Genomic DNA, 57671 nt, shown 5'->3' with positions numbered 1-57671 from the left:
TGCTTGTCGTTAATTTGCCAATCTATACGGGCGAAGGCGGCATCGGTACCACGTTTTTTATCGAAGGTACCGAACTGCGGTTGGTTAGAAACGCCATATTTTGATCGGGCAATCCCCAAAAATTGATCTAGTGTAGCATTAGTAATATTAAATCTCGCTACATCAGCATCACTTTTTACATCAGCAATAATTAAAGGGCGAGCATCTTTTTGATGATCCCAACCAATAAAATAATGTAATTTATCTTTGATAATAGGTCCACCTAACGTAAAGCCATATTGATAGGTGGAGAAATCGTTAGTACGTTTATTGCCTCTGATATCATAAGTACTAGCTAACCAATCTGCACGGCCGTAGGTAAAAGCACTACCAGAAATTTGGTTAGTACCGGCTTTAGTTACCGCACTAATGGTACCACCACCTGCACGACCTAAGGTTACATCGTATTGATTGGTTACTACCTTAAATTCTCTTACAGCCTCGATGGAAATAGAGTATGGCGACCCACTCCTGCTTGTAGTACTGCCCGCTGAGGTTGGGTTTTTTGCCGTCATCCCATCAATAGTAAAGTTAGTAGAAGAGCCTAGCTGACCAGCAATTCCTCCTTGAGCAGCTAATGGCGACAAATCGGTCAAGCTGGCAAAACTACGACCGTTTACAGGCAGCTCGTTCATCGTTTTGGAAGAGATTTCGGTAGATGCCCCAAACTGTTGTACTTTGTTGCGCAAACCATTTCCGTTTACCTGTACTGCTTGTAAAGTTTGTGCCGATGTTGCCATGCTAACGTTAGCTCTTACAGCATCCCCTTGATTAAGCATATAACCTGATAAGGTTTGTTCTCCGTAGCCTAAGAAATTTACTTTAATGGTATACGGACCTCCTAGCGGGAGTTCTTTAAAAGTGAATTCGCCCTGGGCATTGGTTCCAATTTTAGTGGTAAAGCCTGTCGATTCGTTACGTACTTGAACTGAAGCTCCAGGAATTGGCTTCTTCTGCTCATCTGTAACTTTACCCGAAATTGATGCCTGTGTAGTTTGAGCATTTGCATCGGCAAAACCCAATATTAAAAGCATCAGTAGTGATAGTTTAAATAAAGCTCGTTGCATATAATTTTAATTATTTGCCTGCAAAAATGGCATGAGCACATTAACTCTATCGTTTTCAAAAATTAACTATTTATGAATTTATGAGCGTCTTTTTAAGTTTATGTAAACAAATCACAACCATCTGTAATTGCAACTTCGTAGTTATTTAACTTAAAGCGTATTTATCCCCTTTAAATAAACCGCTGGCGGAATAGATAAGCTCAAATTTTAAAGCAGTGTAAAACGAATTGCATACAACTTCAATTTTATCTAAGTTTGGAAAAAATAAAAAACAAAACATGGAATCATTATACCCAATATTGAAAAGTGCGCACTCAGGATGGCGCTATCTGGTATTAATTTTATTAGTAGTGGCTATTTTACAGGCATTAGGTGGCTGGTTTGGCAAAAAAGCTTATACCGAAGGCAACAGAAAACTAAACGTATTTACTTTAATTAGCGCACACATCCAATTCCTGATGGGCATTGGACTGTATGTTTTAAGCCCACTTACCAAAGGCCCAACTAGCGAAGCCCTATATCGTTACTGGAAAATGGAGCACATTGCTATCATGATTGCTGCGGTTGTTTTGATTACCATTGGAAATACTAGATCAAAAAAAGTGGCAGATGCCGTGGCTAAACACAAAGCAATCGCCATTTTCTTCGGCATTGCATTAATTTTAATCATTGCCTCTATTGCGATGATGGTAAAGAATGATCCTTCTAAATCGTTTTTTGGAATTTCATAGCAGCGCTGTCATTCTGGACGCCATAAAGCAATCTGTTTTGATAGCGTACCCATCTAACAGATTGCGCTCAGATAATTGGAGCAAGCGTTAACGCCGGAATGGCAAAAGCAGCTAAAACAATAAAATTTTTCAAAATATTTTGATTATTTAACATTTTGTATAAATTTGCTTTACGATGATTAACAAAATAAACACTTGGCACTGGCGTACTAATTCGAAAGAAAGTTTCGTCAATGGCTTGTGCAAAATATAGTTTATCAACCTAAACCTAAACTTAAACCACATTCAAAACCCGACGGAACCACACGTCGGGTTTTTTGTTTTAGGTCACTTCGTTGTTGCGAGGAACGAAGCAATCTAAAATCTAGTATTAAAATATTGCTTCGTCAACTCCTCGCAACGACGAAAAAACACAGAAATGGATAACTTCAAAATAAGTACCTATAGCAAAAAAAGGCTAGCCGATACAACCACACCAGTAAGCATTTATCTCCGACTAAGAGATGTGTTTACCAACACCATCCTTTTAGAAAGCTCAGATTACCATAGTCGCGAAAATGCAACGAGTTACGTTTGTGCCGAACCTGTAGCGGGTATCGTTTTAAAAAATGGCGAACTTAGCATCAGCTATCCCAATGGTAAAACCGAAATCAAAACTGACTTCAACCTTGCCCAAGAAATCACTGCATTCAAAGGAAAATTCCAAGCAATTTCCTCCAGCACATCAAAACATATTTCTAGTGGTTTATTTGGTTACTTTACTTGGAATACCGTACAATATTTTGAGGATATTAAATTTTCATCGGCTACGCCTGAAGAAGATAAAATTCCGGAAATGCAATATCATATTTACAGGTATATTATTGCTATAGACCACTTCAAAAATGAAATCACTTTGTTCAAAAATGCTTTTAATGATGATGAAAGTGAAGATTTGAGCAAAATGGAATACATCATCCAAAATAAAAACTTTCCAGAATATGGTTTCAGTACGGATGGTGAGGAAACTTCAAATTTAACAGACCAAGGGTTTATGGACATGGTGGAAAAGTTGAAGAAGCATATTTATAGAGGTGATGTTTTTCAAATAGTTCCGTCTAGAGCATTTAAGCAAGGTTTTTTAGGTGATGAGTTTAACGTTTACCGCTGTTTGCGTTCTATCAATCCATCGCCGTATTTATTTTATTTCGATTATGGCAGTTTCAAACTTTTTGGTTCATCGCCGGAAGCACAAATTACCATCAAAAATGAAACGGCAAATATTTTCCCAATTGCTGGTACTTTTAAGCGAAGTGGCAATGATGAAGAAGATGCAAAAATTGCGAAGGCTTTAGAAAACGATCCAAAAGAAAGTGCTGAACACGTAATGCTAGTTGATTTGGCCAGAAACGATTTGAGCAGGCACTGCAAACAGGTGGAAGTAAAATCGTTTAAAGAGGTGCAGTACTATTCTCATTTGATCCATCTGGTATCAAAAGTAAGCGGCCAGCTGCAGGAACAAAGTACTGCATTTAAGGTAGTAGCCGATACTTACCCAGCAGGGACTTTAAGCGGGGCGCCGAAATACCGAGCGATGCAACTTATTGATGAGAACGAAAACTTGGGGCGCAACTTTTATGCTGGCGCCATTGGTTATATGGGCTTTAACGATGATTTCAACCATGCCATCATGATTAGAACTTTCATGAGTAAAAATAACAAATTGCATTACAGAGCAGGTGCGGGCATTGTAGCCGATTCAGTTGCGGCAACTGAACTCAACGAAGTAAACAATAAAATTGCCGCTTTACGCAAAGCAATTGAAATGGCCGCTAGTATTTAAGATTTTTGATTTACGAATTACGATTTAGAAATGAGCGATAATAAAAATGTAGTGCTAGTGATAGACAACTACGATAGTTTCACCTATAATTTGGTGCATTTAATTAATGAAATAGGTTATGAAACTGAGGTTTGGAGAAACGATAAATTTGAACTGAGCGAGGTAGATAAGTATGACAAAATTCTGCTTTCTCCAGGACCAGGTATTCCCGAAGAAGCTGGATTACTATTGGATGTGATTAAAACCTACGCCCCTAGCAAAAGTATTATGGGTGTTTGTTTGGGCCAACAGGCTATTGCCGAGGCCTTTGGCGGTAACTTGCTTAACCTAGGCCGACCAATGCATGGCATAAGCACACCCGTTAATAAAACAGTTGAAGACGAGTTACTATTCGAAAACATCTCAGCTCCGTTTGAAGTAGGCAGGTATCACAGTTGGGTGGTTGATCCAGCAAACTTGCCCGAAACTCTTATAGTAACATCAGTGGATGAAGATGGGCAAATCATGTCGCTTAGACATAAGGAACTTGATGTATGCGGTGTACAATTTCACCCTGAAAGTGTTTTAACTCCAGAAGGAAAACAAATGATGAAAAATTGGCTGGAAGGAAGTAAAAATTAAAAAGTTAAGCGTATAAAGTTAAATTTAGAAAATCCTACCATAACCCTAACGTCATTGCGAGGAACGAAGCAATCTTAAAGCGAAAGTTTGAATCAACAGATTGCTTCGTTCCTCGCAATGACGACCAAGATAAATACATGAGCCAAAATATTTTAGATAAAATCGTTTTACGTAAAAAAGAAGAAGTAGCCTTAGCTAAACAACAGATTAGCATAAAAGCATTGGAAAATAGTGCTACATTCTCAAGAACACCCTATCGTTTTAGGGATTTTCTTTTAGCTGATGAAAGGACTGGTATTATTGCCGAGTTTAAAAAGCAATCGCCCTCCAAAGGCGTAATTAATGGCGAAGCTGATGTGAAAGCCATCACTCAAGCGTATAATGCTGCTGGAGCGTCGGCGCTATCAGTTTTAACGGATACCGATTTTTTTGGCGGTAAAAAAGATGATCTGCTACAAGCCCGCAGCGTAAATGAAATTCCTATTTTGAGGAAAGATTTTATGATTGATGAATACCAAATTTTGGAAGCAAAAGCTTGGGGCGCCGATATCATTTTGCTAATTGCCGCCATATTAACACCACAGCAAATTGCTGATTATGGGAAATTAGCACAGAGCTTAGGTTTAAACGTGCTATTGGAGGTGCATGATTTAGCCGAGCTGGAGCGTAGTATTTGTCCGCATTTGGATGCCATTGGTGTAAATAACCGCAACTTAGGCGATTTTACGGTTAACATCCAAACCTCATTTGATTTGGTGGATAAAATCCCGGCTGACTTTTTAAAGATTTCAGAAAGTGCCATTAGCCATCCGCAAACCATTAAAGATTTGAAACAGGTAGGCTTTCAGGGATTTTTGATTGGTGAAAATTTCATGAAAACAGCAAACCCAGGCTTAGCGATGCAAGAATTTGTTAGGGAGTTGTTGTAGAATAAAAATACGTTCCCACATTAGCGAGGATGCAATGCGGTAGAAAAGTGAACTTTAGAAAAGCCTTACGTAGATTTTCGTAAGGCTTTTTATAGCTTTAAACACTTTTGCTTGTTTTTCTAATCTACACAATTTTACCCGCTGGCATCCCAGTCAATTGGAGAAATAAATCCCACCAAACCATCAGTTGCTAGCTGTTTGTTACAGCTTTAACCTAATGCATTTTATTATCTATCCTCATAGAAAAAAATAAGCAAGTGTTTAGCTGTAAAAAACGCAAAAGAACCAGTCACAACCAAGTATTTTTCGGGAACGTTCCCGAAAAAGCGCAAGCCAGAGATAATATTTTGGTTATGTGGCATATAAATAATTTGGAATCAAGAAATCTTTTGGTTTATATTTGACTACCAAATACCTATAAACTTGTCAATTTCCAACGTTAAAACAGATGCTGATTATATTGCCTCTGCACAATTTAAGGAGGCGCTTAGTTGTGGCGATGAATTCGCTTTGCAACGCCTGTTTGATATTTATAGCGGCAAATTGTTCCACTACATAAATCGTATTGTAAAATCTAAGGAAGTTAGTGAAGAACTGGTGCTTGACCTGTTTATGAAAATTTGGAGCAGCAAAGAAGTGATTGGGCAAGTGCAAAATATGGATGCGTTCCTATATAAAATGGCTGTTAACAAAGCATTAGATTTTTTAAAGGTAGCCGCTAGAGAAAAAAAACTTAGGCAACTGTTAATAGATCAAATGGTTTTTAACGATGAGCACCCTGCGGCTGACCATGAATTTATATCCAGAGAATACGAACATGCGCTTTTAACAACTTTAAAACAACTTCCTCCGCAAAGGCAACTTATTTTTAGACTTAGTCGAGAGAACAAACTCTCGCATCAAGAAATTGCATTCCAACTAAAAATTTCGAAGAACACCGTTAAAAACCACATGGTGACCGCTATTAAACAGTTAAAATCAGCATTCAAAATTTTTTTATTTTTTTTCTAACTGCACTAGTCCTAGAAGCAAATTTTGTCGTCATACTATCAAACCAGTATAAACAAAACTTTAGGTGTCAGAGCAATTTAAAACAAAACTTCTTTTCAATAAATACCTTTCCAACTCCTGCACTGCAAAAGAGATGGATGAGCTATTTGAGTTGCTGAAAACGGACAGTAATATCCAGATTATTGAAGATGATTTAGAAAAGCTTTGGAAGAACACTGAGCTGCTGCCCCAAAGTTCTTCAAATGAAGTGTTGTATCAGCAGCTGAAAAGAAAAATAGAAACCGCAAACAAGCCTTATTCTTTTGTTAAAAAAAGCAATGGTAAATATAAGTGGATTGCCGCCGCATGTTTACTGATTGGTGTTTTTAGTTATCTAACTTTAAAGAACTTAGCAAAAGTAAATACGGTATCACCTGCAATCATCGCTCAAAAATCAAGCTCAGAAGTAAAACGTATTTTATTGCCCGATGGTAGTACAGTTTGGTTAAATAAAAATGCCCATCTTAAATATCCATCCAGTTTCACTACAAACGCCCGTGAGGTTTACTTATCTGGCGAAGCCTATTTCGATATTAAGCATGACAGCAATAAACCCTTTTTAGTACATACTGGTAATTTGGTAACCCGAGTTTTGGGCACAGCTTTCAACGTTAAGGCAAAACAAAATACTCCCATTATTGAAGTAACTGTTACCAGAGGGAAAGTGGCTGTTTCAGATTTACAGAAAACGTTGGCTGTATTAACTCCAAATCAACAGATTAGCTACAACAAGCAATTGAACGCTTACAAAAAGGAGCAAGTAAATGCCAATTTAAACACACTTTGGAAAGAGGATGATTTAGTGCTGAACAATGTAACGCTTGCAGAAGCAATTAAAAAGATAGAAACAAGGTATGCAGCAAAAATCCAAACCAACGATGCTAAAATAATGGATTACGAATTTACTGCCTACTTTTTAAATACTAGCGACTTGGAACAAGTAATTAAAGTTATCGCCGATTTAAATCACCTTAGCTATAAGGTAGATAGTAGCGGAACCTATATTTTATCAAAAGAACAACTAAAATAAAGCGTATGAAGAAAAACTACACCTAAATCAACCGAAATAAAAAAGCCCTGAGCCTTAGAATTACGACCTCGACAGCTACAGGGCATTGAATGTAACCAAGTATAAACCCGATTAAATCAATGCAAGTTATGAAAAAAAACTTTGCCCCTCCCCCTACACGCCTATTTATTAACCAAATAAGACCCACTATTTCCAAACAAGCCTTCTTCACTGTTATGAGATATAGTTTTCTATTGATTTTTACCATTGTATTAAGCTGCCAAATGCTGGTAGCTGGTACGCTCAAAGGACAAAATTTGAGCGAACTAAAAATAAAACTCGAAGCAAATAACGAATCGATAAAAGACCTGCTTGAAAAAATTCAAAAGAAAACCAACTTAAGATTTGCGTTTAAAGAAAATGACATTGATAATAACTTCAAAATATCTATCCCCAAAGCAGAAAGATCTGTAAAAGGATTGTTGGATATGATTCTTGAAGAACAAAACATCACCTATAAGCAAATAGAGAACAACATCATTTTATCAAAAAAAACCAATTTAGAAAATGATTTACTAGCAAGTGCAACCATTACGGTTAGCGGTAAAGTAACAGATCAAACTGGAGAGCCATTAACCGGTGTTAGCGTAATTGAAAAAGGCACACAAAATGGTACCACCACCGATTCAAAAGGCAATTATAGGTTAAGTGTAGCTGGTGAATCTGCAGTTTTAGTTTTTTCTTACATCGGTTTTGTTAACAAAACAATAACGGTAGGTGCTTCAAAAAACATCAATGTAACCATGCAAGAAGACAAGACAATGCTTGATGACATTGTGGTAGTAGGTTATGGCGGTGTTAAACGCAAAGATGCTACCGGTGCAGTTACGCTAATTAAACCAGATGAGAACAACAGAGTAAAAGCAACTACCACAAGCGATTTATTATTGGGTAAAGTTGCTGGTTTGCAAATTACACAAGGTTCTGGTTCACCTGGCTCTAGCGGTACTGTACGTTTACGCCAAGGCGCCTCTCTTAACGCATCTAACGACCCACTAATTGTTATTGACGGCTTAACAGAAGGCAATCTCTCCTCAGTTAATCCGGATGATATTGAAAGTATTACCGTATTAAAAGATGCTTCTGCTTCGGCTATTTATGGCGCTAGAGGCGCTAATGGCGTCATCATTGTGAAAACCAAAAAAGGATTAAGCCAAAGCTCAACTAAATTTACCACACCCCAAGTTTCTTACCGTGGAGATTTTTTCGTAAATCAAAACATCAACGTGCTTAAAGTTTACAGTGCCGACGATTTTAGAAAGGAATATGCAAGCAGAGGTTGGAACACTACCTTATTGGGAAGTGCAAATACCGACTGGCAAAAAGAAGTATCAAGAACCAGTTATACCAACAAACATACCGTTAGTATTACAGGCGCTGTACCTTATGTTCCTTACCGTGTATCAGTTGGGCAGCAGGTTGAAGTTGGAACGCTTATCGGAAGTAAAAATAACCTTACAACCATTACGGGAAATATTTCGCCAAGCTTCTTAAAAAACCACTTAAGTCTTGATGCTTCCGTTAAAAACACCAATTCTACTTGGCCTCAAAATGGCGGATCGTATGTATCAGCTGCGTTAACGGATCCCACCCAACCTATTTATTTTGACTATGGCCCAGCTACGGTTAATGGCATTAGCTACCCGCAAAAGGCTTTTGGATATTTTATGTACGGTGCAAGTGCTACTGGCGCTAATCCACAATGGACAAACAATCCTGTAGCCAGTGTAATGTTGCCTGGTTTTGGCAAAACCAAAACAAATACCTTGTTGAGTAATGCTTTGTTATCTTACAAAATACACGGATTCGAAAACCTAACGTTAAATGCTTCGATAAGTAGCAGCAATATCAAATCAACCGGTAATTACTTAGGGCAAGATAACGCCCCTAACACTTGGTCGGCCTCCAATGTAAACCTTGGAAAAGGAGGTTTAGCTACCAACAACAATACAGATGACACCAACAACCGTTATGTATTAGATTACTATTTAAATTTCAAAAAAGCTTTTGGCAAGCACGATATCGATTTTACCGCTGGGCATACCTACGAATCAAACAAAATGAAATCGAATTCTAGTGCTGTAACTTACACTGATGGTACAGCGGTTGCCGGGAGCGTGCCTAGCTCAGTAGAAAGCCAGTTAACATTGGCTTCGTACTTTGGCCGTTTAAACTACATTTTTAACCACAAATATCTCATCACAGGTACAATGCGTGCCGATGCGTCTTCTCGTTTTGCACCCGAAACGCGTTGGGGCTATTTCCCATCAGTAGCTTTTGCGTGGAAACTTAATGAGGAAAATTTCCTAAAAAATAGTCGCATTATTAATGAGTTGAAGTTAAGAGCTAGTTACGGGATAACCGGGCAGCAAAATATTAAGAACGTATATGCCTACCAATCATCATACTACGCCTCCACCAGTAATTTCCAATATAGAGAGGGTGATATTTTCTACAATACCTATAAGCCATCAGCATTTGACCGTAGTATAAAATGGGAAACCACAAGCACGCTAAACTTCGGCTTGGACTATTCTTTGTTAAAAGGCAGAATTTACGGAGAGGTAGACTTGTATTCGAGGCACACCAAAAACTTATTGATGTATGATGTTAAAGTTGCGGCGGGATCCAACTTTGCCGAATCACTTGATCAGAACATTGGCGAGATGTCAAGCAATGGATTAGAACTTGCAATAGGTCTTGTTCCGATAAAAACTAAAAATTTAGCATGGAACTTGAACTTTAATTTTGCTTACAATGCATCAAAAATTGAGCGATTGACTATTTATGATGGAGATCCGGAAAAAACTTTCGTTAACGCAGGCAATACTAGTTCTAACAGATTTGTGCAATATCATAAGGTAGGCAATTCCCCTTATACTTACTATTTAGCTAAACAAAACTATGATGCTAACGGCAATCCTTTAGAAAACTTCATTAATCCGGCTTATAACCCTAATGTTACGGGTTCATTAATGTATGTAACTGATGACACCAACAATGCCAATAAGTTTGATACTAAAAAAAGTTCATTGGCACCATACTATGGAGGTTTCTCAACTCAGGTTAGGTACAAAAACTACGATTTAGGGGTAAACGGGCATTATGCATTTGGCCAATATGTGTATTGGAATACGATGTCTGGAGGCAGTAACAACTCTTTCTTCGATGCTTCGTCTCAATATCCTACAAATACTTACGTAGGCTGGGCACCTAATTGGGCTAAACAACATTATTATTCTGATTATTGGCTATTTAAAGGCGATTATTTTAAAGTAGACAATGTGATGGTTGGCTACACTTTCGATAAGCTTTGGAAAAAAGGATCAACATTAAGGCTTGCAACAGGTGTACAAAATGTGGCTACAATTAGCAAATATCCTGGTCTTGACCCTGAAGTTTATAATGGATTAGATGGCTCAGGTACGCCACGCCCAAGAATGTTTATGATTTCAGCTAGTGTTAAATTTAACTAGAACTAAAATGAAGAACTTAAGAATATTTATTGCCTTAATTGGTATCATGGCAATTACGCAATCATGCGAAAAATTAGATTTACAACCTACTACCACAACCGCATTTACCGAAGAACAAGTTTACTCCACTTACGAAGGCATACACGGTGCATTTTTGAAACTATACAGCTCCATGGCAGTGGCAGGCCAAGGCGGCGTGGCTGGTAACGATGTGGCTTGGGATGGTGGCCGTAGCGTTTATCTCCGCTCATTATTTTGGGTACAAGAATGTCCATCTGATTTAATTATTTACCGCACTGGTACCGGTTACGGTATCCCATCAACAGTAACTTTAAACTGGACCGCAGGCACAGAATTCCCAGCTTACTTTTACTATCGTGCTTATATTATTATAGCACTTTGCAACGAGTTTTTAAGAAGAACTGAAACCGATCAGCTTAGTAAATACGGCAGCTATGACGCGGTAAAAAAAGATGTAGATTATTGGAGAGCTGAAGCTAGATTTATTCGTGCTTTCCAATATTATCAATTGTGCGATTTATATGGAGATGTTGGCTTTGTTGATGACTCTACTCCAAATGGAACTTTCCCTGTTCAAAAAACACGTAAACAAATTTTCGAATATGTAGAAAAGGAACTACTGGCTATAGAGAGTAAAATGTTACCATCAAACACTAAAATATTTGGGCGTGTAAACCAACTTTCTGCAGACTTCCTTTTAGCCAAACTTTACCTTAATGCACAAATTTATACTGGTACAGGAAGATATAATGAGGCCTTAACTTATGCTAAAAAAGTAATTGATGACAGCAGCTACTCGCTAGCACCCAACTATATCGAGAACTTTTTAAAAGACAACAATACAAGTCCAGAAATTTTATGGGCAATACCAACCGATAATGACCATATGCAAGGAGAAGGAGTCACCAATTACTTGCTTAAATTCCCCATAAGTAACTACATGCTAACTATGGTTGATTATGGAATTAGTGCAACCTATAGCAGTAATGGCTCTCTTACAAGCACATTTGTAGATAAATTTTTGCCTGAGGATCAAGATTTTAATCCTAACGACACCTGGGGAGATCTCAAAAAAGACAAAAGAGCTTTGCTATTTGGAGGGCCATTAACCGCTACCTATAAATCGCCAGGGGTGGTTGATAAACCCGCCCTAAGGAAACAAACCTGGGATGTAGGCAAACCTTTTGTAACTTCAGTGATTTACTTTGGCTATACAATGACCAAATGGCGAAGTGTAACCAAGGATAGGGTTAAAGGTACGGCAACAGTTTACTCAAACATTGCATTTCCGATGTTTAGAAAAGCTGATGCTTATTTAATGGCCGCGGAAGCAATATTACGTGGCGCAACTAATGGTACAAGAGCTAACGCACTTAGTTATGTAAATGAAGTGCGTGACAGGGCATACAATTTTGGAAAATACCTTAATTCACGCAACGTAGCTAACGGACAAATTACTGATGCTCAACTTACGCTACCATTTTTAATTGATGAACGTGCTAGAGAGCTATGGACAGAAAACTGGCGTAGAAGTGACCTGATTCGTTTCGGTATTTTCACAAAAGGCTACAACTGGGATTGGAAAGGAAGATCAACATCAGGAGAAACTAACTATCAAGGTCAAGATGTAGACGACAAATTTAACCTATATCCAATTCCTCAAAATGATGTGCTTTATAATCCAAATTTAAAGCAAAATCCTAACTATTAAACGTAAAATCCTTCATACCTCAAGGTGTTCTCCTTTTGCAAATTAGGGGACACCTTACTTAAATCGAAATCAGATGAAAATTGCCGGCATCATTGTAACGCTATGTACAGTCTGCACAAGTTTTACACTAGCTCAGAGTACCCAAAAAGAGATGTTGACCACACCTCAAAAAACCGCAGGAGTATATTACGCTTATCCAGCATTAGATATAGTTAAACAAAAAAATGCCCCGAAAGGATATCAACCATTTTACATCAGCCATTTCGGCCGTCACGGTTCTCGTTATTTAATCAATGATGAAGATTATAAGTGGATATTAGATCTCTTGGAAGATGCTGGCAATCAAAATGCGCTTACGCCACTAGGGCTTGATACTTACCAACGTGTACGCAAAGTTTGGCAAGAGGCTGAAGGAAGAGGAGGCGATTTATCACCTTTAGGTGTACGCCAGCAACGCGGAATTGCCGAAAGAATGTTTCGGCTTTATCCCAATGTTTTTACGAATAGCGCCACTTTATCAGCAAGATCAACATTAGTAGTTCGTTGCATTTTAAGCATGGATGCTTTTTGTGAACGTTTAAAGGAGCTTAACCCAAAGTTAAAAGCCAACCGCGAGGCAAGCAACAAATATATGGGCTATCTTAATTTCCATACGCCAGAAGCTATTGCCTTCAGATCGGAGAAAAATACTTGGAAAAAGCAACTCGATAGTTTTCAGCAAAAAATCATTAACCCAAACCGCTTAGTTGCCTCGTTATTTAAAGATGGAGATTTTGTAAATCAAAAGGTAAAAAAAGAAGCATTGATGTGGGGATTTTATTGGTTAGCCAGCGACATGCAGAATATGGAAACCAAGATATCGTTTTACGATTTGTTTCAACTACAGGAACTATTTGATATTTGGCAATGTATTAATGCAAAGGAATACATCAACAATGCAAGTAATAGTTTCAATAACAATATCATGTACAACAATGCAAAGCCAGTTTTAAAAAACATCATATTATCTGCAGATGAGGTGATTACCAAAAAAGGGAAAGGCGCAACATTACGATTTGCTCATGACGGTAACATGATGCCCTTACTAGCTGCTTTAAGATTAAAAAATTGCTACGGAGATACCGATAACATTGATGAGATTTATAAAGTTTGGAGTAATTATAAAGTAGCTCCAATGGGTGCTAATCTGCAAATTGTATTTTATAAAAAAACTACAAGTGACGATGTAATTGTAAAATTCTTACTTAATGAAGTAGAAACCACAATTCCAGAATTATCTAGCAATATCACACCTTATTATCGCTGGAAAGATGTAAAAGCTTATTACCAACAGATTTTAGATAAATAAATACACGACAACATCTATTTTCTAAACCTTGGGAGTGCACTCTTCCAAGGTTTTTTAATTGAAATGCACCTGCTAACAAGTAAAAATACGGCTAATGGGCAACTACTCTTGTTACAAGTTTGCTTCTCCGAACCATCTTAGCGGGCTGTACCTCGCCATAGCTTCAAAAGCTGCATTTCTATTTGTTGACCACTGATAACTAGCCCCTACTGCCTAATCAAACTTAATGCACTCTTTTAGCTCCTTTTTAGTATAAGATAAATTGTATTGTTTAAGTACTTCATCAGGTACGCCGTTCCACTGGTTAGGTGTATTTCCTTTGTAGCCTAAATCTTCCACGCCAATTTCTGAAGTGTAAAAACCGGAAGCTACCAAATTTCTCAATCTATTAAAAAAAGAAACACCCTGACTGAGTTCCTTAGGCGCTTTATTTGGAAAAGCGATCAGGTCTACCAACTCAATTTGCTGCTTTTCGGTACATTCTCTAAACGGTTTACCGAAACGTTTCAAACACTGCATATCAACCCAGCGCAAGCCACCACGCATAGGAACTTGATGCTGCGGCATATCACGCACAATAAAATCGATGAAATCTGGTACTTTGGCATCAGAGGCACTGCCACTAACTTCATCTTTTGGAATAATGATATCTGCCAAAATAGTTATGGTAGCCATTTCTTCCTTCGTAAAAAAATTTCCTTGGGCAATCAGTTGCTTTTCCCTTGCCAATTCCTCCTTAGCCCTGTCGTAATTAAATACTGGATCTTCCTGTTCTTTTTGTACAGGTACCTGAGCTTTGCTACTACCAACCAAGGCAGTTCCCGAAATTGCGCCTACGCCCAATAATTTTAAGGTTTCTCTCCTGTTCATCGCTTACAAGTTTTGTTTTTTCATTTCCGACATAATGTACTCACTAGCCCTCATCGAAAGTGCTAAGATAGTCCATGTAATATTTTTATCCGCTTGTGAAGTGAAAGCAGCGCCATCCACTACAAACAAATTTTTACAATCGTGTGCTTGGTTATATTTATTCAGTGCAGATGTTTTTGGATCACTACCCATACGAGCAGTACCCGCCTCATGGATAATTTTACCCGGTGACTCCAAACCATAATTATTGGCTTTGTTATAATCGCCACCCCAAGTTACAATTGCACCCATATTGTGCATCATCTCATCAAAAGTTTCCTTCATGTGTTTAGCCTGCAATATCTCGTGTTCACTCCATTTTACATTGAATTTCAACACTGGAATACCATACCTATCCACTACATTAGGGTCTATTTCGCACCTGTTATCGTACAAAGGAATCGCTTCGCCCCTTCCGGCCATACCAACGCTTGCACCATAAAAATAGCGGTAATCTTCTTTTAATGATTTGCCATAACCGCCAGCCTCTTTTTGCGTGCCTCTAACCGCAAACTTACCATTTAAGCCCTCAATGCCACCGCCAAAACCGTAGGCAGGCTGGCTCATACCGCCCCAATATTCAATATGATAACCACGAGGGAAATCCAATTTTTTATTATCTAGCCACCAAGGCGAGTAAATATGCATGCCTCCAACACCGTCTTCATTGTAACGCTTTCTATCAAAAAGTTGAGGCAATACACCTCCCATTGAGGCCCCTGTTGAATCGTGTAAATAACGGCCAACCACATCACTGCTGTTAGCCAAACCATTTGGATGGCGCTTTGATTTGGAATTAAGCAACAAACGAGATGACTCACAGGCACTTGCCGCCAAAATCACGGTACGTCCAGTCACCTGATATTCCATCATATCATCTTTGTTGATATAAGAAACACCGGTAGCTAAACCTTCCTCGTTGGTAAGCACTTCCCTTGCCATCGCATTAGGAATAATGTCAATATTTCCAGTTGCTAAGGCTGGGTAAATCAATACATTGGTTGATGAAAAATCAGCCTTAGCCATGCTGCAGTTCCTATTGCATTGTCCGCAAAAGAAACACACACCCCTATCATCATTTATTTTCTTAGTAAGGATAGATAACCTGGAAGGGATGATTTTAACGCCCGAAATAGCAGCCCCTTTTTTAATGAAAAGCTCATGTAAACGAGGCTTAGGCGGAGGTAAAAAGAAGCCATCGGGATCATTTTCCAAACCCTCATTTGTTCCAAAAATACCAATCAATTTATCTACCCTATCATAAAATGGCTTCACATCATCATAACCTATAGGCCAATCATCGCCTAAGCCATCAATACTTCTTCTTTTAAAATCTTTAGGGCCAAAACGCAAAGAAATACGCCCCCAGTGGTTTGTACGTCCACCAAGCATCCGGGCCCGCCACCAATCCCATTCTGTTCCTGGTGCTTTGGTGTAAGGTTCTCCTTCTACATCCCATCCGTAATAACAGGCATCAAAATCTCCAAACGGGCGAAACTTGGTACTAGCTCCCCTACGTGGCGACTCCCAAGGATTTTTTAATTGGGTGATGTTTTGTTGTGGGTCATACATTGCTCCGGCTTCCAGGATGCATACTTTAAGACCTGCTTTTGCAAGGGTGTATGCCGCCATACCGCCTCCAGCCCCCGAACCTACAATTACCGCATCGTAATGTTTACTTTGTTTTTTGATTTGCATTTTGGCTTATAAGTTAGTTAGATAGGCTCAAGTTAGAAGATTTTAGTGGTTTAAGCAAATCTCAAATGTGTTACAAAAAGATGTTATTGCGTTATTTTCTGATGCTATACAAAGTATAATGGTAATAAAATGCTCACAAATCTGAATATTTATTAGCGAAATACTAACTTCAACCTATAAATCAAAAGAGATGAAGAATTTCCTTATCGTTGCGATAGTACTAGGTGCGGCAACGGTTGTAAAAGCGCAACAAGAAATTAGTTATGAAGTAAGTTTTCCCAATGTAGTGCACCATGAAGCAGAGGTAAGCATGATGATACCTAATGTACCTGCCAACACGCCTCTAAAAGTAAGATTTTCAAGGTCGTCACCTGGCAGATATGCTACACACGAGTTCGGTAAAAACATATACAATTTTAAAGCTTTTGATGCTTCGGGTAAGCCCATTGCAGTAAAACAGCCAGCTGGCGATGTTTATGAAATCCCACAAGGAAAAAGTAAAATCAAAATCACCTACACGATTTTTGGCAATTGGATTGATGGCACTTATGCTGGTTTTGATGAAGCACATGCGCACCTCAATATTCCGGCTGTATTTGCTTTCCCAGTAGGATTGGACGCCCGACCACGAACGGTAAAGTTAAGTTTCAACAACCAAAAAGATTGGAAAGTAGCCACGCAGTTGAAGCCCTTGGGAAATGGCATTTACTACGCCAAAAACTTACAGTACTTTATGGATAGTCCCATTGAAATAGCTGCAAGTAAAACTGCTAGTTGGGAAGTGAAAAATAGCACCGGCAAAACACAAACTATCCATTTGATAGCGCATAGCGATGATGATGAAATGACTGTTTTCAACTATGCGAATATGTTAAAGAAAGTAGTGGCAGAGCAACAGGCAATTTGGGGTGAGCTCCCGACTTTCGATTACGGGCATTACTATTTCTTGCATTGCGTACACCCAAGCTATGCCGGCGATGGTATGGAGCATCGCAACTCTACAGTGATTGTACAACGCACCCCAAAAATAGCGGGCAACGAGAGCAACCTGTTAGGCACTTTTTCACATGAGTTTTTTCACTCTTGGAATGTAGAACGTTTGCGTCCTAAAACCTTGGAACCTTTTAATTTTGCGCAAGCTAACATTAGCGATGAGTTGTGGCTGGCAGAAGGTTTTACCCAATATTATGGCAATTTAGTTTTAAAGCGGGCCGGCTTTCGCACGTTAGAAAATAGTTGCAGAACTTTTAATGGTTTAGTGAACGCCGTTACTAACTCGCCAGGTGCTAAAAATTTCTCACCAATACAAGCAAGCAGGTATGCAGTATTTGCCGATGCCGGAGTAGCAGTTGATGAAACCAATCAGCAAAACATTTTTACTTCATATTACACCTACGGAGCGGCGGTAGCTTTAGCATTAGACTTACGTTTACGTAGCGACTATAGTTTAACTTTGGACGATTACATGCGTGCCTTATGGAAAACTCATGGTAAAACGGAAATTCCTTACACTATTCCTGATCTGCAAAAAACCTTAGCGGCATTAACGAAAAACCCCAGCTTTGCAGCTGACTTTTTCAAAAAATATGTGTACGCAACACAAAAGGAAGATTACGCTGCCTTACTGCTAAAAGCGGGTTTGGTGTTACGTAAAGAAGCTGCGGGCAAGGCATATAGCGGCATCCGATTGCGAGACAGGGACGGGAAAGCTGTTTCCAGCGCCACGTTAATGGGTACACCTGCCTACAATGCAGGTATTGATAGTGAAGATGTGATTTTGAAAGCTGATGGGATGGCAATTGCATCAGCTAAAGATTTCGACACGGTAATGGCCAAGCATCAACCCGGTGAAACAATTGAGCTTGTTATTAGTCGAAAGGGAGTAGAAAAGACAACTAAACTCACTTTTATTGAAAACCCTCAACTGGAATTAATTCCGATAGAAAATACCGGAGCAACATTAACCGCTGACATGAAAGCTTTTAGAGATAAATGGCTGGAAAGTGCTATAAAGTAGTAAGGAATCAGTGGACAGGAATCAGTATAAATCTACAGGAAGTACAATTTAAACACTAAAATCTAATTAATAAATACTAATAAAATGAAAAAGACATTTTTCGCCATAGGAATAGCTGCAGTTGCGTCGTTAACGGCAAATGCTCAGAACATCGATAAGGTAATCACCAAAGATTATGTAGATCATTTGATTAAAACCTTAAGTGCCGATGACATGCAGGGACGTAGAACATTTACTCCTGGCATTGATAAAGCTGCCACTTTTATAGAAAAAGAATTTGCAGCCATTGGTTTGAAAACTTTGGATGGACAAACAGGTTATCGCCAAACTTTTTACAAGTATCAGCTTAAACCTGCCTCAACCAAAGTAACCATTGATGGACAAGCTATCGCTAGCGAAAATATCATTGTTTATGGTAATAAATCTGAAAAGTTATCTTTCGATCAAAGCAATAGCGATGGCTGGATTAAACTTGATGAAAATAAAGATTTCATTAGTCAGTTTAGAACATTAGCTCGCAGTGGCAAAAAGCAGTTGATATTGGTTGATGTAAAGTTTGTGGATGCTTTTAAACGTGTAAAAGGAATGTTGGGAAGTGAAACCGTACTCGACGAGCAGGATATCAAAAGCGAAAAAAATTCAGCAATGGTTTTTGTGTTGGATAAAGAAACCGTAAATAACGGTTTTACAGTAGAACTGAATAACACGGTAACCAAAATGCCTTTATTTAATGTGGCTGGAGTAATTCCGGGTAAATCAAAAGCAAAAGAACTGGTGGTTTTTTCAGGGCACTATGATCACATGGGCATTGTTAAACCTAAAGATGGCGACAGTATCATGAATGGTGCTGATGATGATGCTTCGGGAACTTCGGCGGTGATTGCTTTGGCCAAGTACTACAAAAAATTAAACAAAAACGAACGCACCTTAATCTTTGTAGCTTTTACCGGCGAAGAAATGGGCATGTTTGGATCTAAGTACTTTTCAGAAAAATTAAATCCAGATGAGGTTGTAGCTATGTTTAATATCGAAATGATTGGAAAAGACAGTAAATTCGGTAAAAACACTGCTTTTATTACAGGCTATGATAAATCTGATTTAGGAAAGATATTACAGAAAAACCTTGCCGGAACAGAGTTCACCTTTCACCCAGATCCGTATAAGGAACAGAATTTATTCTACAGAAGCGACAATGCAACTTTAGCGGCATTAGGTGTTCCAGCACATACTATTAGCACCGATCAAATCGACAGTGATCAATTATACCACACTGTTAAAGATGAATACAGTTCGTTGGACGTAGAAAATATCTTATCGACGATTAGAGCTATTGCAAAAAGTGCGGTTAGTATTGTTAGCGGCGCTGATACTCCGAGCCGAATTCCGAAGTTGAAGTAATCAGTAAGGTGAATAGAAAATGCGTTTTCCTCCATTTGGAAAACGCATTTTTTATTGCTGATCAATTAATTTGCGTAACTCTTGATTAAGATCTTTCATATTCATTTTAAATTCCTTCTCAAAAACTTCATTCATGGAAGTGTAAGTCATCAATCTTTTCAAACCCTTCATCCCATCTCTTTTAAAAATCGCATTACAAATGATTCCCTGGATTGCACTCCCCGGATTGGTATAATTATCCATGTAGTAAAAATCATCAAGCTTAGAGAGATCTATTTCCGGGTGCGTTTTTAAATAATTATTTAGCCTAGCGGTATGCCAAGAAAGTGGCTTACCTAATGTGCCTCCGTAAAAAACTGCCAAACCCTCGTTAAGCGGTGATTTTGGATGTAGCGGGTTAAGATAAATATGTACTACTTCATGAAAGTAGTCTTCCCCCTTTCCAGCACAAAACACTAGGTTATCATCCTGATTAGAGATGCCCATAGGTTTATCGGCGTTACCCATTCCAATGGTAAAATCGAAGCCTCTAATTAACTGGATTTCATCGTAAGTATCAGCAAAAAAGTAAGTAATCTTCTTTGGGCTCAGTTCCCATTTTTGTTCCAAATCTTTAATTTGCGTTACTAAGTTTTGTGCTTTCTTCTCATCAAATTTATGATACTTGGGAAAATGATAGGTGATTGGCCCAAATGATCTTACACTCCAACTATTTTTATAAACAGCTATTGGCTGAATGAAATACATCTTATTATTAGGCTCAACTTTAATAAACTGATTAGTGATATACATAATGGAATTATTCTTTGTACTATCAGTCCATGAACCTAACATCTTGATATTGAATATGCCATCCTTAAGTGGTTTTAAGTAATGGATGGTTTTCCTTTCCGCCATTAAATACGTTGGATAATCACCACCTATACCATATACCGAAGGATCTGGATTTTTATACTTTTTACAGTCGTCTTCGCCCCAATATTCCTTATAGTCCGGAAGTTGCTTTTTACCTTTAAAAGCTGATATGTAGTTGCTGTAAAAAGCAATTACTTTTTTGTTGATTAAGGACGTGGTATCAACCCCTGGATTAATGTCAAGCTGGGCCTTTGCCGACAAAGAGAAGATTATTAAAGAAACCAAACCAAGCGTTATTTTTTTCATTCCCGTAATAATTAAATTTCCTTTTCCATTACATAATCATCCATATAAAAACCGTTACCAATATCTAATACAGTGCTGTATTTGATGTAAAAGCTAGCTTTCTCATAAAAATCCTTTGCCTTATTAGCTTTATTTACATTCAGCTGCAAAAAATTTCCACCTTCGGCTTTTACCTTATCAAAAACTTCGTTAATTAAGATTTTGCCAACTCCTTTGCCATGCATTTTAGGCAAAACGTAAAGTTTATGCAGTTTAAAAATTCGCTGCTCCGAATCAATTACCGAAAACCCAGCAAATCCAACATCTTCATGCATTTCCGAAGCAATAAGAAATGTATGCCCATTGCGCAACTGTTCAAGCAACTCGCCTTGGTTGTACATTTTTTCTAGCATAAAATCAATTTGCTCAGCTGAAATAATATCGCTGTAAGCTGTTGGCCAAGTTTGTTCGGCTAAGGTTTTAATAATTGCTAAGTCTTCTTCTTTAGCTTTTCGTAGGTATATCATTTTAAGTGTTTAGGTGTTAGTGGATAGGTATCATTTAAGTTAAAAGTAGAAAGGAAAAAGTAAAAGGTTTCTGAAAGCCATGGATACAGTTTAAAAGTATTTATTTCTTTTCTCTGCACAATTGCTGTCTAAATACTAAAATCTAACTACTAAATACTATCTATAGTAATTCTCCAATAAACAAATAAGGTACTTGAAAGCGGAAGGTTACCAATCCATCTTCCACCACCACAAAGTCACCGCTTTCTTCCTGCCTCAGGTTATCGGCCTCGAAATAAGCAATAATATCAATCAAGAATACTGTACCAGCGGGCTTCCAAACGCTAAAGCCATTTTTTACAGGATAATGCTTACTGCGTTCTGTAAAAAGCACCAAGTTGATATCTGGCAGGTAGCATGTCAAGTCATCAAATTTGCTAACTTCGCTAATAACGTTTACCGCTGGATATTGCTCTTTTACTAAAAATTCTAGTGCATCATCCAACCCTTTCCGCGGTTGCGGGATCACCTTTAGGTTTTCTTGTAATTCGTGAGTTAGTGCCAAATCTCCCACCACAACATCTATCTTTATTCCTAAGGAAGCCACTTTTTCATAAGCAGCTGCTGAAACTACCACCGTTGGACTCCATTCGAGCAATTGCCCTAAATATTCTTCATTAAAACTACCTAACTCATGTATATACAAGGCAGGCTCCTGCTTTTCTTTTACAATATGATGTGATGACATGGCTTCGAAGTTAAAAGTAAAAAGGTAAAAGTAAAAAGTTTTCAGCTGGTAGCTTATAATCTTCAATTAAACAATTTCAACAGTTAACCAAAATATTTCAACTTTCCAACATAAACACTATCTTAGGTTAATGAGCAAGAGTAAATTAGATATTTCAAAAGAAGGCGGCCCGCACTTGAGGCTGCTAAGTTTAGTAGGCAACTGGGATGGCCGTACACGCACTTGGTTTGAAAAAGATGTATTGGCCGATGAATCACCAACCAGTAGTAAAATTATTGCCTTGCTCAACAAGCGGTTCATCCGTTATGAATATCGTGGTATCATCAACGGAAAAACTCACGAAGGTTTAATGGTTTGGGGCTTCGATTTAGCCAATAATAAATGTGTGTGCAGTTGGATCGATAGTTTCCACATGGGTACCGGCATTATGTTTTCGGAAGGCGTGGAAACCCGCAACGGATTTTCAGTTACCGGTCAGTATGGTAGCGCTGAAATGCCCGAACCTTGGGGCTGGCGTACAGAACTGGAAATCATTAACTCCGATCAGTTTATCCTACGTGCTTATAATATTTCACCAACGGGCGATGAAGCCAAAGCGGTTGAGACGATCAATTTAAGGATAGATTTGTAGCCGGTTGATAATTAGCAGTTTACACGTTTTACCGTCTAAAACCCCAAAGCTCAATTATTTATACATATCGGTTTAAAATTAACCACCTGAGCCACCTTAGTCCACTCAAGTAGCATACATACCATAACTAAGATGTGCTTAGGTGTCTTAGGTGGTAAAATACAATTCCTGCTCAATTATTTATACAATATCGGTTTAAAATTAACCATCTGAGCCACCTTAGTCCACTCAAGTAGCATACATACCATAACTAAGATGTGCTTAGGTGTCTTAGGTGGTAAAATACAATTCCTGCTCAATTATTTATACAATATCGATTTAAATTAACCACCTGAGTCACCTTAGTCCACTCAAGTAGCATACATACAAAAACTAAGATGCTCTTAGGTGTCTTAGGTGGTGAAATAGACTATTCCTACTCAATTATTTATACAATATCGGTTTAAATTAACCACCTGAGCCACCTTAGTCCACTCAAGTAGCATACATACCATAACTAAGATGTGCTTAAGTGCCTTAGGTGGTAAATTAGACTATTCCTACTCAACTATTTATGCAATATCGGTTCAAAATTAACCACGTGAGCCACCTTAGTCCGCTCAAATAGCATACATACCACAACTAAGATGCTCTTAGGTGTCTTAGGTGGTAAAATAGATTCCTACTCAACTATTTATGCAAATCGATTTAAATTAACCACCTGAGTCACCTTAGTTCACTCAAGTAAACATACGCACCATAACTAAGATGTTCTTGGGTGTCTTAGGTGGTAAAATACAATTCCCGTTCGATTAATTATATCACTTTTTATCCGAGCCTGCTTTCTGTCCCATCTGCATGGCCATCATTTGTTTCATGGTATTGTTCATGCCATCAGTACTTCCATCAAGAAAAATTACGTTCCCCTCGCTGTATTCTGCAAACTGCTTAATCGCTTCTGTCCACATGGTGAATAAAATTACCGAAGTATCTAAATTAGCCTGTTGCATTTCCTGTGCAGCATTGGTCATACCTTTTGCCACTTCCTCCCTAAACAAAGCAATACCCTGTCCGCGAAGTTGTGCAGCTTCACGTTCAGCAGTGGCTGCAATTTTAATCGCATTACCATCAGCTTCTGCTGCTTTAGTTTTAGTAATTAATAACGCCTGACCTTCATTTTCGGCTGCAGCCTTTAAGTTGTGCGATGCCACCACTCTACTCATTGAGCGCATAATTTCCTCGTCAAAAGTAATATCGTTCAGTTGCAAATCCTGTAAATGATAGCCCCAGCTCTCCAAAACCTGATCTATTTGGTGCTTCACGTGCTCCACAATTTCATTACGCTGCGCCAATACATTCGCTTGTTTTTGCGTAGCAACGTAAGCCCTAATGGAACCCTCAATGGTACGAATTAGCGCCTGCATCAGGTTGTTGGTATCCACAAATTTAAAGGCTACGTTTTTAATGGTTTCTTCTTCGTGGTTTAATACCGAATAAAGAAGCATGGCCTTGAAATACACATTGGCCTGATCTTGAGTAACTGCCTGGAACGACAACTCCACAGACCTATTTTGGATAGATATACGTGAGTGAATAACTTCAATTAAAGGGATTTTTAAACTTAGTCCGGGGCGCAGCAACCTACGATATTTACCAAAAATGGTAACCACCGCTATGGTACCTTGTTTAACCGTTACAAAAGAACTGAACAGAATAATGAGCGCAAATACAAAAACGCCATAACCGAAATAAGCCATATGATTTGATTTTGATGAATCAATATTACTAAAAATAAGCAGTAACTAATAATAAACAGCTATTTATTGCATCACTTATAAGAATGCTGTTAAAACAAAAAAACAACAGCAATGTTATTAGTTAACTTTATTGAAATAGGCATGAACGTAAAACGAACTTTTGGCACCATTTTAACCATACTAGGTATTATTGGATTGATTTATTGCGGCTGGGGCTTTGTAAATCATAATGTTGGCAACCGGGAATTGATAGTTGTTGGCGTAATAGGATTGATTTTCTTCTTATCTGGGATTGGCTTAGTGAAAAACACCAAAGATGAATCTTAACATGCTCCACGGCTAAGCGTAAACTCAAATAATTTGAAGTATCAATCAAACTAATCAACTACAGAAATACGGTTGTTTTCAAATTTTAAGTTGTGGCCTTTAAAATCGATATCAGTTAACGACTTAATTTTGTCGAAAGCAGCGTTGGATTGATCTAAAGTTAAACGATTGATTTTATCTTGTTGTACCGAAACGACATCGGCATAAATAAAATCTCCGTTGGAATTTAATTTAATTTGCAACAGCGGTGCAATACCATTTGGCCCTTTCAGGCTAAACATGCCGTAAGTGCAGAAATTGCCTAAACTATAAGCAATGAATTTGTTCTTATAAACTTCCACTGCTCTGGTAACATGAGGCCCATGTCCTAGCACTACATCAGCGCCAGCATCAATTACGGCATGGGCAAAAGCATAAACATTGCCCCTATTTTCTTTGTAAAAGATTTCCGTTTGCCGAGTAACGTGTTCAAATTTGGCACCCTCACCACCACCGTGAAAAGAAACAATTACAATATCGGCCTGTTTTTTTAAAGAAGCTACAAGCGCTTTTGCCTCATCTATTTTTCTGATATCCAAAGTATTTTCATTGGGAGCGAAAGCAGCAAACGCATATTTGACACTATCCACGGTAAAAAATGCGGATGGTTTTTGTACCTGTCCAGCATAATTGATTTGTAATGAATCTAAAATTTTGGTTGTATTCTTTCTGCCACGGCTGTCAAAATCACCCACATGGTTGTTGGCCACGCTTAGTACATTAAAGCCAGCTTTTTTAAAGATTCCAGCATATCTATCGGGCATTCTGAATGCGTAGCAGTTATTTGGGCTGATGCCCTTGCATTTAGATGAACTTCCCGAGTTTAGGAAACAACCCTCTAAATTTCCGAACACCACATTTCCTTTCAAAAAAGTATCAACTTCCTTAAAGCTATTTACTGCATCATCAGGCGGTAAATTTACCTTGCTCGGAAATGCCGAACCCAACATCATATCGCCAACGGCAACAATGCTAATGGTATCTGCAGTTTTTCTTTCTACCTTTATTTTCTTAACAGTATCGGCAGTTTCCACTTGTTGGCTTTGCCTGCCTTGACAGCTGGAAACCGAATAAATTGCAATTAAAACGGTAAAAAAACCAAAAATTCTTTTCATCATAGCCAAAAAAAATCCTCCCCAAAATGGGAAGGACAAATCTAATATCGTAAAACTAAAATTGTAATTCAGCTTATTCTACAACGCTACCTTCACCAGGTTCAATAATGCGGCCACCTTTGTAAAAATATCTGCTGTAATAAGGCTCATTAAGGTTACTAATTACTACACCTCTAGAACTTGACGCATGAGCAAATCTATTTTCACCTAAATAAACACCTACGTGAGAAATGCTTCTGCTTTTAATCTTGAAGAAAACTAAATCACCTTCTTTCAGTTCATCTTTAGAAAGTGGATTTACCATGCTAAAAATATCACGAGAGTTACGTAAAATACTAGTATTGAAAACTTTGTCGTAAATAGCTTTGGTAAAGGCCGAACAATCGATACCTTTTTTAGTGTTGCCACCGAAACGGTAAGGCGTACCAATCCACTCGTAAATGAACTTATATAATTTAAGGTTTGAGGTAGCGTCAACAGCCACACCCATTACTTGCGAAAAATATTGTGAAGCTAAGTTATCTGGATCTTCTACTTTTGCTGCTTCTTTGGTTTTGCTTTGGGCAAACGTTGCCGAAAAAGAGGCGAGAACGATTAACGTAGAAAACAAAAACTTTTTAATCATGTTATACTATTAAGTTTGGGTAAACAACACTTACACTTAACGTACACCACACGGGCTTATTGTTAGCGGCTCAAAATTAGGAACATCCTTTCTTTTATCCAAATATAAAAATGTTAAAAATTCAAGTTATTAACATTTCATGGGAGAATACATATTAAATCTAGCTTAAATAAACTAGCTAAATTTTATTTCCAGGCACTACTTACTGTCTTTTACACCATTTGCAGATAACTATTGCCCCAGACAACTCATTTTTTAGAAACTGTTTAAATTTCTGTTGTTTAACATAAAGGTGTAATGTTGAGCTTGCCAAAACATTGTATTAACAAGTAGTATTGGACAAGCCTCAGACTGACGAGTAAAAAGTTTAACAGAAATTTAAACAGCTTCTAAAAGTATTTAAGCTTTCGAATGATGTAAAATTAAAAATTAGGCTAAAGTGCATCTCAGCCAAATAAAATTTCTGTTTTTAAAGGGCTTTTACTTTTCCAAAATTACCACTAAACAAATTTGTAAAATTTACCATTTCGCAATTCGGTTTAAAAAGCAGTACAACAGCATATTTATCACCTACTTTATCATGTTTTTAAGTAGGAGCATGTATTAAAATCCAAGAAAATAAATTAGATTTGCTCTCGCAAATAAAAAAATTATCATCAAAACATGAGTGCAGTAGAAATAAATAAAGACACCTATTTGAAGTGGTTTGAATCGATGTTGCTGATGCGCAAGTTCGAAGAAAAAACTGGACAACTTTATGGTCAGCAAAAAATCAGAGGTTTTTGCCATTTATACATTGGTCAGGAAGCCGTAGTTGCAGGAGCAATCTCTGCAATGCAAAAAGGCGACTCAATGATTACTTCATATAGAGATCACGCTCATGGTTTAGCTTTAGGAATGAGTGCCAACAGCATTATGGCCGAAATGTACGGTAAAGCTACAGGCTGTTCTAAAGGTAAAGGTGGATCAATGCACATTTTCAGCAAAGAGCATCATTTTTATGGTGGCCACGGTATTGTAGGTGGTCAAATGCCTTTAGGTGCGGGTATCGCTTTCGCTGAAAAATATAAAGGAACCAATAATGTAAACATTTGCTATATGGGTGATGGTGCAGTGCGTCAAGGCGCATTGAACGAATCATTCAACATGGCAATGCTTTGGAAGCTTCCAGTAATTTTTGTTTGCGAAAACAATGGTTACGCTATGGGTACTTCGGTGCAACGTACTACCAACATGATGGACATCTACAAAATTGGTTTAGGCTTTGATATGCCATGTGCACCAGTTGATGGTATGGATCCAGTAGCGGTACACAATGCTATGGATGAAGCGATCCAACGTGCTCGTGCTGGTGAGGGACCAACTTTCTTAGAAATGAGAACTTACCGTTACAGAGGTCACTCCATGTCAGATCCTGCAAAATACCGTACCAAAGAAGAGTTGGAAGAGTACAAAGCAAAAGATCCAATTGAGCAAGTAAAAGAGGTAATCCTTAAAGAAAAATATGCTGATGAAGCTTGGATTACTGAAATCGAAGAGAAAGTAAAAAGCATCGTTGACGAATCGGTAAAATTTGCTGAAGAATCTCCTTGGCCTCAACCAGAAGAATTGTTCACCGATATTTATGTAGAGCAAAACTACCCTTTCCAACAAATTTAATTTTAAAGACAAGCAATCAAATAAAGATAGATCAATGGCTGAAGTAATTAAAATGCCTAAAATGAGCGACACCATGACCGAAGGGGTTTTGGCTAAGTGGCACAAAAAAGTAGGTGATAAAATAAAAAGCGGTGATGTTTTAGCTGAAGTTGAAACTGACAAAGCTACTATGGACATGGAGTCTTACTGGGATGGCACTTTACTATACGTTGGTGTAGAAGAAGGCCAAGCTGTTCCTGTTGATGCTTTAATGGCAATAGTTGGAAAAGAAGGCGAAGACTATAAAGCTTTGCTTGAAGCTGAATCTGGAGCCCAAAAATCTGAAAGCCCTAAAGAGGAAGCTCCTAAGGCTGAAGATAAAAAAGAAGAAGCTCCTGCACAAGGCGGCGGCTTAAGCGAAGAAGAATTAGCGGCAAAAGGAATTACAGTAATTCGTATGCCTTTGCTAAGCGATACGATGACTGAAGGCGTAATTGCTGAATGGCATAAAAAAGTTGGTGATAAAGTAAAAGATGATGACGTACTTGCTGACGTAGAAACCGATAAGGCTACAATGGAAGTAATGGGTTATGCTACTGGAACTTTATTACACATTGGCGTACAAAAAGGCGAAGCGGCCAAAGTAAACGGCATTATAGCTATCGTTGGTCCAGAGGGAACTGACGTAAGCGGTATTTTAGCCGGTGGTTCGGCTCCTGCGGCTCCTAAGTCGGAAAGTAAAGAGACTGAGAGTCCGAAGTCAGAGAAGTCCGAAAGTTCGAAAGAAGAGGCTGCTCCTGCTGCAGTTGCCAACTCAAACGGTGGTCGTATCATCGCATCGCCTTTGGCTAAAAAAATTGCAAAGGAAAAAGGTATTGATTTAGCTCAAGTTGCTGGTAGCGCTGAGGGCGGTCGTATCATTAAGAAAGACGTAGAAAACTTTACACCTGCGGCGAAGTCAGAAAGCGCTAAGACCGAAAGTCCGAAAGAAACTGCTGCTTCAGCTCCAGCGATCCCAACTTATGTTGGCGAAGAAAAATATACAGAGAAACCAGTTTCGCAAATGCGTAAAGTAATTGCTAAACGTTTGGGCGAAAGTTTGTTTACAGCGCCGCATTTTTACTTAACCATTAGTATTGATATGGACAACGCTATGGCGGCTCGTACACAAATCAACACGGTGGCTCCGGTAAAAGTTTCTTTCAACGATATCGTAATTAAAGCAGTGGCTGTAGCCCTTAAAAAACACCCAGCGGTTAACTCATCATGGGGTGGCGATAAAATCCGTTTCAACGAGCATACTAACATTGGTGTAGCTATGGCGGTTGAAGATGGTTTATTGGTTCCTGTAGTGCGTTTTGCTGACGGCAAATCTTTATCTCACATTTCTGCCGAGGTTAAAGAGTACGGCGCTAAAGCAAAAGCTAAGAAATTACAACCGTCAGATTGGGAAGGTTCAACATTTACTGTATCTAACTTGGGTATGTTCGGTATTGATGAGTTTACTTCAATCATCAACTCTCCAGACGGAGCTATTTTATCTGTAGGTGCTATCCAAGCAATTCCTGTGGTTAAAAATGGTGCTGTAGTACCTGGAAACGTGATGAAATTAACTTTAGGTTGCGATCACCGTGTAGTAGACGGCGCAACTGGTGCAGCTTTCTTACAAACGTTAAAGCAATTGTTAGAAGCGCCAGTAACGTTATTAGCATAAACATAGAGCTGTCATTCCGAGGGAAGCAAAGCAACGAGGAATCTATCCAACAGATTCTTCACTTCGTTCAGAATGACAAAAAATATAAAGGCTTCCAATTTTTTTGGGAGCCTTTTTTGTTTGGAACAGGTAATGAGTACTACTATCTAAGCCCGTCCCGCTTTCGCTCATAGTCCTCGGCTGCGTTTTACTTCGCCTGTGGGCTAATCCGCTCAATCGGGTTTAGAAGGCAAAATCCGTGTTGTTTTCAAGCTTTGACAAACCTATATTCCATTTGCTAAAAGTTTGTCAAAGCTTAGCAACCAACTGGGCCAAAAAATTAAAAATTGACGCATGTTAATTACATTCTTTGATTTAAGGCTTTACGACCTTCGCGAAACTCTCTTTTTTCTTTGCGGTAAATTTTTAACGCAAAGTTTTTGAAGCATTCGCAAAGCAACGCAAAGGATTAAAGCGTCATTATCTTGCATCGACTACAAAACGTATCAACTTTCAGCTTAATTAATTACTTTTGCGGCTATGTCAGTAACCAAGCCTAGTTTACCAAAAGGTACAAGAGATTTTTCGCCACAAGAAATGGTGAAACGCAACTATATTTTCGACACCATTAAAACGGTTTTCAAAAAATATGGCTATGCAGAAATACAAACGCCAAGCATGGAAAACCTACAAACCCTAACTGGCAAATATGGCGATGAAGGTGACAAACTGATCTTTAAAATCTTAAATTCGGGCGACTTCCTAAGTCAAGAAATAATAGACAGCGTTTCTCGAATAAAGGAAATTTTAGTTGAAACCGAGACCGAAATTAAAGTTGACCAGGATTGGAAAGAATATTCCGATAAAGCTACCTTCAAAAATATCGACAACTCGAAAATAGATTCCACTTCATGGATATTTAAAGTTGGCAGGACAATAGACAAATACAGAGAAATTAGTAAATCTTTAACCAAACATTTCTCTGAAAAAGCCTTACGTTACGATTTAACTGTACCTTTTGCTCGTTACGTGGTAATGCACCAAAACGACATCGCTTTTCCGTTTAAACGTTTTCAGGTACAGCCTGTTTGGCGTGCAGATAGGCCACAAAAAGGCCGCTACCGCGAATTTTACCAATGCGATGCGGACGTAGTAGGTTCTCCTTCCCTGTTAAATGAAGCTGAATTTATACTCATCTACCACGAAGCTTTGAGCAAGCTTGGCCTCAGGGATTTCACCATAAAAATTAATAACCGCAAAATTTTAAGTGGCATTGCCGAGATTATTGGTAAGCCTGAGCTTATTGTGGATATGACCGTAGCCATCGACAAGTTGGATAAAATTGGTTTGGATGGAGTAAGCAAAGAATTGCTGGAACGAGGTTTTACCGAATCAGATATCGAAAAACTGAAACCAGTGATTTTATTGGAAGGATCTAATATTGAAAAGTTGGAAAGTTTGAAATCGGTGCTGTCAACATCAGAAATTGGCTTAAAGGGTATCGAAGAAATTGAGACGGTTTTCAACTATGTTTCCAAACTGACAACTGCCAACTCCAAATTGACTACCGTTATCGAACTTGACATCACCTTGGCCCGTGGTTTAAACTACTACACTGGTTGTATCTTCGAGGTTAAAACTAACGAAGTAGCCATGGGCAGCATTGGCGGCGGCGGCCGTTACGATGATTTAACGGGAATGTTCGGCCTAAAAGACCTTACCGGTGTAGGCATTTCATTCGGTGCTGACCGTATCTATGACGTACTAGAAGAACTGAATTTATTTCCTAATTCGGCACAGCAAGGCACCAAAGTGCTCATTAGTAACTTTGACGAAAATGCCGAGGCTTTCGCCCTGCCTTTATTGCAACAATTAAGGGAAAGCCAAATTGCAGCTGAACTATATCCAACTTCGGCTAAGCTAAAAAAGCAAATGAGCTATGCTGATGCAAAAAATATTCCTTATGTACTCCTAATTGGTGATGAAGAAATGCAAAGTGGCCTACTCACTTTAAAGGATATGGCAAGTGGAGCACAAGAAAAATTAACAGCTGTACAAATCATAGAAAAACTGAAGTAGGCGCCTTTTTTGGCCACTTACACCGTAATGTCAAACTGAAGATCCATGAAGTAAAATCTTCAAAATTGTCATTGCGAACTGTAAGCTACGCTCATACATCTTCGGGAAAGAATCCATTTAGAACAACCTAATTAAATTCTTTCCTGAAGCATCGCCACAAGCCGTATCTCTTAATTAACGAAGCTACGATTAACCCGTTCGAAAAACAGTTTCATTCTTGCACAAACTTCCCTAAATCCGTTCTCTTCCTATTGGGGAGAAATGCCGAAGACAGAGAGGGGCTTCAACAATTCAGTCAACTCGGCCTGCGTTGCCACTGTTTTATCTTTTGCATACCAACCATGCAGTTTTTCCGCAAGCTCTGGCATTACTACACCCTCGTTTTTCCACTCGGCCATTAGGTTTTGTAAAACCGCCGGACGTGGACCCCACTTTGGCATCACCAAGTTGCCAGCCTCGTCCAAAATTAACAATACCGGAATAGCCCTGCCACCGTTAGTTAAATGCGCATCAATTAAAGGCAAGTTTTTATCCCTCAACGTCAATTTCAACTCAATTTTATCTGGCGCAGCCAAAGCCATTTTATTAATTACAGGCACAATTTGAGCGGCATCGCCACACCAACCCTCGGTAATTACCAAAAACTTATATTTTCCTTTTATGCCCTCTAAAGTGGCTAGCAAATCAGCACTAAGTGCAGTAGTTTTATCTACCCTATTCATGCGCTGCACATTCATTTTACTGTAGTGCAACATCGCCTCCGAATGGTCTGGACCCGTAGTTTCGCCTTTGGCCAATAGTTCATCTACCAAATTTCTGTAGCTAGGGTAGTCTAGCGCTTCTTTATCAAAAATATTACTGTAATCAAGCATAAAAACGCTGTAATAAAATGGTTACGCCTATTCTTTTAAATCTTTAATTAACGAGATTTGCCCCCTCATTAAAATTACATTAAAACTCAACCGAATTTAAATGGATAGGATTAAGTGCAAAGTTCTTTTATTAGCCGCTGTTATTTGTATTACAACTGTAAAAATTTATGCCCAAAATGGAGGCACTGGTAAAATCAGTGGCAAAATTATAGACGCTCAAACCAACGAAACCATTCCTTACGCTTCGGCTGTACTTACCGATAGAAAAACCAAGGCTACCGTTAAAATTGTACAGACCGATTTAGATGGTAACTTCACTATCGGCAATATTGCCAATGGCGTTTACACCTTTAAAGCAAGTTACATTGGCTACCAAACGATGGTAAGGGATTCTGTTGCCATTACCGGAGCTTTAAAAACCATCAACTTAGGTACCATCAAAATGAAAACGGGCAAAGGAAACATCTTAAACGAAGTTACCGTTACTGCTCAAAAACCCACTATGCAACTAGGTATAGATAAGAAGGTTTTTTCTGTAGACCAAAGCGTGGTGAGTGAAGGTGGTTCGGCTACCGATGTACTTCAAAACGTGCCTTCGGTACAAACCGATATGAATGGCGGCGTATCCTTAAGGGGTTCTGCGGCGAGGGTACTTATTGATGGCAAGCAATCGTTAATTGGCGGTGGTGATGTAGCGCAAATTTTAGCTTCAATTCCAGCAAGCTCTATCGAAACCATTGAGGTAATTACCAATCCATCTTCAAAATACGATGCTGAAGGCCAAACCGGTATCATCAACATCGTACTAAAGAAAAACAAAAAACTAGGATTAAATGGTAATGTGGCCATTACTGGTGGAAATAGAGACAACTACAATGCTTCTACCAACTTAGCTTTTCAAAATAAGAACGTAAACTTATATGCTAATTACAGTTATCGTTATGGTAACCGACCTGGATTTGGTTTCAACAATACCTATTACAGAAACGAAAAAAGAGGCGTTGGATACGTTACTCAGGACAATAACTCCAATGAATTAGAAAAGGGACACAACGTAAAGCTTGGGATGGACTACAACCTGAGCGACAAAAGCACGGTGAGCGTTTCTGGTGGATTTAATTCAAGAAACAGTGTTGAAGATGAATTTATCGGCATTAACGAATTTAGTGCAAGCAATGCGCCTGTTAACCTCTCTAATCGTGTTAACAGCAGAGACCGCAGCGGCAACAACTATGATTTAAGTGTAGATTTCTTACAAAAATTCAAGAAAAAAGGGGAAGAGCTTTCTTTTAACGCTAGTTTCGCTACTGGAAATAACGACACTTACCAAACTTTCGACACCGACCGTTATTTTACTTCAGGCGCTCCTGTAACATCTCCTTTTATACAGCAAATTACCAGCAGACCTAGCGATAATAAAAATTACAACATTCAATTAGACTACATTTTGCCTTTAACGGAAAATTCACGTTTAGAAGCTGGGTACCGTACACAATACCGCATTTCCAATAGTAGAACACTTGCGGATTCAGTGGTAAATAACATGTACATTTTTAGCCGTACTTTAAGTAATGACTTTAACAGCGACGACTACGTACATGCCCTTTACCTCAACTATCAAAATCAAATTAAAAACTTTGGCTACCAAATTGGCTTGAGGGGTGAAGATGCAGCTTTGAGCACCGAAATGGGCGCTTATCTCCCGGGAGGGAACATTGCCTATACGCCGGGAAGAGTGGCCTACACCCGCTTATACCCAAGTGTATTCTTAACTCAAAAACTTAAAAATGAGCAGCAGCTTCAGTTAAGTTATAGTCGCCGTGTAAACCGCCCTCGTGGATGGGATACCAACCCGTTTTTAGATGTATCGGACCCGATTAACTACCGCCAAGGTAACGTGAATTTGATGCCTGAAGATGTACATGCTTTTGAATTGAGCTACAGCAGGTTTTTCAAAAACTTCTCGTTAGTATCTACTGCTTATTATCGCCAAACTAATGATGTGATTCAAAGAATTAGATATGAACTTGAGGGTGGAATCAATTTAACCATCCCGCAGAACTTAACCAGCGCTAAAAATAGCGGTATCGAATTAATTGGAAAGTTAGATCTATCTAAAAAGTGGAACATGACTACCAATTTCAACTTATACCAACGTAAAATTGAAGGCGTAGCCGAATTTGGCACATCAGATGTGGATGGTGTAGCTTACAATGCTAATATGACGCATAACATTACACTGCCTTACGCAATCACCTTACAGCTAAGGGCTGATTACCGTTCGAACGAAGTTACAGCACAAGGTACTTTTAAGGCCATGTACGGCTTTGATGCTGGCGCAAAAATGGATGTACTTAACAAAAAGGCTAGCTTAAGTTTTAATATCAGAAACTTATTTAACACTCGTAAGTTCCAAATGGAGTTCCAAAATGCAGGTTCGAGCATTGATTTTAGCCGAGCTAGAGCAGGAAACATGGCTTCGTTAACTTTCTCTTACCGTTTTGGAAAATCCGATTTTAGCCAAAAGAAAAAGAAACAACAGGAAGCACCACGATCTGATGAAGAGAGCTTCTAAAACAGATTGAAACCTTAAGAAATAAAATGAAAAAAGCCCCAAAGAAATTTAAACCTTAGGGGCTTTTTAATATCTAAATTTTCAAGCACAACCACATTCCACTAACAATACAGTTTAAAATTGATTTTTAATTGGTTTCTAACTATATTGCAGTAGCATATTTTATTGATTTAGAACACCATAGACTTTGAAGAATTTTCTTGCCCTTGCCTTTTCTACCTTACTACTTATTTCATTTCAAGCCAAATCACAAACTACAGATAAAGGGATCATCAGGGGAAAGGTTATTGAAGAGGTTGGTGCCTTGCCTATTCCATTTGCTGTAGTAGCATTATTTGAAAGCGGTGTTGAACAACCTGTAATTACGCTTCAAACTGATGAAAATGGTTTCTTTAAATTTAGCAATATCAAATTTGGCACCTATAAAGTTAAGGTGAGCTATGTAGGCTTTGGGGCTTTATTTGTTAACGAAGTTGTATTAAGCAAAGCCGATCCAGATAAAAATTTAGGTTCGCTAAAACTTGCTGCTGAGCAGAATAATTTAAATGAAGTGGTAATTACTTCTGAAAAACCTGTAATTGAAGTAGGTGCAGATGTAATTACCTACAATGTAAGCTCAAGTATTTTAGCAGAGGGAAGTACAGCAACGGATTTGCTGAAAAATGTACCGATGGTTGAGGTGGATATTGATGGCAACACCACCATCTCAGGTAAACGCAGCACCAGGGTTTTTATCGATGGAAAACCTTCAGATTACATGACTTCCAACATTGCCGATTTATTGAATGTGCTGCCATCAGACGCCATAGAGAAAATTGAAGTGATGACCAACCCGCCTGCAAAATATTCAGCCGATGGCGAGGGAATCATCAACATTGTAATGAAAAAAGGTTTCAAGGTTGGCTTTAATGGAAATGTTGGACTAGCTGCAGGAACTCAGGGGAATAACAATGCCAATGCAAATGCATCGTATCGAGGCGAAAAATACAGTATTACCGGCGGCGGCGCATACAGAACTGGATTGGGCAGAAATAGCAGTGAAAGTTACAGAACCAATTTTTTCCCAGACACCACCTTTTACTACGATCAATTTAACAATTCGAGAAGTGAAAGTAATGGCGGCAATTTTAGAGTAGCCCTCGACTGGGATATCAACAAAAAACAAAACTTACGTTTAAATACCAGCTATAATGTAAATGGGAGTAATAGCCTATCAGGAAACGATTTCTATTACATTAATGAAGAAGAAATTACTAAAAGGCTACGAAACCAAGTGAATATTGGAGATAATAGTAGCAATAATTTTGTTTTCAACGCCGATTATAGCCTCAACACCGATACCGCTGGCGGGAAACTTACTGCGGGTTTCACCGTTAACACTAACAACAGCAACGGCATACGGAGTTTTGAGCGCAGCTATGCATTCCCAACCAACCTGAGCCCTAGTTTGCAGCAAAATGATAACGAGATTGGTAACAGTGGCATTAACTTCAACTTAGATTATGATAAGCCGGTATTCAAAAAGCGAGATCGGCTGGAATTTGGGATGGCCTACAACTATAGGAAAAACAACAACGATTTGCTGGTAGAAAATTTCAACTACAAAACGCAACAGTATGTAAGTAACAATGAGTTAAGCAACCAATTTCTTTACAATGAGCATATTTTAGCAGGCTATCTTTCCTATAATTACCGTAAAAATGGCTGGTCGGCGAAGGCTGCCATGCGTAGCGAGTACACTAACGTTACTTTCGACCTTTCTACCGGCGAGCTTTACAACGTGAACCCCTACCTTAGCTTTTTCCCATCCTTTTCGCTAAACAGATTTTTCAGGAAAAGATACAACATTGGCGCAACCTATAGTGTGCGCATTAACCGCCCGAGAGAAAATACACTTAACCCTCAGGTAAACAATGCGGATACCTTGAATATTTCTTACGGAAATCCTGATTTGACTCCATCCTATACACATCAATTTGATTTGAGTTTTGGTGCATTCGGTAATCAATGGTCCTTCACACCACGTATCTCCTACTCTACCGCCAGCGGTGTAATTGAAAGGTATCGTTTCGTAAATCCTAACGGGATTTCAGAAAGTACTTTTAGCAACGTGGGCACCAATTATTCATTAGCATTGATGTTGATTGGTAATTACCGACCAACTAAAAAAATATCGGCAAATGGTAATTTCAGTTTAATTCAAAGTAATTACACCTCTACTTTAAACAGCGCACTTAACCGCGGAGGGATCAGTATTAGAGCCAGAGGCGGTTTTTCAATGCAATTGCCTTATAAAACTGCATTCGAGGCTAACTTAAATTACAATAATAATATTAGCGCCATTGGACGAAACAGTGCATCTATCAACACCAGTTTTGGTGCAAGGAAATCATTTTTCAAGAACACGCTCACTGCTCGTATCAGCGCTAATGATCCTTTTAGAGGCCGAAGAAACTCAACTTACAACGAAGGTCTAAATTTTACCTCGAACACCTACGGAGTAGCTAATACCAACAATTTTGTCTTCAACCTCAATTATCGATTTACTAAAGTAAAAACCAACAAGGTTAATGTGCCTCCTCCGCCAACTACATCGAAAAGCAACGAATAAATCATAATGACTATGTTTGTGCCTTGTGATTACGAAAGTTTTAAAAAGATGAACGAAGAAAACCCTTGGCAAACACTAAGTAGCGAAGAGAAATATAGCAACAATTGGATTTCTGTAACAGAACATCAGGTAATTAATCCAAGTGGCGGAAAAGGCATTTACGGCGAAGTGCATTTCAAAAATATTGCCATTGGTGTATTACCGCTAGATGAGCAGGGTTATACTTGGTTAGTTGGTCAGTATCGCTATCCTTTAAAAGCATACAGCTGGGAAATTCCCGAAGGCGGTTGCCCGGAGGGAACAGACCCTGAGTTAAGCGCCAAAAGAGAACTACTGGAAGAAACAGGACTGATCCCAAGTAAGTTGATAGAAATACAGCGCATGCATTTGTCCAATTCCGTTAGTGATGAACTGGCCATCATTTATTTAGCGAAAGAACTTACACAAGGGCAAGCGGCACCAGAAGAAACAGAAGATTTACAATTGCTCAAACTTCCATTTGAAAAGGCCTACCAAATGGTGTTAAACGGTGAAATTACCGATAGCATGAGTGTGGCCGCTATTCTAAAAGTTCATATTATGCAAAGCGAAGGCTTACTGTAACGTTGGCAGATTTATAAATCTTCCTACCTTTGCATAAAAAATTACTGAAAAAGCAATTGATGAAGAAGCTACTAGGCTACATTTTAACGCCAATCTTTTTTTTAACGTTCGGTTTATTTTTGGGTATTTTCCATCCTATCCAGTGGGTGTGCTACAAGCTTTTTGGATATAAGGCACACAAATCGTCGGTAGATATCCTTAATTTTTTCCTTACTTATTCGCAGCTTACTTTACTCAATTCGGTAAGTTTTAAAAACAACCAGCAGTTACCTACGGATAGGCCCATTATTTTTGTGGCTAACCATCAAAGTATGTACGATATTCCAAGCTTAATTTGGTTTCTACGCAAGCATCACCCTAAGTTCATTTCCAAAATTGAATTGACTAAGGGCATCCCTTCTATTTCGTTTAACTTGAAATATGGTGGCGGAGCTAATATCGATAGAAAAGACACTAAACAATCCATTGGCGAGATTATTAAATTGGGCCGCAGGATGAACGAAAAGAATTGGAGCACCGTAATTTTTGCTGAGGGTACCAGAGCCAAGGATGGCCAAATGAAACCGTTTCAAGTTGGCGGAATTGCTACCTTGCTTAAAATTGTTCCGAAGGCTGTAATTGTTCCAATAGCTATCGAAAATTCTTGGAAAATTGTTCGTTTTGGAAGCTATCCGCTAGGAACACTACTTCCGTTGAAATGGACCGTATTAGCGCCAATTGAACGTGAAGACAAACCTGCTGAAGAATTAGTACTACAAGCCGAAAATGCAATTAAACAACATATTGGGCAGGGGTAGATTAGCTATCTATCCATCCTGGTTTACAGTATAAGGCGAGGCCCGTTTTTAAACGTTCCTACTATCTATCAGCTTGAAAAACGCATCCCTGTAAGTATCGCCAACCGGAATCGTTTTACCCCCGATGGAAATCCTGCTGCGTTCAATACTTTCTATTTTATCCACCGCAATAATGTAGGATTTATGCACCCTAATAAATTCGCCTTTGGGTAAGGTTTCCTCCATCTTCTTCATATTTTGCAATGTAATTACACGCTCTGTTTTGGTGAAGATAGAGATGTAATCTTTTAAGCCTTCGATGTAAAGAATATCATCCAGCTCAATTTTTTGAATTTTGTGTTCGGTTTTTACGAAAATGAAATCCTGAATTGGTGCGGCAGCAGTACTTGCAGGTGCAACCGGTTCAGGAATTGGTGCAACCGCCGCAGCTTCCTGCTTCTGATGCTGATTGCGAACTTTCTCCACTGCTTTATAAAACCTATCGAAAGCAATTGGTTTTAATAGATAATCTGAAACGTTCAAATCATAGCTTTCCAAAGCATATTGCGAATAGGCCGTGGTTAAAATGTAGCTTGCTTTATTGCCGGCAATCTTTAAAAACTGTATTCCAGTAAGCTCCGGCATTTGAATATCTAAAAACACCAAATCAATATTACCCTCCTGTACCAATTGCATGGCCTCAATGGCACTTTCGGTACGTTTTACGAGTTCCAAAAATGGCACTTTAGCTACGTAATCTGCAATAATATCAAGCGCTAGTGGCTCATCATCTACGGCAATACATTTTAAGATCATAAATCAAGCATTAGTTCTGTGGTGTAATGCGTGGGCGTATTTACAATATTCAGCTTATATCGCTCTGGATATAGCAATTGTAACCTACGTTCCACGTTATTTAGTCCAACTCCGCCTATGGCATCTTTATTGGTGGTATTTTTCTTATTAGTTACGCTAAAATGCAAAATTTTCTGGTTTGCAATGATATTGATTTTGATAGGGTCAGACGGATCATTGGCCACGCCGTGCTTAAAAGCATTTTCTACAAAAGAAATCAGAATTAGTGGTACAATTTGCTGTCCGTCAATTACGCCATTAATGCTAATTTCAACAGAAGCGCCGTCCTTAAATCTTAATTTTTGCAGTTCTACATAGCTTTCCACGTACTCCACTTCTTTGTTCAAACTTACCCAACTATCATTACTTTCATAAATCATATAGCGCATAATTTCCGAAAGCTTTAAAATGGCATCCGCAGTTTTATCTGATTTTTGATAAGCTAAAGAATAAATATTGTTTAAAGAATTGAATAGGAAGTGAGGATTCAGCTGCGATTTCAAAAACTGCAATTCCATATCCTTTTTTTCACTTTCTAAGTTGCGTTGTATACGTTCATTAGAAAACCAATCAACAGCAAACTTGATTACACTGCTTGACACCAAGAAAAAGCCAGCAATAAACACCACCGAAATGATATAATTTGCCATAGGGATATGCTGAATTTTGTCATCAGCTTTGTATTGAAGCACAAACTCTGGATAAAACTTAGCTACGGCCACTTTAATGCCTACACTTACGGCAATTAACAAAATAAAGCAAACTATAAACCAAAGGTATTGCTTTCTTTTTTTGATAAGCTCGGGAATTAGGAAAATGTAATTGATATAAAACACAGCGACATTAACCGCTCCAAAAACAACATAGTCAATTACAATCTCTTGAACGGCAAACTTCTTTTTCGAGAAAATCATTATTGCGGCAACTAGTGTTCCAATAATTCCCCAAAAAATACAATTTAATATTAATGATGCTCTGCTATTATTCTTCATGTAACTTGTAGAAACTTAATCATCTAAACTACCTATAAGCGTAATGTCAAGCAAGCACATTCGACCAACAGGCATTTTTTTTCTACGAATGGGCAATTTAGGCGATTTATTCGACAAACTGGCATTTTTACCGTTTATCTAGGATATTTTGCAATTGGTCTAAAACATTTTCACAGCATTTTAAGAATTATTCTATTTGTTCAAGCAAAGCGGATAAGGCCAATAACGCTACCCCGATTTGCCATAAACTTAAAAACTTAAAATGATGAAAAAGTTATCAAACGTATCGCCTTTCTTACTTTTATTAGTACCAGTATTTGTGGTAATGTTAATTGCTTTTACTACTAATAACGGTAACGTTGCTGGCAATGAGGAAAATTTAGCTAAAGCCACTACTTCAGCTAACTCATCAACCATTGTTAAAGCTGCTAACGTAATTTTAAAATAAGAATGAGCCAATTAGCCATACAAACTGTTGGGCTTAACCACCACTTTGGTTCGCAGGCCGTAGTTAGAGATTTATCTTTGCAAGTACCAAAAGGTAGCATCTACGGTTTCTTAGGACCAAACGGAGCTGGAAAAACCACTACCATAAAAATACTTCTTAATTTATTGCAGTCGCCGGCAGATACCGTTTTCGTATTTGGTAAAGAATTGAACCACAACCGAATTGCCTGCTTAGCTAAGATGGGTTCGTTGGTAGAGCAACCTGCTATTTATGGCCATTTAACAGGGCTTGAAAATTTACGTAACCGCTGTATTCTATTAGGTATCAATAAAGGCAAAGCCGATGAAATGCTCACTTTGGTTGGCCTAAAAGAGGCGGCAAATAAAAAGGCGGGCAAATATTCCTTAGGCATGAAACAGCGCCTGGGTATTGCCTTAGCGCTAATTGGCGACCCTGAGCTATTACTGCTTGATGAGCCAACAAACGGATTGGACCCTAACGGAATTATTGAAATTAGAAACTTGATGATTAAGCTGGTTACCGAGTACGGAAAAACCATTTTAGTATCAAGCCACTTACTGGCTGAAATTGAACGAACAGCTACACATGTGGGCATTATCAATAAAGGGCAATTACTTTTCCAAGGCACCATTAACGAGCTACACGATTTAAGCAAGCCTAGCATCAAAATAGAGGTTGATAATAAAGATTTGGCACTTGATCTCTTGAAAGCAAACGGTTCCGAAATCTTCAGCGAAAAGGGTGGTGTGATTAATGTGGCTTATAAAAGCAAAGCCGATATGGGCCAACTCAATACCCTTTTGATACAAAATGGCTTAACGGTTTACAGTATCGGTACGGAGAAAAAAGACCTAGAGCATTTGTTCTTAGACATTACATCGAAGAATTAACATTAAAACGGACTTCAAAGTACCAATTACCAAAGCCTGCATTAAACAACCAAAAAACTAACCATCCAAACAAAAACATATGCGTTCTTTATACATCTCTTTTATATCAGAATTTTACAAGTCACGCAAAACATTAGCTTTTTGGAGCGCCATTTTGCTACCATTATCAATCTGTTTAATTATTGCATTAGGCTTTATCTTAAAGTACGACAACCTTGTGAAATATCCACCGCAAATGCTTTGGTTTTATTTCATCTACCCAATTGCGGGAATTATGGGTTCGCTTTTGTTGCCAATATTGGTGATATACAACACTTACGCCATTACCAATATGGAGTATAAAGGAGATACTTGGAAAAGTTTATTTTCTTTACCGCTACCAAAACTATCCATCTATTCGAGTAAGTTTATTTATATCATATTCCTCACCTTTTTAACGATGTTTTTGTTTGCCATATTTATTATTATGGCCGGTCATGGCATCGAATTATTTAGGCCTCAACTTAAGTTTAGTGGATTTAATCCTACCGAAATTATATTCCGTTCCTTTACCAAAATGTTCCTTTCTTCCATTGGAATTATATCCTTGCAGTTTTTGATGAACCTGCTTTGGAATGACTTTTTAAAGCCTTTTGGATTAGGTTTTTTAATGACCATTTTCGCTTCTATTGCCGCCAACATGAACTGGAAATACGCTATTTACATCCCTCAAGCATTTCCAAGCTTAACGGTAATGAATATCATGAATTCAAAAAAAGGAATTGAGTTTGCCATTTTTGACCAAGCCATTGCGCACAGTTTAATATGTGGTTTGGTGGTTTTTGTGGCGGGTTACTTCATTTTATTGAAGCGGAATATCAAGTAAAAATTTTTAGTTTAGTTTTAGTTAATATAGGAAAGGCGGCTGGTTACCGCCTTTTCGTTTATCTGATAGGTTTTGGAATTACCACCAAACTTTCATGCCCATTTTCATCTACAGACTGTACCCCAAAAAAGTAGTTATCCTTCGAATAGTTTAAAGTAGCCTGATTTTCTTTCACGAAAAATTTGCGCTCCCAAAACGGACTGGTGGTTTCTCTCATTAAAACATAGTAGCCGTAGGGCGTTTTGCCTTTTGGTGCATTCCATTTCAATTGCGTTTTATTGGTAAGCCCCGAAGTTACTACACCAACATTTTCGGGTTCCTGGGTTGACAATGCTAAATTGGCCATTACCGACATGTTCATCCGGGTTACTTTTTGTAGATAAGTATAATCTACGTACTCTGGCAAATCACCAAACTTAAAGCCATTCTCTGTTCTAATATCCTGATGCTGCCGATTGAAATCTTCGTTCATTTCCGTAAGCCTTACAGCAGCAAAGCCTTGTTGCGAAAAAGGTGTATGATCTCCACCACGCAGGTACCTATCTCTTCGATAAATCAATTTAACCTCCAATTGGTCCACATACCTTTCTGCCACTTCTTTAATGTAGCGGGCAGCCTGTCTTGCCTTTCCATCATTTTCTGTTCCAGCTGATTGCCTAGCCGCTGCTTGCTCCTTCGTTTCGCTTGCAGCTACACCCTCGCTAAAAACCCGTACACTTTTGTTGTCTTTAATATCGGTTTCCATACCATAAGTATTGCCAACAATATCGTTATTCATTAATAGATGAACATTCCAGCCCTCCTCCTTAGCTCGCTTAGCTAAATTAGCAGCGCCGTATAAACCTTGCTCCTCGCCTACAAAAGCAACAAAAACCAAAGTGCAGCTAAATTGATGCTTGCTCATTACACGAGCCATTTCCATTACCGCAGCCACACCTGAAGCATCATCGTTAGCTCCCGGAGCAAAATCTTTTATGTTCATCACATCGGTAACCCTAGAGTCGTAATGCCCAGATACCATCAACATGCGCTTATCATTGGGATCAGTGCCAGGCAAAATGGCCATTACATTTTTTAACACCACAGGCTCTTTAATACGACGACCATCCGCTGGTTGGGTAAAGGTGTCAAAAGATACTTGCAACCTGCCGCCACTTTCAGCAGCATACTTTTCAAACTCGCTTTTGATCCAATTTCTTGCTGCACCAATACCTTTAGTTTTACTAAGGGTATCACTTAAGGTATGTCTGGTATGAAAAGAAACCATCTTTCTAATTAAGGTTTCCAAATTATTTGCCGAAACTTCATTGAGCATGCCCATAATTTTTGGGTCTTTGATTTCAGCTTTTTGCGCAAAACTTATCTCCGAAATCAATAGGCATAAGCAGGCAATAAATAAATTGCGTAAATATTTCATCATAGCTTTGGTTGTAAAATTCTGAATAGAAAGTTACAACTATTTAGCATTAGCTGTAAATTCACACCAGATTGTTACTTAACCTAAACTAATTATTTTATGATAAAGAAATTTACCATTGGCGCCTTGGCGGTTGCATTTTCTTTCAATGCAATTAATGTTAATGCGCAAGAGCTTGTTAACGCAGAGGCCATTCAAAAAATCAAAAAAGAAGGATTAGAAAACTCGAAAGTAATGGACATTGCTTTCCAAATTACTGATGTAATTGGTCCACGCCTAGCTAATTCACCTGGCATTAAAAAAGGTAGAGATTGGGCAGTGAAATATTTCAATGAGTTAGGCCTTAAAAATGTTAAGCAAGAAAGCTGGGGTGATTTTGGTAAAGGCTGGTCGGTAGAAAGATACTACGCAGCAACTACAGCACCTTTTTACCGTCCAATTATTGGCTATCCCAAAGCTTGGACACCTGGCACTAACGGCCCAATCAAATCAGAAGTGATATTAATTAAAGCCGATACCGTTACTGATTTAGAAAAATACAAAGGCAAATTGGCCGGTAAAATTGTAGTAATTGAATCAGTAATGGTGCAGCCGTTAAAAAACTCCTATACACTCGATGTAACCCGTCACACCGATGAGAAATTAGCGGAAATGGCTGCTGCAGAACCTGCTGCACCTGGCCAGGGCCGTGGTAACAGGGGTGGCAACAACAACCAAATGGCAATGATGATGCGCATGCGCCAAAATAGAGCTGCCATTAACGAAATGCTACTTCAAGAAAACGTAGGCTTAATTTTAACCTACGCCCGCGGTAACTACGGCACATTTTTCACTAGCAATGGAGCATCATACGCAGTTGATGCTAAGCCAGTAGCTCCAGAACTAGAAGTTTCTGCAGAAGATTTCTTGCACATTTTACGTTTGCTACGTGCTGGCCAGAAAGTGGAAGTTGAAGCTGATGTTAAAACCACTTTTTATCCTCAGGATGCAAAAGGCTATAACGTAATCGCTGAAATTCCGGGCACTGATAAAAAATTGAAAGATGAAATTGTGATGATTGGTGGCCACTTTGACTCATGGCACTCGGGAACAGGCGCAACTGATAACGCAGCTGGCTCTATCGTGATGATTGAAGTGATGCGTATTTTGAAAGCTATTGACTTTAAACCAAAAAGAACCATCAGAATTGCACTTTGGGATGCTGAAGAACAAGGTTTATATGGCTCTAGAGGTTACGTGAAGCAACACTTTGCCGACCCAACCAAAATGGAGTTATTGCCAGAGCATGGAAAATTAAGCGCTTACTATAACTTAGATAATGGTACCGGAGCTGTGCGTGGTATTTATTTACAGGGCAACGCTGCAGCCAGAGATATTTTCCAAGCGTGGTTAAATCCGTTTGCTGATTTAGGTGCTAAAACCGTTACCATTAATAACACTGGCGGTACAGATCACCAATCTTATGATGCAGTTGGCTTACCAGGATTCCAATTCATTCAAGATCCTATGGACTACAACACACGTACGCACCACACCAACCAAGATACTTACGATAGATTGGTAGAGGACGATTTGAAGAAATCAGCAACAATCATTGCTTCTTTCGTTTACCACACTTCTGAGCGTGCTGAAAAAATTCCACGTAAAGAATTACCAAAACCAGTAGCTCCGAGAAATTAGAGCTCAAAAAATACACTATCGGATCAGTCGCCAATAGGAATGATTCTTTAGAGAAAAATTAACCACATAGCCACCTAGTTTTTACTTTGTAGCTATGTGGTTTTTTAGGTGAAAACCTTTTCCTTAAATGCCCAAACTACCAATTGATAAGCATTTTTAAAGCCCATTCTTTTTACCATATTTTTCCGATGTGTTTCAACAGTTAATTTACTGATGAACAGCAGACTGGCTATCTCTTTATTGCTGTAGCCCATGGATACCAACTGAAGTACCTCTACTTCCCTGGCGCTGATCATGCTTTGGGGAAAATCTTCATTTACTTGAATTATCATAGCTCCTTTTTACTCCAAAATTATTTAGAGCTATGTGTTCTAAATTAGCAGATAATACCCTAACTTACAGGGTGTTTTTACGGTATTAACCAACTGTAAACACGCTTTACTTTGAAGAAAACTAATCACTAACTATTTACTTAAAATTAAAAAATTATGGCTACTAAATTAGAAAACGAAGGAAAATTCCTTGACCGAGCTACAATTAAGAGCATGGTAGATGCTTATAGAGAAAAAAATAAACAAAATGTTGACGCATTAAAATACGCCCATTTTAAAATAGAAGACATTTTACAATTGTGCGTTAACAACAAAATACTGCCCGAAACAGTATTAACGCAAATAGAAAAGCCAACCGACCCTAAAGCCAAAGGCTATGGTTTAAAAATATACCTGGGTATTCATTTAGATGGAACATATCCTAGTGATAAACCCGACTATAAAGGAGCTACAACTACAATACTCTGCAATACGCAAATTATTGAAGGAAAAGGCTTTAAAGACATGCTAAAACATACAGATCCTTCTATCCTAAATAAGCTTGGAGATGATGAGGGCACTGGGTTGGATAGAGCAGAAATCGAGCCTCCATATCACGACAATGGCGGCGAAGATTATGATATAGGAGAGTAGATTTTGAATAATGTCTCGAGAAGAAAACAAGATGATGCTTTGAAGTGTCCCTAAAAGTTGGACAAAAACTTTCGCGAGACACTTCACTTAAACACCCTGCTGTTTATATTTATCACCCTAACCTACAAGGTATTTTTACGGTACTGCAGTAGTTTAAAAAGCACGAGATTTGGAAAAAATAGATAAATAATTATGATTATCAAACTAAACAACGAAGAAAAAAAAATTACGGGTAAACCTTTCAAAAAAGCTGAAGTTAAGGAAATGGTTAAAGCATACAGACGCACCATTGTTGACCCTAAAAAAGAATTTAAATTTGCGCATTTCACGGTTAAGGAAGTTTTACAACTATGTATAGACAATAGTATTTTGCCAGAGAGTGTATTAAAACTACTAAAAACACCAAGTGTTGGCTCAGAATATGGTGTTAAAATATACATAGGTAAGCATGTATCTGAAAATACCTGCCCAACCAATAGAGTTTCAGATTATTTAGGTCTTAACACTGCTATTTTATGTAACACTGAAGTGATTAAATTTAAACACTATTTAGATATGCTTGATGACGATAAATCAATCTCAATTCCCATAGTGCCAGATCCAGGAGATGCAATAGACCAAGCAACGATATGCCCTCCAGACTGTCCTGAAGAAACTTACCCCGATCCGAAAGATGGATATGATTTAGATAAATAATTTATATGGATTTATCGAAGATACCTTTTTCTATCATTATAGAATGGATGTGCTTTTTCGCATCCATTCTATTTATTCCCAAAAAAGTACAGCCAAGCTATTGGAAGGCATTTATCGTGTATTTAGGCATTTTAGCCCTATTCGAAACTTATGCCCATTTAGTTGTTAAAATATTTCCAACCTTTAAAAGCAACCATGTACTTTACAATGGGTTTTTACCTATTTATTGCTTTTTTCATTTTTGGATATTTTCAAAAGTTATCAATCTAAACAGGATTAAAATTATTTGTTTAATACTGACTGCACTGCTATCCATCGGGTATATGATAGAGTGGTATCACCAAGGCTTTGGCTTGTACTTTTACAGAACAAATACTACGTTTAGCGGTTTAGTGGTTTTACTTTGTATCACCTATTACTTTAGCCTATTTAAACAAGAGGAATATCATGATATCCTAAAAGATGCGGCATTTTGGTTTGTTACCGGCTGCCTTATATTTTACGCAACTAATACAACTGTAAATGCCTTTTTTGCCGAAATCATCCGTGTAAAGATAAAGGGGCAATTATCCATCCGTTATGCAATAATGAACATCTTAAATATCTTGATGTACAGCTGTTGGATAAAATCATTTTTATGCTTAAGGAACAAACGAATTTATACACGAGCATAATTCTAATATCGCTCATTTTCTTTATCATAGTTATAGGAATTATCGTACTGGTAATCACCTATTACCGAAAAAAAAGGGTATATCTTGAAGAAAAGAAACTGCTTAACCAAAAGTTCGAATCAGAGCTATTGAAAACGCAAATAGAGGTGCAAGAACAAACTATGCAGCTTATTTCCAGCAATTTACACGATAACATCGGACAACTGTTAAGTCTTACCAATTTGACTTTAGGCTCTATCAATATCAGCGAAGAAAAGAAGGCCGAAAAAAAGATCGATACTTCAATTGAGCTGGTAAATAAATCTATCAGTGAATTAAGGGCACTTGCTAAATTACTTCACGGCGAGCAGTTGTTGCAATTAGGCATTGCCGCAGCTATTGAACAGGAAGTAAGTTGGCTAAGCAAAGCTGAAATTTACAAGGTGCAGTTTGAAAATGGGATGCAAGGCACAACCCTGCTATCGCCACAAAAAGACCTGGTTATTTTGAGGCTTTTTCAGGAAATAGTGAACAACATTGTGAAACATGCGCAAGCCACACAAATCATCATCCAACTGCATCAACAAGCGAATAGGCTTTTTTTAAGTGTATCTGAAAACGGAGTTGGCTTTAATTATGAAGAAGCGAAAAAGGAAAACAACGGATTGGGCCTATTCTCTATAGAAAAAAGAGTGAAAATGATTGAAGGTTCATTTCAACTACAATCCACTAAACATAAGGGCACACAAATAATCATCGAAATACCTTACCCCTAACAATGGAAACGCAGAAAATAAAAATCGCCTTGGTTGATGACCATACCTTATTCAGATCTGGCTTGGCCAATTTACTGAGCGAATTTGAAGAACTAGAAATTACTTTTGAGGCCACTAACGGCATCGATTTGCAGTCGAAAATAAAACTGCATGAGGATGTTCAAGTAATTTTAATGGACATTAACATGCCCGTAATGGATGGTTTTAGCACCACCAAGTGGATCAAAGAAAATTATCCTAAAAGCTACATTTTAGCGTTAAGCATGTTTGAGGACGAAAAATCAATCATCAACATGATTAAAGCTGGCGCAAATGGTTATTTACTGAAGCAATCCAAGCCTAGGGAAGTACTTACAGCTATCAAACAGATTATCGAAAAAGGCTTTTACGTGAACGAGCTAGTTACTGGCCGCCTGTTGGTATCGGTAAAGAACGAAAACCCCTCCTGCTCCATCACCGAAAGGGAACTCACTTTTTTGCAACATTGTAGCACCGAACTCACCTACAAAGAAATTGCCGCGTTGATGAACGTTAGTCCACGCACAGTAGATAACTACAGAGAATCTCTTTTTGCTAAACTCAATCTCAAATCCCGAACTGGCTTGGTAGTTTATGGCATTAAAAACGATTTGATCAAAATCTAATTTGGTTCATTGGTCATTGGTTCATTGGTCATTGTTCATTGGTTCATTGGTTCATTGGTTCATTGGTTCATTGGTTCATTGGTTCATACGTTGGATTTACTGCTATGCAATGGTTTAACTGTGCGCCAAAAACTCTCCCTTTTTTACAAATACTAGAATAAAAGTTGCCGAAAAATTTTGAAAACTAAAACATTAGTTATAAATTAGAGGTAGATATCTAATTAGTTAGGCGCATTGCAAGGCCCTCACTTAAAAATTATAAAAATGGAAATTAAAGATTTAACCAGAGCAGAAGAACAAATTATGCAGGTAATGTGGCAGCTGGAAAGCGCTTTTGTAAAAGAAGTGATCGATCAGCTACCGGAACCAAAACCGGCTTACAATACCGTATCAACCATTGTGCGCATTTTAGAAGTGAAAGGCTTCGTAGGTCACGAGGCTTTCGGTAAAGCGCATAAATATCATCCGCTAATTTCAAAAGAAGAGTACAAAAGACATGCTACCGAAAAACTTTTGGGCAACTATTTTGAAAACTCGGTTGAAAGCATGTTTTCATTTTTTGTAAAAGAAGAAAAGCTTGACCTAAGCGACGTGGACGAAATCCTCAAAATGATTAACAAATTCAAAAACAAACCAAAATGAGCTGGTCGCATTATTTATTGCAGGTAAACATTTATTTGGTAATTTTTTATGCCTTTTACAGGTTGTTACTTGCCAACGAAACCTATTTTGTTTTAAATAGAGTTTATTTGATTTGTGCCGGACTTTTTTCGCTCAGCATACCGTTTATTCAATTAGATTGGTTTAGCAAGCAAGAAATTAGCCAACAGATCACTATCGGTGTAGATCAACTCAACCAATTTATTACCACCACCACGGTTGTTAGCGAAGAGAAAAGCTTTAACCTGGGCAATGTAATTGTATTGGTTTATATTTTAGGAGTATTGCTATTTACAGTACGCTTAATTGCACAATTAATTGGCGTACGCAAAATGTTGAGAAACTTTAAAAATGGTTTGGCATTTTCGTTTTGGAATAAAAAGGTAGTTGCGGAAAATCTGCCAGAAGCAGCTACAGTTCATCATCATGAAGACATCCATATTAAGCAGTTTCATACGGTTGATGTTATTTTCTTCGAAATTTTAGGAATTGTTACATGGTTTAATCCCATCATCTATTTCTATAAGGAAACTGTTAAAGCTATACACGAGTACCTAGCGGATGAGGCCGCTGCCAAATTTCAAGGTGATAAGGAGGCCTACTCTATGTTGCTGCTCAGTCAAGCATTTGGCATGAACAACAATAAGCTTACTAATGGTTTTTTTAAGAAATCGATGATCAAAAAAAGAATTTTTATGCTTTACAAAGAAAGATCAAAGAAAACTGCTATCCTAAAATATGGCATTTTCGTTCCCCTGTTTGCTTCGGCTTTATTGCTTTCATCGGCCACTATTGAAAAAAATGAGGAACTTTTAGCCGTAGCGAATGCCATTCCGCTAAATGAAGTGAAAGAGGCCGTTACAACAACCTTAAATTTACCGAAAGAAAAAGTGGTTGAAGTAACCTTAGCTACCAAAGCTACTTCCAAGACAATTAAAAATGACGGCCATGAAGCATTTTACAGGTTTTTAGGCAACAACATCAAGTATCCTTCAACAGCAGTCAACAACAGTGTTCAAGGAAATTTAATAGTGAACTTCACCGTTAAAAACAAAAAAATCGAAGACGTTGTAGTGGAACCGAAATTAGGCTACGGCGCTGATGAAGAAACCGCAATGACGCTTAGTAAATACAACGGCAATGCATTTACTGATGGCAAGTATAGCATGCGGGTAGAGTACCGACTGAATGGAGCATATACCAAAGTACTCAACCAAAATGCAATGCCGAAGCAAGGCTACATAGCACTTAATCCTATCACTATTATGGGCTATGCGATAGGCAATCCTGAAGATAGGATCTACAGTTTTGTTTCACTAGAAAACCCACCTAGCTATCCTGGCGGAATGGTAGAATTCTACAAATTCTTAGGAGCAAACATCAAATATCCAAAAGAAGCCGCCGAAAATTATATTCAAGGTAATGTGTTCGCATCGTTTGTTGTGGAAAAAGACGGCTCAATAACCGACATTAAAATTGACAGAAAATTAGGCTACGGCACAGATGAAGAAGCAGTTAGAGTGCTAAAGCTTAGCAGGAGATGGAATGCTGGCCTTATTGACGGAAAACCAGTAAGAGTGAAATACAACATTCCAATTAAGTTTGCGCTAAATAACGGACAAAAAAGTGCTTCGGATTCAAAAAATATTAAAGTCGAAAACCAAAACGGAAACATAAAGTTAGTTGGCGGCAATTTAATAGTTAATGGTGTTGAAATTAATAATGAGGCCTCCCCATTGTATATTCTAGATGGAAAACCAATGGAAAGCAGCATTGGCAGCCTAAACCCAGATGATATCGAGAGCATTTCAGTACTAAAAGATGCTGGAGCAACAGCGCTGTACGGGGAAAAGGCGAAAAATGGAGTAATAATTATCACTACCAAGAAAAATGCGGAAAAGGTGGTTACCGGTTACAAAAAGAAAAACTAAGTTCTCCTGTAAAACAGCAATTGAAAATTTATACAGCTACAAGCTTCGCATAAATCACCAATTTTGTGTCAACCTATTTTATAACGTAGCACGTTAACAAAACAAAAAGCCCTGCCAAAAAAATCGGCAGGGCTTTTAAATATCTCCTATGTCTCGGACAATTAAAGTTAAGCAATTAATTTCAATTTTCCGAATTTACTATGCTCGCATACAATCAATTACGATTGGAACATTTTGCCTTTCACCTTACGTTCGTTCTCTGTTAAGAAAATTTTACGTAAACGCATACTTGCTGGAGTTACTTCAATATATTCATCAGCTTGGATATATTCCATTGCCTCTTCCAAAGAGAACTTAATTGCTGGAGCAATACGAACGTTATCATCAGAACCTGATGCACGCATGTTAGTTAAGGCCTTACCTTTAACGGCGTTGATCACTAAATCGTTATCACGAATGTGCTCACCCAAAATCTGACCTTCGTAAACATCCACTCCCGGATCAACAAAGAAACGACCACGATCCTGTAATTTATCAATTGAATAAGCTGTGGTTTGGCCTTTATCCATCGAAATCAATACTCCGTTCATACGACCAGGAATAGTACCTTTCCAAGGCTCGTAAGCTTTGAAACGGTGTGCCATAATAGCCTCACCAGCAGTAGCAGTTAACACATTATTACGCAAACCAATAATACCACGAGAAGGAATTTCGAACTCTAAGTGTTGTAAATCGCCTTTTGGCTCCATCACCAACAACTCACCTTTACGCTGAGTTACCAACTCAATTACTTTACCCGAAACCTCCGCAGGAACATCTACAATTAAAGTTTCAACCGGCTCACATTTTTGGCCGTCAATTTCTTTAACAATTACCTGTGGCTGTCCTACTTGCAACTCATAACCTTCGCGGCGCATGGTTTCAATTAAAACCGACAAGTGAAGGATACCTCTACCGTAAACCAACCAAGCATCAGGAGATTCTGTTTCAACCACTTTAAGGGCCAAGTTTTTCTCCATCTCCTTCAACAAACGATCTTTGATACGTTGTGAAGTTACCAATTTACCTTCTTTACCAAAAAATGGCGAGTTGTTGATCGTGAACAACATGTTCATCGTTGGCTCGTCAATTTTGATTACTGGCAATTGTTCTGGCGCTTCGAAATCAGCAATCGTATCACCAATATCAAAACCATCAATACCTACAACAGCACAAATATCTCCCGATTTAACTTCGGTAGTTTTTACCTTACCTAAACCTTCAAAAGTATATAATTCCTTAACTCTTGATTTTACCAATTTACCATCACGCTTAATTAAAGTAACTGGCTGGTTTTCTTTGATAGAACCCCTGTGTACGCGGCCAATAGCAATACGACCTACGAAAGAAGAATAATCTAACGAAGTGATCTGCATTTGCAAAGTACCATCGTTCACCGGTGCTGCAGGAATATGCTCTACAATAGCATCCAACAATGGGAAAAAGTTATCTGTAGGCTGTTTGTAATCAGTGCTCATCCAACCATTTTTAGATGAACCATAAATTACAGGGAAATCCAACTGCTCTTCCGTAGCTTCCAAGTTGAAGAACAACTCAAAAATTTGCTCGTAAACTTCCTCTGGGCGACAGTTTTCTTTATCAACCTTGTTTACTACAACAATTGGTTTTAAACCTAAAGCCAAAGCTTTTTGCGTTACGAAACGAGTTTGTGGCATAGCGCCTTCAAAAGCATCACAAAGCAAAAGCACGCCATCAGCCATTTTCAATACACGCTCTACCTCACCACCAAAATCCGCGTGACCAGGAGTATCGATAATGTTAATTTTAACGTCTTTATATTTTACTGAAACGTTTTTAGAAACGATAGTGATGCCGCGTTCGCGTTCCAAATCGTTATTATCCAAAATCAAATCTCCGGTTTCTTCGTTATCACGAAAAATAGAACAGGCATGTAAAATTTTATCAACCGTGGTAGTTTTACCGTGGTCAACGTGGGCTATAATAGCTATGTTTCTAATCTTTTGCATTGTATGCGCTTGTATTTAAGGGCGCAAAGGTAGCAAAAAAAGCTTAAAACCGAAAGTAAAAAGCACATTAAAAGCTGTTAAGTTTTTGTAAATCAATTGCATTGCATATCGGTAACGAAAGTCCCGCTTTTTGGCTTTAGTCCGCTACCTCGCTACGCTTCGGTATGCGGGCTACCGCCTACAATCGGGTTTGTTGTACAAAATTCTTCCTAAATTAGGGCAACAAACAGCTACCTCGCCATGTATCAAGCCAAACTAATTACACATAGGGGCAAAAATCGTATTGCCGTTTATTTCGAAAACAAACCCGAACTTATTGAACGCTTTAAAAAACTGAAAGGCGCCACATGGAGCGCAACACTTAAGGTATGGCACTTGCCAGACACCCCAACTTATAGAAAGCAGTTTAAAATTGCGCCAGCTGTAACACAAAAATATAATGCCGAAACGTTACTTAAGTTTAAGCAGTGGCTAAGGAGCAGACGCTATAGCGAAAACACTATCCAAACTTATTTAAATGCCTTGAGCATTTTCTTTCAATTTTTTAAAGATAAATTGCCTAGCCAAATTAACAATGAAGATATTATTGTTTTCAACCACAAATATATCTTAACTAAGCAGCTATCATCATCTTACCAAAACCAAATGGTAAATGCCATTAAATTATATTTTGGCATCATTTTAACCAAAAAGATAGATATTGCGAAAATACATAGACCAAAACGCGAGAAAACCTTGCCCAATGTTTTAAGTAAAGAAGAGATAAAAGCCATATTAAATAGTCATATTAACCTAAAACATAGAGCTATGCTCAGCCTAATTTATGCCTGTGGCTTACGTAGAAGCGAGTTACTAAGTCTAAAACCTTCGGCCATAGATAGCAAAAGAGGTGTATTGCTAATTAAACTGGCCAAAGGCAAGAAAGACAGAATAGCACCGCTGTCTGAAAAATTATTGGTTTTACTTCGTGAATACTATAAAATGTACAAACCCAAAACTTGGCTTTTTGAAGGGCAAGAACCCCATACGCCTTATTCTGAAAAAAGTTTACAAAGCGTACTAAAGCAAGCACTAATAAAAGCTCGCATTAATAAACCGGTGACTTTACATTGGCTAAGACACAGTTACGCCACACATTTGTTAGAAAGCGGAACCGATTTACGCTACATACAAGAGTTGTTGGGACACCGTAGCAGCAAAACTACAGAGATTTATACGCACGTAAGTACAAAGAGCTTACAAAATATAAAAAGCCCTTTTGACGATCTGTAATTTTGATTACATTTAACTGAATAAACATAGACAAATACAGTCTGTTTTGGTTGGCTTTGTCTGACAAAATCGGATGTATATGTTAGTTAGCAGCCATATTAAGACGACACCATGACCAGTGAACAACGACAAGACAGAATGAAAATGTTACGCAGATTGGAGGACAGAAAAAGACGACTTCCCGTTCTGCTTTCAGACCTATCTGTTATTACTGGTAGACAATTTTCTGAAAATGATGTGTTGACAATAGAGCAAATTGATGAGCATCAAATTCAACTTAATGGTTCAGACTTTGACTTTAATTTTTTGAACATTAGCTTTCCAGTTGACAAAGCAACAGACCTTTTAAATACTTTACTTGCATTAAGCTACAAGCTTTCTCAGACCAATTATTTCGCATTAAGTCATTTTTCAGACATTGCTGTTTTAAACATAAAGACAGACTTTGTAGTTGACAAATTTGAAGACATTGTCAAGCTAGACAAAGACACATTTACTCTTTACGACCATAATTATAACAACGGACTATGGGTGGACATTTTTCAGAAGTATTGGTATCTCGACAACAAGACTCAATTTATTTGGATTTACGAGCTAAGAGTATTTGGAAAAGAATGGATAAAACTTATTAATGAAAAACTGTAAAAAAAATACGGCTGCTAACATGGGCTTAGCGATAGCGGGCAGACAGTGGTTAATTGAAGTGTTGTGCTTCTATTTTACATTTGTGCTTGCCGATAGTTTCGTGCTTCGAAATCCCTGCCTTCGCCAAGCCCCAAAACGTTATAAGTAATTGCTCCCGACAAAATTCATATTATGAAATCGAAAATAATGTACATAGAATTAAAGACAGGTTATTCAGATAATGGACCTGCTTGGATTGGCAAGGTTGAATTTTCAAAATCTGGAAGAACTGTATATTTTGACAACAAAGCGGTAAAAAAAATGGCGACACCTAGTGGAGGAGGAAATCATTACGACATTGAAACTGGCGACGCATATTGGGTTTCTGGGGTTAAGAAGAATGGCGCTGACAGACATTGGGCTGGTGGCGGAAAAATAATGGTCGACAGAAAATCAATAGACGAATATCTGACTTTAGTCGACTTTAATTCTATTGAAGAAAAATACTACAAAACAATTGACTTTGAACCTACTGACAAAAATAGATTTAAAGAACTAGAAAACGCTGAATTAGAGCTATAAAGTGTAGATTATTCCAAAACTGGCCACTCCTTTTTTTGCGAACTGGCCACATC

The 57671-nt window shown here is 38.3% G+C and carries 49 protein-coding genes (1 of these 49 running past the window's edge); 34 read left to right on the top strand and 15 right to left on the bottom strand.

Annotation, left to right across the window (positions count from 1 at the left end):
- Positions 1–1073, bottom strand: partial view of a TonB-dependent receptor gene (locus DUT68_RS16635; protein WP_237088365.1) — the 5' end (the start) only. The gene continues 2053 nt to the left of window position 1, outside the view; 1073 of the gene's 3126 nt are visible here — the first part of the coding sequence; its start codon is at positions 1071–1073; its stop codon lies off the left edge, out of view.
- 311 nt (positions 1074–1384) lie between these two features.
- Between DUT68_RS16635 and DUT68_RS16630 the strand changes: the two genes are divergently transcribed.
- From DUT68_RS16630 to DUT68_RS16590, 9 genes are all read left to right on the top strand, one after another.
- Positions 1385–1837 (top strand): cytochrome B, encoded by a 453-nt coding sequence (locus DUT68_RS16630; protein WP_113639358.1) that lies wholly within the window; start codon positions 1385–1387, stop codon positions 1835–1837.
- Positions 1838–2255: 418 nt separating this feature from the next.
- The gene (locus DUT68_RS16625; protein WP_113639357.1) at positions 2256–3659 is read left to right on the top strand and encodes an anthranilate synthase component I family protein; all 1404 of its coding nucleotides are present in this window, start codon (positions 2256–2258) and stop codon (positions 3657–3659) included.
- 30 nt (positions 3660–3689) lie between these two features.
- Positions 3690–4280 (top strand): anthranilate synthase component II, encoded by a 591-nt coding sequence (locus tag DUT68_RS16620; protein WP_113639356.1) that lies wholly within the window; start codon positions 3690–3692, stop codon positions 4278–4280.
- 137 nt (positions 4281–4417) lie between these two features.
- Positions 4418–5209, top strand: a complete 792-nt coding sequence (trpC, locus tag DUT68_RS16615; RefSeq protein WP_113639355.1) for an indole-3-glycerol phosphate synthase TrpC — start codon at positions 4418–4420, stop codon at positions 5207–5209.
- A 423-nt stretch (positions 5210–5632) separates the two neighbouring features.
- Positions 5633–6220, top strand: coding sequence for an RNA polymerase sigma-70 factor (locus DUT68_RS16610; RefSeq protein WP_157960903.1), 588 nt, complete (start codon positions 5633–5635; stop codon positions 6218–6220).
- Positions 6221–6284: 64 nt separating this feature from the next.
- The gene (locus DUT68_RS16605; protein ID WP_157960902.1) at positions 6285–7289 is read left to right on the top strand and encodes a FecR family protein; all 1005 of its coding nucleotides are present in this window, start codon (positions 6285–6287) and stop codon (positions 7287–7289) included.
- A 215-nt stretch (positions 7290–7504) separates the two neighbouring features.
- Entirely contained in the window at positions 7505–10804 is a 3300-nt protein-coding gene (locus DUT68_RS16600; RefSeq protein ID WP_157960901.1) for a SusC/RagA family TonB-linked outer membrane protein, read from the top strand.
- Between the two features lie 7 nt (positions 10805–10811).
- Positions 10812–12536 (top strand): RagB/SusD family nutrient uptake outer membrane protein, encoded by a 1725-nt coding sequence (locus DUT68_RS16595; RefSeq protein WP_157960900.1) that lies wholly within the window; start codon positions 10812–10814, stop codon positions 12534–12536.
- 73 nt (positions 12537–12609) lie between these two features.
- Complete coding sequence (locus DUT68_RS16590; RefSeq protein ID WP_113639350.1) at positions 12610–13884, top strand: histidine-type phosphatase; 1275 nt, start codon at positions 12610–12612, stop codon at positions 13882–13884.
- Positions 13885–14097: 213 nt separating this feature from the next.
- On the opposite strand, the gene DUT68_RS16585 is transcribed toward DUT68_RS16590, so the two are convergent.
- Together DUT68_RS16585 and DUT68_RS16580 are read right to left on the bottom strand one after the other, a co-directional pair.
- On the bottom strand, positions 14098–14754 hold the full coding sequence (locus DUT68_RS16585) for a gluconate 2-dehydrogenase subunit 3 family protein (RefSeq protein WP_113639349.1): 657 nt from the start codon (positions 14752–14754) through the stop codon (positions 14098–14100).
- Between the two features lie 3 nt (positions 14755–14757).
- Complete coding sequence (locus DUT68_RS16580) at positions 14758–16491, bottom strand: GMC oxidoreductase (RefSeq protein ID WP_113639348.1); 1734 nt, start codon at positions 16489–16491, stop codon at positions 14758–14760.
- A gap of 190 nt (positions 16492–16681) precedes the next feature.
- Here DUT68_RS16580 and DUT68_RS16575 point away from each other — a divergent pair, with 190 nt between their 5' ends.
- Together DUT68_RS16575 and DUT68_RS16570 are read left to right on the top strand one after the other, a co-directional pair.
- Positions 16682–18508: a M61 family metallopeptidase gene (locus tag DUT68_RS16575; protein ID WP_113639347.1), complete on the top strand. Its 1827-nt coding sequence runs from the start codon at positions 16682–16684 to the stop codon at positions 18506–18508.
- Between the two features lie 84 nt (positions 18509–18592).
- Positions 18593–19906, top strand: a complete 1314-nt coding sequence (locus DUT68_RS16570) for a M20/M25/M40 family metallo-hydrolase (protein ID WP_113639346.1) — start codon at positions 18593–18595, stop codon at positions 19904–19906.
- A 51-nt stretch (positions 19907–19957) separates the two neighbouring features.
- Here DUT68_RS16570 and DUT68_RS16565 read toward each other — a convergent pair whose 3' ends face one another.
- The 3 genes from DUT68_RS16565 to DUT68_RS16555 all read right to left on the bottom strand — a co-directional run bounded on the left by DUT68_RS16565 (position 19958) and on the right by DUT68_RS16555 (position 22300).
- The gene (locus DUT68_RS16565) at positions 19958–21067 is read right to left on the bottom strand and encodes a hypothetical protein (protein WP_113639345.1); all 1110 of its coding nucleotides are present in this window, start codon (positions 21065–21067) and stop codon (positions 19958–19960) included.
- A gap of 11 nt (positions 21068–21078) precedes the next feature.
- Entirely contained in the window at positions 21079–21573 is a 495-nt protein-coding gene (locus DUT68_RS16560) for a GNAT family N-acetyltransferase (RefSeq protein WP_113639344.1), read from the bottom strand.
- Positions 21574–21733: 160 nt separating this feature from the next.
- A complete protein-coding gene (locus DUT68_RS16555) occupies positions 21734–22300 on the bottom strand; it encodes a thiamine pyrophosphokinase (protein WP_113639398.1) in 567 nt (188 codons plus the stop codon).
- A 130-nt stretch (positions 22301–22430) separates the two neighbouring features.
- On the opposite strand from DUT68_RS16555, the gene DUT68_RS16550 reads away from it, so the two are divergent.
- A complete protein-coding gene (locus DUT68_RS16550) occupies positions 22431–22931 on the top strand; it encodes a DUF1579 family protein (RefSeq protein WP_113639343.1) in 501 nt (166 codons plus the stop codon).
- A gap of 800 nt (positions 22932–23731) precedes the next feature.
- On the opposite strand, the gene DUT68_RS16545 is transcribed toward DUT68_RS16550, so the two are convergent.
- On the bottom strand, positions 23732–24667 hold the full coding sequence (locus DUT68_RS16545; RefSeq protein WP_113639342.1) for an SPFH domain-containing protein: 936 nt from the start codon (positions 24665–24667) through the stop codon (positions 23732–23734).
- A gap of 111 nt (positions 24668–24778) precedes the next feature.
- On the opposite strand from DUT68_RS16545, the gene DUT68_RS16540 reads away from it, so the two are divergent.
- Positions 24779–24994: a hypothetical protein gene (locus DUT68_RS16540; protein WP_237088364.1), complete on the top strand. Its 216-nt coding sequence runs from the start codon at positions 24779–24781 to the stop codon at positions 24992–24994.
- Positions 24995–25044: 50 nt separating this feature from the next.
- Here DUT68_RS16540 and DUT68_RS16535 read toward each other — a convergent pair whose 3' ends face one another.
- Positions 25045–26151, bottom strand: a complete 1107-nt coding sequence (locus DUT68_RS16535; protein WP_237088363.1) for a CapA family protein — start codon at positions 26149–26151, stop codon at positions 25045–25047.
- A gap of 70 nt (positions 26152–26221) precedes the next feature.
- The gene (locus tag DUT68_RS16530; RefSeq protein WP_113639340.1) at positions 26222–26773 is read right to left on the bottom strand and encodes a C40 family peptidase; all 552 of its coding nucleotides are present in this window, start codon (positions 26771–26773) and stop codon (positions 26222–26224) included.
- 663 nt (positions 26774–27436) lie between these two features.
- Between DUT68_RS16530 and pdhA the strand changes: the two genes are divergently transcribed.
- The 3 genes from pdhA (at position 27437) to hisS (ending at position 32183) form a co-directional block, all read left to right on the top strand.
- Positions 27437–28432 carry a pyruvate dehydrogenase (acetyl-transferring) E1 component subunit alpha gene (gene pdhA, locus DUT68_RS16525; protein WP_113639339.1) on the top strand — a complete coding sequence of 332 codons (996 nt, stop codon included), beginning with the start codon at positions 27437–27439 and terminating at the stop codon, positions 28430–28432.
- A gap of 34 nt (positions 28433–28466) precedes the next feature.
- A complete protein-coding gene (locus DUT68_RS16520; protein ID WP_113639338.1) occupies positions 28467–30125 on the top strand; it encodes a dihydrolipoamide acetyltransferase family protein in 1659 nt (552 codons plus the stop codon).
- Positions 30126–30644: 519 nt separating this feature from the next.
- Positions 30645–32183, top strand: coding sequence for a histidine--tRNA ligase (hisS, locus tag DUT68_RS16515; RefSeq protein ID WP_113639337.1), 1539 nt, complete (start codon positions 30645–30647; stop codon positions 32181–32183).
- 248 nt (positions 32184–32431) lie between these two features.
- Here hisS and DUT68_RS16510 read toward each other — a convergent pair whose 3' ends face one another.
- On the bottom strand, positions 32432–33055 hold the full coding sequence (locus DUT68_RS16510) for a thioredoxin family protein (protein WP_113639336.1): 624 nt from the start codon (positions 33053–33055) through the stop codon (positions 32432–32434).
- A 100-nt stretch (positions 33056–33155) separates the two neighbouring features.
- Here DUT68_RS16510 and DUT68_RS16505 point away from each other — a divergent pair, with 100 nt between their 5' ends.
- From DUT68_RS16505 to DUT68_RS16490, 4 genes are all read left to right on the top strand, one after another.
- A complete protein-coding gene (locus DUT68_RS16505; protein WP_113639335.1) occupies positions 33156–35630 on the top strand; it encodes a TonB-dependent receptor in 2475 nt (824 codons plus the stop codon).
- Between the two features lie 187 nt (positions 35631–35817).
- Positions 35818–38241: a TonB-dependent receptor gene (locus DUT68_RS16500; RefSeq protein ID WP_113639334.1), complete on the top strand. Its 2424-nt coding sequence runs from the start codon at positions 35818–35820 to the stop codon at positions 38239–38241.
- A 48-nt stretch (positions 38242–38289) separates the two neighbouring features.
- Positions 38290–38844, top strand: a complete 555-nt coding sequence (locus DUT68_RS16495; RefSeq protein ID WP_113639333.1) for an NUDIX domain-containing protein — start codon at positions 38290–38292, stop codon at positions 38842–38844.
- Positions 38845–38903: 59 nt separating this feature from the next.
- Positions 38904–39641 carry a lysophospholipid acyltransferase family protein gene (locus tag DUT68_RS16490; RefSeq protein WP_113639332.1) on the top strand — a complete coding sequence of 246 codons (738 nt, stop codon included), beginning with the start codon at positions 38904–38906 and terminating at the stop codon, positions 39639–39641.
- A 48-nt stretch (positions 39642–39689) separates the two neighbouring features.
- Here the strand turns inward: DUT68_RS16490 and DUT68_RS16485 are convergent, their stop codons facing one another.
- Positions 39690–40436, bottom strand: coding sequence for a LytR/AlgR family response regulator transcription factor (locus DUT68_RS16485; protein WP_113639331.1), 747 nt, complete (start codon positions 40434–40436; stop codon positions 39690–39692).
- The gene (locus DUT68_RS16480) at positions 40433–41467 is read right to left on the bottom strand and encodes a sensor histidine kinase (RefSeq protein WP_113639330.1); all 1035 of its coding nucleotides are present in this window, start codon (positions 41465–41467) and stop codon (positions 40433–40435) included. Before DUT68_RS16480 ends, DUT68_RS16485 begins: the two co-directional genes overlap by 4 nt.
- A 265-nt stretch (positions 41468–41732) precedes the next feature.
- Here DUT68_RS16480 and DUT68_RS16475 point away from each other — a divergent pair, with 265 nt between their 5' ends.
- The 3 genes from DUT68_RS16475 (at position 41733) to DUT68_RS16465 (ending at position 43691) form a co-directional block, all read left to right on the top strand.
- Complete coding sequence (locus tag DUT68_RS16475; protein ID WP_157960899.1) at positions 41733–41915, top strand: hypothetical protein; 183 nt, start codon at positions 41733–41735, stop codon at positions 41913–41915.
- A gap of 2 nt (positions 41916–41917) precedes the next feature.
- On the top strand, positions 41918–42826 hold the full coding sequence (locus DUT68_RS16470) for an ABC transporter ATP-binding protein (RefSeq protein WP_113639328.1): 909 nt from the start codon (positions 41918–41920) through the stop codon (positions 42824–42826).
- A 79-nt stretch (positions 42827–42905) separates the two neighbouring features.
- Complete coding sequence (locus DUT68_RS16465; RefSeq protein ID WP_113639327.1) at positions 42906–43691, top strand: ABC transporter permease; 786 nt, start codon at positions 42906–42908, stop codon at positions 43689–43691.
- A gap of 58 nt (positions 43692–43749) precedes the next feature.
- On the opposite strand, the gene DUT68_RS16460 is transcribed toward DUT68_RS16465, so the two are convergent.
- Positions 43750–45111, bottom strand: a complete 1362-nt coding sequence (locus DUT68_RS16460) for a M20/M25/M40 family metallo-hydrolase (RefSeq protein ID WP_113639326.1) — start codon at positions 45109–45111, stop codon at positions 43750–43752.
- A 96-nt stretch (positions 45112–45207) separates the two neighbouring features.
- Here DUT68_RS16460 and DUT68_RS16455 point away from each other — a divergent pair, with 96 nt between their 5' ends.
- Positions 45208–46788 (top strand): M28 family metallopeptidase, encoded by a 1581-nt coding sequence (locus DUT68_RS16455; RefSeq protein ID WP_113639325.1) that lies wholly within the window; start codon positions 45208–45210, stop codon positions 46786–46788.
- A 104-nt stretch (positions 46789–46892) separates the two neighbouring features.
- Here DUT68_RS16455 and DUT68_RS16450 read toward each other — a convergent pair whose 3' ends face one another.
- Positions 46893–47120: a response regulator transcription factor gene (locus tag DUT68_RS16450; RefSeq protein ID WP_113639324.1), complete on the bottom strand. Its 228-nt coding sequence runs from the start codon at positions 47118–47120 to the stop codon at positions 46893–46895.
- A 156-nt stretch (positions 47121–47276) separates the two neighbouring features.
- On the opposite strand from DUT68_RS16450, the gene DUT68_RS16445 reads away from it, so the two are divergent.
- The 7 genes from DUT68_RS16445 to DUT68_RS16415 all read left to right on the top strand — a co-directional run bounded on the left by DUT68_RS16445 (position 47277) and on the right by DUT68_RS16415 (position 53113).
- The gene (locus DUT68_RS16445) at positions 47277–47753 is read left to right on the top strand and encodes a hypothetical protein (RefSeq protein ID WP_113639323.1); all 477 of its coding nucleotides are present in this window, start codon (positions 47277–47279) and stop codon (positions 47751–47753) included.
- Positions 47754–47945: 192 nt separating this feature from the next.
- Complete coding sequence (locus tag DUT68_RS16440; RefSeq protein WP_113639322.1) at positions 47946–48449, top strand: hypothetical protein; 504 nt, start codon at positions 47946–47948, stop codon at positions 48447–48449.
- Between the two features lie 5 nt (positions 48450–48454).
- Positions 48455–49123: a hypothetical protein gene (locus DUT68_RS18505; RefSeq protein ID WP_157960898.1), complete on the top strand. Its 669-nt coding sequence runs from the start codon at positions 48455–48457 to the stop codon at positions 49121–49123.
- Positions 49087–49878, top strand: a complete 792-nt coding sequence (locus tag DUT68_RS16430; RefSeq protein WP_113639320.1) for a sensor histidine kinase — start codon at positions 49087–49089, stop codon at positions 49876–49878. Before DUT68_RS18505 ends, DUT68_RS16430 begins: the two co-directional genes overlap by 37 nt.
- A 2-nt stretch (positions 49879–49880) precedes the next feature.
- The gene (locus DUT68_RS16425) at positions 49881–50522 is read left to right on the top strand and encodes a response regulator transcription factor (protein ID WP_113639319.1); all 642 of its coding nucleotides are present in this window, start codon (positions 49881–49883) and stop codon (positions 50520–50522) included.
- Positions 50523–50786: 264 nt separating this feature from the next.
- The gene (locus DUT68_RS16420) at positions 50787–51164 is read left to right on the top strand and encodes a BlaI/MecI/CopY family transcriptional regulator (RefSeq protein ID WP_113639318.1); all 378 of its coding nucleotides are present in this window, start codon (positions 50787–50789) and stop codon (positions 51162–51164) included.
- Positions 51161–53113, top strand: a complete 1953-nt coding sequence (locus DUT68_RS16415; RefSeq protein WP_113639317.1) for a M56 family metallopeptidase — start codon at positions 51161–51163, stop codon at positions 53111–53113. The genes DUT68_RS16420 and DUT68_RS16415 overlap by 4 nt, the downstream gene beginning before the upstream one ends.
- Positions 53114–53331: 218 nt before the next feature.
- Here DUT68_RS16415 and typA read toward each other — a convergent pair whose 3' ends face one another.
- Complete coding sequence (gene typA, locus DUT68_RS16410; RefSeq protein WP_113639316.1) at positions 53332–55140, bottom strand: translational GTPase TypA; 1809 nt, start codon at positions 55138–55140, stop codon at positions 53332–53334.
- 240 nt (positions 55141–55380) lie between these two features.
- Between typA and DUT68_RS16405 the strand changes: the two genes are divergently transcribed.
- The 3 genes from DUT68_RS16405 to DUT68_RS16395 all read left to right on the top strand — a co-directional run bounded on the left by DUT68_RS16405 (position 55381) and on the right by DUT68_RS16395 (position 57618).
- Positions 55381–56412 carry a tyrosine-type recombinase/integrase gene (locus DUT68_RS16405; protein ID WP_113639315.1) on the top strand — a complete coding sequence of 344 codons (1032 nt, stop codon included), beginning with the start codon at positions 55381–55383 and terminating at the stop codon, positions 56410–56412.
- 111 nt (positions 56413–56523) lie between these two features.
- Positions 56524–57057: a hypothetical protein gene (locus DUT68_RS16400; RefSeq protein WP_113639314.1), complete on the top strand. Its 534-nt coding sequence runs from the start codon at positions 56524–56526 to the stop codon at positions 57055–57057.
- A gap of 171 nt (positions 57058–57228) precedes the next feature.
- Complete coding sequence (locus DUT68_RS16395; RefSeq protein WP_113639313.1) at positions 57229–57618, top strand: hypothetical protein; 390 nt, start codon at positions 57229–57231, stop codon at positions 57616–57618.
- Positions 57619–57671: the final 53 nt, after the last annotated feature.

This window comes from Pedobacter zeaxanthinifaciens (assembly GCF_003313335.1).
Classification (GTDB): domain Bacteria; phylum Bacteroidota; class Bacteroidia; order Sphingobacteriales; family Sphingobacteriaceae; genus Pedobacter; species Pedobacter zeaxanthinifaciens.
This window is presented reverse-complemented; position numbering and strand designations above follow the sequence as displayed.

Bases quoted from the DNA above. Each gene is read 5' to 3' on its own strand.
- DUT68_RS16630 (WP_113639358.1), top strand. From the start codon at position 1,385: ATGGAATCATTATACCCAATATTGAAAAGTGCGCACTCAGGATGGCGC.
- DUT68_RS16625 (WP_113639357.1), top strand. From the start codon at position 2,256: ATGGATAACTTCAAAATAAGTACCTATAGCAAAAAAAGGCTAGCCGAT.
- DUT68_RS16620 (WP_113639356.1), top strand. From the start codon at position 3,690: ATGAGCGATAATAAAAATGTAGTGCTAGTGATAGACAACTACGATAGT.
- trpC (WP_113639355.1), top strand. From the start codon at position 4,418: ATGAGCCAAAATATTTTAGATAAAATCGTTTTACGTAAAAAAGAAGAA.
- DUT68_RS16600 (WP_157960901.1), top strand. From the start codon at position 7,505: ATGAGATATAGTTTTCTATTGATTTTTACCATTGTATTAAGCTGCCAA.
- DUT68_RS16595 (WP_157960900.1), top strand. From the start codon at position 10,812: ATGAAGAACTTAAGAATATTTATTGCCTTAATTGGTATCATGGCAATT.
- DUT68_RS16590 (WP_113639350.1), top strand. From the start codon at position 12,610: ATGAAAATTGCCGGCATCATTGTAACGCTATGTACAGTCTGCACAAGT.
- DUT68_RS16585 (WP_113639349.1), bottom strand. From the start codon at position 14,754: ATGAACAGGAGAGAAACCTTAAAATTATTGGGCGTAGGCGCAATTTCG.
- DUT68_RS16580 (WP_113639348.1), bottom strand. From the start codon at position 16,491: ATGCAAATCAAAAAACAAAGTAAACATTACGATGCGGTAATTGTAGGT.
- DUT68_RS16575 (WP_113639347.1), top strand. From the start codon at position 16,682: ATGAAGAATTTCCTTATCGTTGCGATAGTACTAGGTGCGGCAACGGTT.
- DUT68_RS16570 (WP_113639346.1), top strand. From the start codon at position 18,593: ATGAAAAAGACATTTTTCGCCATAGGAATAGCTGCAGTTGCGTCGTTA.
- DUT68_RS16565 (WP_113639345.1), bottom strand. From the start codon at position 21,067: ATGAAAAAAATAACGCTTGGTTTGGTTTCTTTAATAATCTTCTCTTTG.
- DUT68_RS16560 (WP_113639344.1), bottom strand. From the start codon at position 21,573: ATGATATACCTACGAAAAGCTAAAGAAGAAGACTTAGCAATTATTAAA.
- DUT68_RS16555 (WP_113639398.1), bottom strand. From the start codon at position 22,300: ATGTCATCACATCATATTGTAAAAGAAAAGCAGGAGCCTGCCTTGTAT.
- DUT68_RS16550 (WP_113639343.1), top strand. From the start codon at position 22,431: ATGAGCAAGAGTAAATTAGATATTTCAAAAGAAGGCGGCCCGCACTTG.
- DUT68_RS16545 (WP_113639342.1), bottom strand. From the start codon at position 24,667: ATGGCTTATTTCGGTTATGGCGTTTTTGTATTTGCGCTCATTATTCTG.
- DUT68_RS16540 (WP_237088364.1), top strand. From the start codon at position 24,779: ATGTTATTAGTTAACTTTATTGAAATAGGCATGAACGTAAAACGAACT.
- DUT68_RS16535 (WP_237088363.1), bottom strand. From the start codon at position 26,151: ATGATGAAAAGAATTTTTGGTTTTTTTACCGTTTTAATTGCAATTTAT.
- DUT68_RS16530 (WP_113639340.1), bottom strand. From the start codon at position 26,773: ATGATTAAAAAGTTTTTGTTTTCTACGTTAATCGTTCTCGCCTCTTTT.
- pdhA (WP_113639339.1), top strand. From the start codon at position 27,437: ATGAGTGCAGTAGAAATAAATAAAGACACCTATTTGAAGTGGTTTGAA.
- DUT68_RS16520 (WP_113639338.1), top strand. From the start codon at position 28,467: ATGGCTGAAGTAATTAAAATGCCTAAAATGAGCGACACCATGACCGAA.
- hisS (WP_113639337.1), top strand. From the start codon at position 30,645: ATGTCAGTAACCAAGCCTAGTTTACCAAAAGGTACAAGAGATTTTTCG.
- DUT68_RS16510 (WP_113639336.1), bottom strand. From the start codon at position 33,055: ATGCTTGATTACAGTAATATTTTTGATAAAGAAGCGCTAGACTACCCT.
- DUT68_RS16505 (WP_113639335.1), top strand. From the start codon at position 33,156: ATGGATAGGATTAAGTGCAAAGTTCTTTTATTAGCCGCTGTTATTTGT.
- DUT68_RS16495 (WP_113639333.1), top strand. From the start codon at position 38,290: ATGAACGAAGAAAACCCTTGGCAAACACTAAGTAGCGAAGAGAAATAT.
- DUT68_RS16490 (WP_113639332.1), top strand. From the start codon at position 38,904: ATGAAGAAGCTACTAGGCTACATTTTAACGCCAATCTTTTTTTTAACG.
- DUT68_RS16485 (WP_113639331.1), bottom strand. From the start codon at position 40,436: ATGATCTTAAAATGTATTGCCGTAGATGATGAGCCACTAGCGCTTGAT.
- DUT68_RS16480 (WP_113639330.1), bottom strand. From the start codon at position 41,467: ATGAAGAATAATAGCAGAGCATCATTAATATTAAATTGTATTTTTTGG.
- DUT68_RS16475 (WP_157960899.1), top strand. From the start codon at position 41,733: ATGAAAAAGTTATCAAACGTATCGCCTTTCTTACTTTTATTAGTACCA.
- DUT68_RS16470 (WP_113639328.1), top strand. From the start codon at position 41,918: ATGAGCCAATTAGCCATACAAACTGTTGGGCTTAACCACCACTTTGGT.
- DUT68_RS16465 (WP_113639327.1), top strand. From the start codon at position 42,906: ATGCGTTCTTTATACATCTCTTTTATATCAGAATTTTACAAGTCACGC.
- DUT68_RS16460 (WP_113639326.1), bottom strand. From the start codon at position 45,111: ATGATGAAATATTTACGCAATTTATTTATTGCCTGCTTATGCCTATTG.
- DUT68_RS16455 (WP_113639325.1), top strand. From the start codon at position 45,208: ATGATAAAGAAATTTACCATTGGCGCCTTGGCGGTTGCATTTTCTTTC.
- DUT68_RS16450 (WP_113639324.1), bottom strand. From the start codon at position 47,120: ATGATAATTCAAGTAAATGAAGATTTTCCCCAAAGCATGATCAGCGCC.
- DUT68_RS16445 (WP_113639323.1), top strand. From the start codon at position 47,277: ATGGCTACTAAATTAGAAAACGAAGGAAAATTCCTTGACCGAGCTACA.
- DUT68_RS16440 (WP_113639322.1), top strand. From the start codon at position 47,946: ATGATTATCAAACTAAACAACGAAGAAAAAAAAATTACGGGTAAACCT.
- DUT68_RS18505 (WP_157960898.1), top strand. From the start codon at position 48,455: ATGGATTTATCGAAGATACCTTTTTCTATCATTATAGAATGGATGTGC.
- DUT68_RS16430 (WP_113639320.1), top strand. From the start codon at position 49,087: ATGCTTAAGGAACAAACGAATTTATACACGAGCATAATTCTAATATCG.
- DUT68_RS16425 (WP_113639319.1), top strand. From the start codon at position 49,881: ATGGAAACGCAGAAAATAAAAATCGCCTTGGTTGATGACCATACCTTA.
- DUT68_RS16420 (WP_113639318.1), top strand. From the start codon at position 50,787: ATGGAAATTAAAGATTTAACCAGAGCAGAAGAACAAATTATGCAGGTA.
- DUT68_RS16415 (WP_113639317.1), top strand. From the start codon at position 51,161: ATGAGCTGGTCGCATTATTTATTGCAGGTAAACATTTATTTGGTAATT.
- typA (WP_113639316.1), bottom strand. From the start codon at position 55,140: ATGCAAAAGATTAGAAACATAGCTATTATAGCCCACGTTGACCACGGT.
- DUT68_RS16405 (WP_113639315.1), top strand. From the start codon at position 55,381: ATGTATCAAGCCAAACTAATTACACATAGGGGCAAAAATCGTATTGCC.
- DUT68_RS16400 (WP_113639314.1), top strand. From the start codon at position 56,524: ATGACCAGTGAACAACGACAAGACAGAATGAAAATGTTACGCAGATTG.
- DUT68_RS16395 (WP_113639313.1), top strand. From the start codon at position 57,229: ATGAAATCGAAAATAATGTACATAGAATTAAAGACAGGTTATTCAGAT.